General features: G+C 44.8%; 32 protein-coding genes, 1 tRNA gene and 2 pseudogenes. 12 read left to right on the top strand and 23 right to left on the bottom strand.

Features of this window, described 5'->3' with window-relative positions; translation table 11 throughout:
• Positions 1-90: pseudogene (locus tag MUB50_RS12565) on the bottom strand (transposase); the annotation flags it as partial.
• A 334-nt stretch (positions 91-424) separates the two neighbouring features.
• Here MUB50_RS12565 and MUB50_RS12560 point away from each other — a divergent pair.
• A complete protein-coding gene (locus MUB50_RS12560; RefSeq protein ID WP_118625804.1) occupies positions 425-1,459 on the top strand; it encodes a helix-turn-helix domain-containing protein in 1,035 nt (344 codons plus the stop codon).
• 355 nt (positions 1,460-1,814) lie between these two features.
• Complete coding sequence (locus tag MUB50_RS12555; protein WP_173753908.1) at positions 1,815-2,753, top strand: Abi family protein; 939 nt, start codon at positions 1,815-1,817, stop codon at positions 2,751-2,753.
• 316 nt (positions 2,754-3,069) lie between these two features.
• Here MUB50_RS12555 and MUB50_RS12550 read toward each other — a convergent pair.
• A pseudogene (locus tag MUB50_RS12550) lies at positions 3,070-3,462 on the bottom strand (ABC transporter substrate-binding protein); the annotation flags it as partial.
• A 212-nt stretch (positions 3,463-3,674) separates the two neighbouring features.
• Between MUB50_RS12550 and MUB50_RS12545 the strand changes: the two are divergent.
• From MUB50_RS12545 to MUB50_RS12535, 3 genes are all read left to right on the top strand, one after another.
• Positions 3,675-4,883, top strand: a complete 1,209-nt coding sequence (locus MUB50_RS12545; RefSeq protein WP_244791186.1) for a MalY/PatB family protein — start codon at positions 3,675-3,677, stop codon at positions 4,881-4,883.
• A gap of 104 nt (positions 4,884-4,987) precedes the next feature.
• Entirely contained in the window at positions 4,988-6,346 is a 1,359-nt protein-coding gene (locus MUB50_RS12540) for a M20 family metallopeptidase (protein ID WP_244791188.1), read from the top strand.
• Between the two features lie 20 nt (positions 6,347-6,366).
• Positions 6,367-6,780 (top strand): C-GCAxxG-C-C family protein, encoded by a 414-nt coding sequence (locus tag MUB50_RS12535; protein WP_244791190.1) that lies wholly within the window; start codon positions 6,367-6,369, stop codon positions 6,778-6,780.
• A gap of 322 nt (positions 6,781-7,102) precedes the next feature.
• On the opposite strand, the gene MUB50_RS12530 is transcribed toward MUB50_RS12535, so the two are convergent.
• On the bottom strand, positions 7,103-7,948 hold the full coding sequence (locus MUB50_RS12530) for a helix-turn-helix transcriptional regulator (RefSeq protein WP_118512942.1): 846 nt from the start codon (positions 7,946-7,948) through the stop codon (positions 7,103-7,105).
• Between the two features lie 180 nt (positions 7,949-8,128).
• Between MUB50_RS12530 and MUB50_RS12525 the strand changes: the two genes are divergently transcribed.
• A complete protein-coding gene (locus MUB50_RS12525) occupies positions 8,129-9,322 on the top strand; it encodes an MFS transporter (RefSeq protein WP_244791192.1) in 1,194 nt (397 codons plus the stop codon).
• A gap of 141 nt (positions 9,323-9,463) precedes the next feature.
• On the opposite strand, the gene MUB50_RS12520 is transcribed toward MUB50_RS12525, so the two are convergent.
• Positions 9,464-11,581 (bottom strand): glycoside hydrolase family 36 protein, encoded by a 2,118-nt coding sequence (locus MUB50_RS12520; RefSeq protein WP_244791194.1) that lies wholly within the window; start codon positions 11,579-11,581, stop codon positions 9,464-9,466.
• Between the two features lie 255 nt (positions 11,582-11,836).
• Here MUB50_RS12520 and MUB50_RS12515 point away from each other — a divergent pair, with 255 nt between their 5' ends.
• A complete protein-coding gene (locus MUB50_RS12515) occupies positions 11,837-12,784 on the top strand; it encodes an AraC family transcriptional regulator (RefSeq protein ID WP_244791196.1) in 948 nt (315 codons plus the stop codon).
• 137 nt (positions 12,785-12,921) lie between these two features.
• Here MUB50_RS12515 and MUB50_RS12510 read toward each other — a convergent pair whose 3' ends face one another.
• The 3 genes from MUB50_RS12510 to MUB50_RS12500 all read right to left on the bottom strand — a co-directional run bounded on the left by MUB50_RS12510 (position 12,922) and on the right by MUB50_RS12500 (position 16,084).
• Entirely contained in the window at positions 12,922-14,997 is a 2,076-nt protein-coding gene (locus tag MUB50_RS12510) for a heavy metal translocating P-type ATPase (protein WP_118625822.1), read from the bottom strand.
• A gap of 14 nt (positions 14,998-15,011) precedes the next feature.
• A complete protein-coding gene (locus MUB50_RS12505; protein WP_118625824.1) occupies positions 15,012-15,365 on the bottom strand; it encodes a DUF6110 family protein in 354 nt (117 codons plus the stop codon).
• A 260-nt stretch (positions 15,366-15,625) separates the two neighbouring features.
• Positions 15,626-16,084: a transcriptional repressor gene (locus tag MUB50_RS12500; RefSeq protein WP_227752296.1), complete on the bottom strand. Its 459-nt coding sequence runs from the start codon at positions 16,082-16,084 to the stop codon at positions 15,626-15,628.
• A 309-nt stretch (positions 16,085-16,393) separates the two neighbouring features.
• Here MUB50_RS12500 and MUB50_RS12495 point away from each other — a divergent pair, with 309 nt between their 5' ends.
• Together MUB50_RS12495 and MUB50_RS12490 are read left to right on the top strand one after the other, a co-directional pair.
• Complete coding sequence (locus tag MUB50_RS12495) at positions 16,394-17,509, top strand: ABC transporter ATP-binding protein (RefSeq protein WP_015527387.1); 1,116 nt, start codon at positions 16,394-16,396, stop codon at positions 17,507-17,509.
• A gap of 104 nt (positions 17,510-17,613) precedes the next feature.
• A complete protein-coding gene (locus tag MUB50_RS12490; RefSeq protein ID WP_118625826.1) occupies positions 17,614-18,702 on the top strand; it encodes a PucR family transcriptional regulator in 1,089 nt (362 codons plus the stop codon).
• A gap of 83 nt (positions 18,703-18,785) precedes the next feature.
• On the opposite strand, the gene MUB50_RS12485 is transcribed toward MUB50_RS12490, so the two are convergent.
• From MUB50_RS12485 to modA, 3 genes are all read right to left on the bottom strand, one after another.
• The gene (locus MUB50_RS12485; protein WP_244791198.1) at positions 18,786-19,835 is read right to left on the bottom strand and encodes a sulfate/molybdate ABC transporter ATP-binding protein; all 1,050 of its coding nucleotides are present in this window, start codon (positions 19,833-19,835) and stop codon (positions 18,786-18,788) included.
• Positions 19,835-20,530, bottom strand: coding sequence for a molybdate ABC transporter permease subunit (gene modB, locus MUB50_RS12480; protein ID WP_173753917.1), 696 nt, complete (start codon positions 20,528-20,530; stop codon positions 19,835-19,837). The genes MUB50_RS12485 and modB overlap by 1 nt, the downstream gene beginning before the upstream one ends.
• 63 nt (positions 20,531-20,593) lie before the next feature.
• Complete coding sequence (gene modA, locus MUB50_RS12475) at positions 20,594-21,448, bottom strand: molybdate ABC transporter substrate-binding protein (RefSeq protein ID WP_244791201.1); 855 nt, start codon at positions 21,446-21,448, stop codon at positions 20,594-20,596.
• A gap of 285 nt (positions 21,449-21,733) precedes the next feature.
• Here modA and MUB50_RS12470 point away from each other — a divergent pair, with 285 nt between their 5' ends.
• Positions 21,734-21,946: a TOBE domain-containing protein gene (locus MUB50_RS12470; protein ID WP_015527392.1), complete on the top strand. Its 213-nt coding sequence runs from the start codon at positions 21,734-21,736 to the stop codon at positions 21,944-21,946.
• Positions 21,939-22,865 carry a helix-turn-helix transcriptional regulator gene (locus MUB50_RS12465; RefSeq protein WP_244791203.1) on the top strand — a complete coding sequence of 309 codons (927 nt, stop codon included), beginning with the start codon at positions 21,939-21,941 and terminating at the stop codon, positions 22,863-22,865. Before MUB50_RS12470 ends, MUB50_RS12465 begins: the two co-directional genes overlap by 8 nt.
• A gap of 136 nt (positions 22,866-23,001) precedes the next feature.
• Here the strand turns inward: MUB50_RS12465 and MUB50_RS12460 are convergent, their stop codons facing one another.
• The 9 genes from MUB50_RS12460 to MUB50_RS12420 all read right to left on the bottom strand — a co-directional run bounded on the left by MUB50_RS12460 (position 23,002) and on the right by MUB50_RS12420 (position 37,658).
• Positions 23,002-24,531 carry a serine hydrolase gene (locus MUB50_RS12460; protein ID WP_244791205.1) on the bottom strand — a complete coding sequence of 510 codons (1,530 nt, stop codon included), beginning with the start codon at positions 24,529-24,531 and terminating at the stop codon, positions 23,002-23,004.
• Between the two features lie 97 nt (positions 24,532-24,628).
• Positions 24,629-25,705 carry an acyltransferase family protein gene (locus MUB50_RS12455; RefSeq protein WP_138276563.1) on the bottom strand — a complete coding sequence of 359 codons (1,077 nt, stop codon included), beginning with the start codon at positions 25,703-25,705 and terminating at the stop codon, positions 24,629-24,631.
• 15 nt (positions 25,706-25,720) lie between these two features.
• Positions 25,721-28,489 (bottom strand): CDP-glycerol glycerophosphotransferase family protein, encoded by a 2,769-nt coding sequence (locus MUB50_RS12450; protein ID WP_244791207.1) that lies wholly within the window; start codon positions 28,487-28,489, stop codon positions 25,721-25,723.
• 23 nt (positions 28,490-28,512) lie between these two features.
• The gene (locus MUB50_RS12445) at positions 28,513-30,177 is read right to left on the bottom strand and encodes a CDP-glycerol glycerophosphotransferase family protein (protein ID WP_118625840.1); all 1,665 of its coding nucleotides are present in this window, start codon (positions 30,175-30,177) and stop codon (positions 28,513-28,515) included.
• A 14-nt stretch (positions 30,178-30,191) separates the two neighbouring features.
• Complete coding sequence (locus MUB50_RS12440) at positions 30,192-31,388, bottom strand: CDP-glycerol glycerophosphotransferase family protein (RefSeq protein WP_118512957.1); 1,197 nt, start codon at positions 31,386-31,388, stop codon at positions 30,192-30,194.
• A gap of 27 nt (positions 31,389-31,415) precedes the next feature.
• Entirely contained in the window at positions 31,416-32,309 is an 894-nt protein-coding gene (locus tag MUB50_RS12435; RefSeq protein ID WP_118625842.1) for a hypothetical protein, read from the bottom strand.
• Positions 32,310-32,333: 24 nt separating this feature from the next.
• A complete protein-coding gene (locus MUB50_RS12430) occupies positions 32,334-33,236 on the bottom strand; it encodes an undecaprenyl-diphosphate phosphatase (protein WP_118512958.1) in 903 nt (300 codons plus the stop codon).
• 130 nt (positions 33,237-33,366) lie between these two features.
• A complete protein-coding gene (carB, locus tag MUB50_RS12425) occupies positions 33,367-36,582 on the bottom strand; it encodes a carbamoyl-phosphate synthase large subunit (RefSeq protein WP_118625844.1) in 3,216 nt (1,071 codons plus the stop codon).
• Positions 36,582-37,658: a carbamoyl phosphate synthase small subunit gene (locus tag MUB50_RS12420; RefSeq protein ID WP_015527400.1), complete on the bottom strand. Its 1,077-nt coding sequence runs from the start codon at positions 37,656-37,658 to the stop codon at positions 36,582-36,584. Before MUB50_RS12420 ends, carB begins: the two co-directional genes overlap by 1 nt.
• 238 nt (positions 37,659-37,896) lie before the next feature.
• Here MUB50_RS12420 and MUB50_RS12415 point away from each other — a divergent pair.
• A tRNA-Leu gene (locus MUB50_RS12415) sits at positions 37,897-37,980 on the top strand.
• Positions 37,981-38,097: 117 nt separating this feature from the next.
• On the opposite strand, the gene MUB50_RS12410 is transcribed toward MUB50_RS12415, so the two are convergent.
• From MUB50_RS12410 to MUB50_RS12395, 4 genes are all read right to left on the bottom strand, one after another.
• Complete coding sequence (locus tag MUB50_RS12410; protein WP_118512960.1) at positions 38,098-38,565, bottom strand: signal peptidase II; 468 nt, start codon at positions 38,563-38,565, stop codon at positions 38,098-38,100.
• Positions 38,566-38,646: 81 nt separating this feature from the next.
• Entirely contained in the window at positions 38,647-39,300 is a 654-nt protein-coding gene (locus MUB50_RS12405) for a zinc ribbon domain-containing protein (protein WP_118512961.1), read from the bottom strand.
• Between the two features lie 42 nt (positions 39,301-39,342).
• On the bottom strand, positions 39,343-40,728 hold the full coding sequence (gene clpX, locus MUB50_RS12400) for an ATP-dependent Clp protease ATP-binding subunit ClpX (RefSeq protein WP_182434010.1): 1,386 nt from the start codon (positions 40,726-40,728) through the stop codon (positions 39,343-39,345).
• Positions 40,729-40,864: 136 nt separating this feature from the next.
• Positions 40,865-42,448, bottom strand: a complete 1,584-nt coding sequence (locus MUB50_RS12395) for a S1C family serine protease (protein WP_118625846.1) — start codon at positions 42,446-42,448, stop codon at positions 40,865-40,867.
• Positions 42,449-42,488 lie beyond the last annotated feature (40 nt).

The raw sequence follows: 42,488 nt of genomic DNA, 5'->3' as shown, positions 1-42,488 counted from the left end.
ACCCTGGCTTTCTATATACTGCCGTATCGTTTCAATCGTTGCTCCGCCTGCACTGAGCAGACAGAAGATCTGACTCCAGAATGCATCTTTCATGGTCTAACTCCATTATATTTATCATCTTTTTTCTTATATCGACGGATATGTATTTATGAACTAATTGTTCTTTTTCAGTATACTACATCAGGGAATGGAGAACAAGCGTTCCTTTTATACTATAGAGATTTTTTTGAGCAGATATGCTCAGACGTGCAATTCATCTCACCACCTGAAGAGGTGGGAGAATTCTTGCTACATTTGTTAAAAAGTTTCCCGGCAGTTAAAAAATCTGAAAGATAATTAACAACAATTCAATTGTGCTATATCTTGAATGCTGTTATGATTTAGTTACAAAAGCTTTTGGAAAATCTGTTAGGAGAGAATTTAAATGAATATTGGCAGTGTGATAAAAAAATACAGAAAAGAAGCCGGATACACCCAGGAAGAGATGGCAAACAGGCTTGGTGTTACAACTCCAGCAGTAAATAAATGGGAAAATGGCAACTCTAAGCCAGACATTGAATTGTTGTCACCTATTGCAAGATTGTTGCATATTTCTCTGGATACCCTGTTGTCTTTTCAAGAAAAATTGACAGATTTTGAAATCGGAGAATTTATTCAGAAGATGGACAAAATGTTTTCAGAGGAAGGTTACGAAAAAACATATCAATGGGCTGTAAATACCATAAAAAAATACCCAAACTGCAACTTGCTTATCTGGCAGATCGCAGTAATGCTCGATTCCCGAAGAATTATTGGTGAATGTGATAATCCAGATAAGTACGATGAACAAATCAATGCCTGGTATGAAATAGCCTTGAATGATGAAGAGGAAAAAATCCAGCACCATGCAGCAGATTCCCTGTTTGGCTTTTATTTAAGGAAAAAGGATTATGCTATGGCAGAAAAATATCTACGTTATTTTTCCGACTATGATCCTGTGAAAAAAGTAAAAATGGGACAATTATATATGCAGCAGGGAAAAACAGAAGATGCATATGAAAAACTTGAAGATGTAGTCTTTTCAACGTATACTACATTAAATCTGACTTTTGGTACCATGATCACCCAAGCTCTTGAAGAAAAGAATCATGAATATGCAAAATATCTTGCAAAAAAAATGAATGTTTTAGCCAATGCATTTGACATGGGAAAATATCATGAATGCGCGGCAATGTTAAATGTTGTTGTTGCCGAAAAAGATGTGGAAGGCACTTTTCAGGTGGCAAAGCAACTCTTGGAGAACGTAGATACCATGGGTGATTTTCGAGAATCAAAATTATATCAGCACATGAAATTCCGGAATACTGAAAATCCGTATGCCAAAGAAATGAAGAAGGCATTACTGGAAGGATTCAGAACTGAAGAAGAATTTTCTTACATGAATGGATATGAACCGTGGGATCAATTTATTCATGAATAAAAGCCCTATCCGCCGTGAACAGAGCATTTATAGATGAGAGATTATTTGGCAGGCGTCACGGCTCCTGCATCTCTTTTAACCCATAGAGTGCGTGGTTGCAACGAAATTTACCACCTCAAATAATCTTACCAACATAATAATTGAAATTTGCATACTTGTAAACAAGTGGGTATAAAAAAATCCTGATTGAATATAATTTAACGCAAAGATAATTTCTGATTGACTTTCCAAGTTATATCGGCTATATTATCTTTAGTGATCAGATTGCAGAAACTCGTGAAGCCTGCGATCGGGGGAGGGTGCCGAGGCCCCTCTCCTTTTTCTTTATCTGGAAATATTTTGCTGAGAGGTACATATGAGCAAACCATTTATTACATATACTACACAGATTGAAAAACTGAAAAGTGAAAAAAATCTGATTATTGTAGATTCTGATTTCGCGGTAGAAGCTCTGCAAAATATCAGTTATTATGCATTGATTGGTGGATATAAACGTCCATTTATTGATATTCATACTCGTAAATATATTAATGAAGCACGTTTTGAAGATATCGTATCTCTTTATGAATTTGATGAAGAACTGCGTGGACTCTTTTTTAAATATTTATGCCGTGTAGAAAGAAGAATGCGTTCGTCCATTTCTTATCATTTCTGCAAAAAGCATGGGGAGCGTCAGGAAGAATATCTCAATCCTAACAATTATAACAATCTTTCAAAAAATAAAAATGGAATCGCAAAATTAATTAAGATGCTTGATATGATGGCGAAACAAAATAGGGATCATGAATACCTTGTTTATCAGCGTAATAAATATCATAATATTCCATTATGGGTGATTATGAATACACTTACTTTTGGTCAGATATCCAAAATGTTTGAATTTTTACCTCAGAATATACAGGGAACAGTTTGCCAGGATTTTGGAAATGTTAAGAAAAATGAAATGATAAAGTATTTGAAGGTCTTAACGCTGTACCGGAATGTATGTGCACACAACGAACGGTTGTTTTCTTATCATACATATATCGACATTCCAGATACATTATTACATAAAAAATTAAAGATTTCTAAAAATGGTTCAAAATACATTTATGGAAAAAATGACTTATTCAGTGTTGTTATTGCTTTTCGCTATCTACTTCCAAGGACAGATTTTATGCTATTTAAAAAGCAACTATTACACATTTTCAGGAAGTACGAAAAACAGAATTCAAATCTTAAGCTGAATGTCCTCTTTGAATATATGGGATTCCCATCAAACTGGAAAGAGATAACAAAATTTCGCAAAATATAAATTCAAATAAAAGTTTTATCTTGTTTATTGCATATTTAGAGTTGTTGCAGTATATTAATAGCAATTGGGGTATGTGTTTGCGGACATATACTTGGAGGAGTCGGGACAATCTGGCTCCTTCTTTATTGACGGTAAGTAATCCATGCAGTATTATATAAATACAAAGTAGCTCTGAATCGGATATTCAGAGTTGTAAAACGGCGGAAATATCATTACTGGTATTTCCGCCACTTCTTTTATACATTCTTCGCACTATTCATCCCATCCACCCAATTACACAAAATCACAATCGTCTCATAATTTACATAGTTCTATGTACGCCACCCTTACGACCGCCAAGAACCTTCTCTCCTTTCAGAACCTCCCACTTGAAATCAGGCATCTCTTCTCTTGCCACAAGAAAATTCCCCGCACGCTGGGTTAACTGTGCAAAATTTACGACAGGATCCGTGGCGCCCTCCTGATAAGCATAAACAGATGCCTCTGCGCCCATAAATCCAATATCTGCCTCACCGGAAATCACAGCAGTCATCGTTTTATCTGCTCCGAATCCCGTCACCAGTGTCAGATTCAGACCTTCCTCCGCAAAATATCCCTTCTCGATCGCAACATACTGGGGTGCATAGAAAACAGAATGTGCTACCTCATTTAAAGTAACTTTGCTCAATTTCTCCTCTTCCTTATCTTTCTTTGATGCAAAAACTGTCATCGGCAGCGCCGTCACCGCCAGCATGACTGCCACCGCCAATGCGATCCGTTTTTTATTTTTCATGTAGATACTCCTTTTTTGACTTCTGATTTTAGCATATGCCAGAAGGACCTGAAGAGTTCGGAACATCATACTGAAATGGAAAGGAATTGCCCCTCCCCCAAAAATATGATAAGGTGAAGCAAATAGAATTTTTCAGGAGGAGCATTCATATGAAATACGACTTCACTTCCATCATTGACCGGCATGGCAGAGATTCCATCGCAGTAGACGGCCTGAAGGGCGATGGTTTCTCTCCTGCCCCGCCGAAAGAAGGCTTCGATGCCATCCCGATGTGGGTAGCAGACATGAACTTCCCTACTGTACCTACCATACAGCAGGCAATCATCGAACGGGCCAGTCACCCGACCTTCGGTTACTTCGAAGCCCCGCCGGAATATTATAAGGCCATCATCCGCTGGCAGGAAACACGCCACGGTGTCACCGGTCTAAAGCCCAGACACATTGGCTACGAAAATGGCGTTCTGGGCGGAGTTATCAGTGCACTGAACTGCATCTGCTCCCGCGGTGATAACGTCCTGGTTCACAGCCCGACATACATAGGCTTCACCAAAAGTCTGAAAAACAACGGCTACGAGGCCGTACATTCTCCGCTGGTAAGAGATGAAAACGGCATATGGAGAATGGATTATGCAGACATGGAGAAACAACTCCGGGAAAAGAAGATCCACGCTGCCATTCTCTGCAATCCGCATAATCCCTGTGGACGCGTGTGGGAGCGTTGGGAGCTGGAAAAAGCCATGGAGCTTTACCGAAAACATGATGTCTATGTCATCTCAGACGAGATCTGGTCTGACCTCATCCTGAACGGCCATAAGCATATCCCTAGCCAGTCCGTCAGTGAAGATGCCCGCCAGCGCACAGCGGCCTTCTACGCTCCATCCAAAACCTTTAATCTTGCAGGACTTGTTGGCAGCTATCACATTGTATACAACAGCTGGTGGCGGGATCGTATTTTGAAAGAGTCCAGTCTGAGCCATTATAATATGATGAATGTTCTGTCCATGCACGCTCTGCTTGGCGCTTATCAGCCTGAGGGCTATGAATGGACCGATGAACTATGCGAAGTACTAAGCGGAAATGTAAACTTTGCCTGTGATTACATTGACCGGCACTTTAATGGTGTCAACGTTTCCAGGCCTGAAGGCACCTACATGCTCTTTGCCGACTGCACCGACTGGTGTGCCGCCCATGGCAAAACAATCGAGGATGTGGAAAAAGCCTGCTGGGATGTCGGTGTTGCCGTCCAGGACGGCAGGATGTTTTTCGGTTCCTGTCACCTGAGAATGAATCTGGCCTCCCCCCGTTCCCGCATAGAGGAAGCCTTCCGCCGAATGGATCGGTACGTCTTCAACAGGTAAAAATCTGTTCTGCCATTCATTACAATCTATGCTATAATAAAGCTCATAACACCAGCGTTCCATCCTGTCACTTTCCGGAACGCTGTAAACAGGAGGAAATCAATATGGATATTAAAGAAGAAATCCACGCATTATCAGAAGAAATGCTCACAAATCTTGGCAGACTGGTTGCCATTGACTCCCAGCTCGGTACCCCTTCCGAGGGAAAGCCATTTGGTGAGGGCCCTGCAAAAGCCCTGGAAGAGGGACTGAAGATCGCCGAAGAACTTGGCTTTAAAACCGTAAACCTGGATAACTACTGCGGTTATGCCGAAATGGGTGAGGGCGATGAGATTGTCGGCATCGCCGGTCATCTGGATATCGTTCCTGTAGGCGGAGACTGGACCTACGATCCGTTCCGCCTTACCCGTGAAGGCGATCATGTATACGGCCGCGGGACCACTGATGACAAGGGCCCTATCCTGGAAGCGCTCTATGCCATGAAGCTTCTCCGCGATCACGGCGTGAAGCTGAACAAAAGAGTCCGCCTGATCATGGGCTGCAACGAGGAAACAGGTTCCAAATGTATGGCTCACTACAATCAGGTAGCAGAAGAGCTTTCCTGCGGTTTCACACCGGATGCCAGCTTCCCATGTATCCACGGTGAAAAAGGCCAGCTTGCCATGATCGCCTGCTCAAAAAACACCCGGATCATCTCCATGAACGGCGGTTTTGTATCCAATGCAATGTGTGACACCTGTACAACCATTGTTCCCGATGAGGACGGTCTGAAGGAAAAGCTGGAATCCGCACTTTCCCGGACGAAGCTCCAGGAATATAAGGTAAGCGAAGAAAATGGCAGACTCACCATCTACGCCAAAGGTGTTCCGGCCCATGCCAGCACTCCTCATCTCGGTGTCAATGCTGCAGGAGTAACCTTTGAATGCCTGGCAAAAGCAGGCTTTGAAGATGACTTTGTTGAATTCTATAACTCCCATATCGGCACTGCATGTGACGGCTCCGGCATTGGTCTGAAATTTGCAGATGAATACGGCGATCTGACGTTATGCAACGGAATCGTAAAAACAGAAAACGGTGTCATTTCCTGTACCATCGATATCCGTGTTCCGGTAACTCTTAATGAGACCGATATCCGCAAAATGTGCCAGGACAGACTGGAAGATAAAAACGGTCGTATTGAGATCACACAGATTGTTGCCCCGTTATTCTTCCCAAGAGAATCTCCGCTGGTAAATGCTCTTTACAAAGCTTACACAGATGTGACCGGCGATACCGAGCACAAACCAATGGTCATCGGAGGCGGCACTTACGCAAAATCCCTCAAAAACATCATAGCCTTCGGACCTGAAAAAGAGGGAATTGACTACCGCATCCACGGAGCCGATGAATTTATCCTGGTCTCCGGTATGGAAGAAGCGGTACTGATCTATATGGAAGCGATCAAAAACCTACTTGCGATTTGAAATCAGGAGGATAAGAAATCATGAGTACAAAAGCCGAATACGCTGCAAAATTACACGAGAATGGCTGCAACTGTGCACAGGCAGTTGCCTGCTCTTTCTGCCGGGAATTTGGCATCGATGAAAACGAGATGTTCCGTATTGCTGAGGGCTTCGGCCTTGGAATGGGTGTTATGGAAATGTGCGGTGCTCTTTCCGGTATGGCTATGATCATCGGACTTTCCAACAGCCGCGGAAATACCGAAGAAGGTTCCGGCTCCAAAGGTGACACTTACAAAAAGCTTCGCACCTATGCCGGGAAATTCAAAGAAAAAAACGGCTCCTGCATCTGCCGTGAATTAAAAGGTGTAGAGACAGGCAAGGTCCTCTGCAGCTGCCCGCAGTGCATCACGGATGCGGTTGCTCTTACAGAAGAATATCTTGCGGAAAACAGATAATCTCATAAAATAAAACAGCAGAATTGTATATTCCCTGTAATCCCGGGACATACAGCTCTGCTGTTTTCTGTTCCTATTCGCTTTTCACTGTCAGATCCTTCACCCATCTGTATTTCTTATAATTCAGGTACACAGCCGGGATCTTTACAAATTCATCCAGGCTGATAAGCTTTCTGGTAAAAATGCCAGGGCTCTTTTATTTTCCATTTATTTTTGCCCACGCCTCCTCATCAAACTTACGGTCCTTAAAGTAATATGGCTTGTCCGCATCTGTGATCTCTCAGATAAAACTTTTGTTCTGCCTCTTCTAACTCATACCCGATCACACCGTCTTCCTGAATTTCGCCGGTGACACTCCAAACTGCTCTCGGAACAGATGATAAAAGTGGCTCACATTGGAAAATCCGCAGCACTCACAGATATCCAGGATCTCCCGGTCTGTCTGTGCCAGAAGATAAACTGCATATTTCAGACGTTCCTGATTAATATACTGAGTAGGCGTTTTCCCACAGATCTGTTTCAGCAGCCTGCAGAGATGGCTGGGAGAGCAGGGAGCCAACTCGCACATTTTTTCGTAGCCTTCCTGGAGATTTTCAATCTTTGACATATTTAAGAGAAGCTCTGACAGCCAGGAAGGCATCTGATTCCAGGGATCCCTTTCATCATAAGTGAAGAAATAATCCTCCAGAAGAAGCGCAATGACACACTGCGCATGATATCTTGCGTGCCGAGGATGGCTACTGTTTACCAACTTTCCCGCAGTATCCAGTGCATCCAGAACCTTGCGGAAATTTTCCCCCTCCAGATGTACATAGGCAGGCATCTCACTGTTTATCAGCTTATCCATCTTCTCCTCCTGCTCCAGAAACAGGGAAACATTCCGGAGCACCTGGGTAGAAAAGCCCAGATTCCGGACGCAGAAATTCTCCGAATGATAAAAGTTATAGCTGTGCATATCATTGGGGCGTATAAAAAACAGATCCCCCTTTCTTACTGTCTGCACGGAATCATTGATCATATGATAGGCCGTACCCTCTGAAATGATAAAAAGTTCATAATGATTATGAGTATGTATTGGCACATGCTTGTAAATATCCGAAATCGTATAGGAAAGTCCGGACTCTCTGTTCAGCGGATACTGTTCTTTTCCAAATACCGGTATTTCCATCTTCTCTTCTCCTCCTCGCTTTCCGATATCAATATACTACAAAAATCTGACAGCTGTAAACAAGAAACATCGTGTAAATTGTGATATTCTTTTACCGCATTGAAGGAGATTTTCTTGTTGAAAAAGATTTCTTTGATGCAGATAATTAATTTTTAATTTTTTCAGGGAGGACTTATCATCATGTCATCATCCAAGGCTCGATTTTTTAATCCGGCTGTTGTAGGCCTGATCATGCTCAGCTTTTTTCTGGGTACCAGTGAATATACTGTGATCGGTATCCTGCCGGAAATTGCGGACGGATTCGGAATTTCACTGACTCAGGCCGGAAGCATTGTATCTCTGTTTGCCTTTGCCTATGGCCTTGGCACTCCGTTTCTGGCTGCCTATGTGGGAAAATACAACCGTTTTCGTATTACCATGTTGGGAATCTCACTGTTTGCACTCTGCAACCTGATCTGTGCCATTGCTGTCAATTACATGGTATTTCTGGTGTTCCGTATTCTTACGGCTGTGGTTTCCGGTACTGTGGTTTCCATCTCCATGACTTATGCGGAAGATGTTGCTTCCATCCCGGAGCATATCCCAGGTGTGATCGCAGGTGTTTTTTCAGGTTTCAGCGTTGCTTCTGTTGTGGGTGTGCCTATCGCTTCCACCATCACGCAAACTTTTGGCTGGCGTGCGGCTTTTATCACGATCTTCATGGCAACCCTGGCTCTGCTGGCGCTTCTGTTTGTGAAGCTGCCGCGACAGAACCGGCTGAAGGCCGGAAGTATTCTGGAACAGTTTAAGCTTTTTCTGGACAAAAGGATATCCATTGGCTGTGCCATCGTTTTCCTGGCAGGTGCCTCCACTTACTGTTTCTATACTTATCTGACACCGATTTTCCAGCAGGAGCTTCATATTCCGGATTCCATGCTGAGCCTTGCGCTTCTGATCTTTGGTATTGCAGCGATCACCAGCAATGTAAGCTCCGGTCAGGTGGCAAACAAAACCGGCATCCGCATGCTGCCCCTGATCTACATCATCCAAACTGTATGTCTGCTGCTTCTGCCTATTGCCACCCATAATCTGATAAGCGGAGGACTGGTACTGTTTATCCTCGGTGTTATGATGTATCTTCTGAACTCACCACTGCAGATGCATTTTCTGAATATCGCCACCAGAGAGCATCCTGCCTGTGTAAACCTGGCATCTTCTTTGATCTCGGTTTTCTTTAACTTTGGTATTGCAGCCGGTTCTGCCATGGGTGGAATGATCGTAAAATATGCCGGACTTCGTTTTGTAGGGATCGGCGGTGCAGTTCCCGGCATCGGAGCGTTCATCTGTGCGATGATCCTGCTTCAGATCATGAAGCCTGGCGCGGATATCCGGTAAATAAAAATACAGCCAGGAAATTATCCGGATCTTATATCCGATATTTCTGGCTGTATTTTTATTCTCTCAATTTTCTTCTGTTACTGATGTGGTTTTACTTTCATATTCTTTCAGTCCCATAATCAGGACTTTCCTGTTTTTCTATTTCATCTCGATTCTAAATAATCTCGCTGCTTTTTCCTGCGGCATCTTCACTACAAGATTTCCATTTTCGATTTTATATTCGCACATCTCTTCCTTCGGATAGATCACGGATACTCTGCTAATCTGATCTGCATTTTCCAGAGGGATCACTGCTTCTGTTGTTCCCGGTGTCCATACGGAAATATAAGTATTCTTCTCTGCTTTCACTCCGTAAGCAAGAACTTCGGATTTCAGAGTTCCAAAACCAAGTGGGAAGAACGGCACGCCGTCACGGACTTCCTCCCGGATCTCCTTATACAGGGAGATTCCCTCCTTCATCCGGTTCATGGAATTTTCTCCCAGTTTCCATACCATACCGCTGATATATGGGCGGAGAAGTATGCCATTTACTACATTGTAGATCACATGCTCTTCTTCATCCTCATACGGATATACCCACATACCTCCCTGCTCCGGAGTTACCGCACTGGCTACGTTGGCAGCGATATTGGCATTGTAGAGATAATCTGTCTGATCACTGGTAGACTGCAGGCTTAATATCTTCAGCATACCATAATCCATACGCTGTCCGCCGGAACCGCAGTTCTCCACAACAAGCTCCGGATGATCCCGGAAGATTTCCTCATACCACTGGTGGAGGCATTCATAATGCTCACGGATGGCATCTGCACAGCTGTCACTGTTCAGGTCACTTCCATATCCCATGGTTACGTTATAGTCCACTTTAAAGTACTCTACACCGTAATCATTGATCAGCCTGTCTACTACATCACGGCAGTATTTTCGTACCTCCGGATTGCGGAAATCCAGCATATAGCGTTTATTATCAATGTGGCGTTTTCCATGGCGGCAGACAAACCAGTCATCAGGAAGCTTGTTTGCCAGCTCGCAGGCAACTCCCATAACCTCGATTTCCAGCCAGAGTCCCATTTTCAGGCCTTTACTGTGTGCATGATCGCAGACTTCTTTCAGACCATTCGGGAATCTTCCGGATGCTTCTTTCCATTCCCCGACACGGTCCCACCAGAATCCATCGTCATACCAGCCTGCATCCAGGCAGTAATATTCACATCCAAGCTCTGCTGCCTTGTCAATAATAGAAAGCTCCCGCTCCGTTGTAGGGTCTCCCATCAGGCAGTTCATGTAATCATTAAATACCACGTTCAGCTTCTCATCGTCCGTATTAGGTCTGCGTACTTTTCTCCGATATCTGGTCAGTGCCGCTGCTGCCGGATTCAGGCCGCCTTTTACAACAGCTGCCCCTGCCGGAACGGTTGTAAAGCTTTCTCCCGGTTTCAGATTCTTATACCAGCCATGCTCCTGCTCTGTGGCGCCGCTTAAGGCAAGATACAGATTTCCGCCCTGTGCAGAGCCATATTCTGCCAGCCACTGTCCGGAGCTTTCAATCTGGAAAATATACGTCTCCCCCGTTTCTCTGTCCTCGGCAATTCCCATGGGAAGATACTCACAGGTAGACCAGGTGCCCTTTCCACTGTAACAATAACGGTTCAGGCCATATCCCTGATGATTGAAGCCATCTACGACCATTCCGTTTAAATTCAGCGTTTCTGCATCGTATTTCTGCCACTGTGCCTCACAGCACCAGCTGTTAAACGGCACATAGATATCTGTTTTTTTATAATAAGGCTTCTCGCCGCCTCTGGAGATTCCCTGATACATAAAGGAAGAAACATAAGTCAGCCCCTGATCCTCGCTTCCCTCATTGATGATCTCGGTCCAGGTCTGTACTGCCGGCACTCCGTCAAACAGGCGCATATGATATACCGCCTTCAGCTTTTCCGTGGAAACCATTACGATCTCCAGCTCTTTTCCGCCATCCTGTTCCTTCAGCTCATGGTTCTCATAAACAAAATCCACAGAGGACTGATTAATGTTGTTTTTGTAAGCATGCATGTTCAGGCTTCCAGTGCCGCTTCTGTGAATCTCAACAGCCGGGTAACAGATATCCTCCTTCGGCTCCATGATTGCTTTTTTTACTTCCTGTGAAGAAAAATCTGCCAGCTCTACCACGCCGTTTTCCCGGATACGGAACCGGATATCCAGGCCATTCTCATGTAATTCGATCATTTTCATGTTTTCATTTTTATAGCTCATAGAAAATACCCTCCGTTTTTCTGATTCTGATCACAGTATAACATCTGTTTTTTTATGAGGTGACAGGTATCATCCCCTGAATGTAAAAATGCAATATATTGTCGTATTTATTTTTGCGTGATATACTGTTTGCAGACAGCAAAGGGTATATTCAGGCGGGCAGAGTTTTTAACCGGATATCTGCATCTGTCTGACTCGAAATTTACAGCTGAAATATTTACATTCCGTTTCGCATCGTACTCAGGAGGTTTTTTCATGCCAGATATTTTCCAGGACTCTTCCCAATATTTCCATATTTCTGCTTTTTATGCTCTCTCCCTGCCCTATTATCATATGGAGCACCACACACATTCCAGCTATGAGATCATGTATATCACCTCCGGTTCCTGCCGGGTTTTCTGCCTGGACGGCACGCAGGACACAGAATTCCCACTGAAATCCGGGCAATTTATCTTTATCCGGCCGGATGTACCTCACAGGCTGGAGATTCCAGATGGTTTCCCTTGCTCGATCCTGAATCTGGAATTTTCCCTTACTTCCGAAAAAAGCCCGGTTGCTCTGGAGCTTCTCCTGAAAAAGGATCCCGGATTTTCCCGGTTCTGGAATTTTACGGATGTCTCCCAGGGCTTCTGCTCCGGCACGGATTCCCGCAGCTTCGGATACAGCCTGAAGGATCTGCTCACATTTTTACAACAAAATTCCGGTCAGATACAAAAGGAAGAATTTCTCTTCTTTCTTCTTTTCAGCCGTATGCTTACAGAGCTTGCATTCTGCGCCCGCTCCAGCCGTAGCACCCATGGAATCGTCTATCTGAAAAAAGCGCTCCGCTACATTGATGAGCATTATCTGGAAGACATTGATATTCCTGCCATCTCCGCATATGCAGGGATCAACAAATCCTACCTGCAGGCGCTCTTTACAGAAAAAAACGGCTGCACCATCAATACCTATATCAACCGCAAGCGTATGGAACAGGCCGCCTTTCTTCTATGCAACAGTACTCTGCGCATTACGGATATTGCCTTTTCTTCCGGATGCAACAGCCGGCAGCATTTTGCACATACCTTCGAAAAATTTTATCATATGAGCCCTTCCAGGTACCGAAGCCTTCATACCCGTCCTCTCCGTTCGGATACCCAAAAGAAACGCTATCATATGACTGACGGACTGAAGCTGGAAAGTGAACCCTTTCCTCAGGAATAAAACTTACTTCATACCCCTGCACCTTCAGGCTGATACCTGCGATCCAAGTCTGAGCAGCCCAAAAAAAGCGGCCAGGCACGAAGCTCTTATCTCTTCGATAACCTGGCCGGCTTTTTATATTTATTTTGAAAAAATTTCTATGGGAGCAGATTCTGCATACTCTTCAGGCTGATCGCCAGTGTGGAGGTATTATGCAAAAGTGCGGATGAAGTCGGCTGCAGGATACCTGCAACGCCACAGGCGATAAGGCCTGCGTTAAAGGTAATAATAAAACGGTAATTGCGTCTGATACGCTTCATCAGTGCATTGCTGATCTCTTTCAGAACAACAAGCTCCTGAAGATCATCTGCACTTACAGTAATATCTGCGATCTCCCGGGCAATTTCAGCACCATCACTGATGGCGATACCGACATTGGCTGCGGAAAGTGCCGGAGAATCATTGATTCCGTCACCTACCATGATAACCTTTCTTCCGGCTGCCTTTTCTTTTTCGATGAAGTTGGCCTTATCCTCCGGAAGTACCTCGGAATAATATTCGTCCACTCCCACACGTCTGGCAATGGCTGCTGCTGTACGCTCGCTGTCCCCTGTCATCATAACGATCTTGGAAATTCCTGCCCCACGCAGTGCTTCTACAGAAGCTTTCGCTTCCTCACGAAGGGGATCTTCAATACAGATCACTGCCGCAAGGCGTCCGTCAATGGCAAGATACAGATGAGAATACTCTTCCGGAATATTGTCGAATTTCTCCCTGCCTTCCTCCGGGATCAGACATTTCTCATCTTCAAATACAAAGTGATAGCTTCCGATCACGGCCTTATGGTTTTCGATCGTAGTGGAAATTCCATGCGCTACTACATATTCAACCTTGGAATGCATCTCCTCGTGTGCCAGATGTTTCTTCTTGGCTGCACTGACAACGGCTTTCGCCATGGAATGCGGGAAATGCTCTTCCATACATGCGGCGATACGAAGCATTTCATCTGGATTATTGTTATCAAACGGAACCACGTCCACAACGGTCGGTTTCGCTTTTGTCAGAGTTCCGGTCTTGTCAAATACGATGGTATCTGCCTCTGCCATTGCCTCCAGATATTTACCGCCCTTAACTGTAACTTTGTGTGTACCGGCCTCACGGATTGCGGACAATACGGAGATCGGCATTGCAAGCTTCAGCGCACAGGAGAAGTCTACCATCAGGATCGCAAGAGCTTTGGTAGCGTTTCTGGTAATCAGATATGTAAGTGCTGTTCCTCCAAGAGTATAGGGAACCAACTTATCTGCCAGATGCTCTGCCTTTCCCTCCAAAGAAGATTTCAGCTTCTCAGACTCCTCGATCATGGTGACGATCTTGTCATAACGGCTGGAACCTCCTACTGTCTTTACGCGGATGGTGATCTCACCTTCCTCCACAACAGTGCCTGCATAGGCAACGCTGCCCTCTTTCTTGCATACCGGTACAGACTCGCCGGTAAGAGAAGCCTGGTTGACCATAGCCTCTCCATCCGTAACACTTCCGTCAAAAGGAATTACGGTACCCATACGTACAACAACCTCATCTCCCGGCTGGACCTCTCCGGACTCTACCAGGATCTCCTGATCCTGTCTCTTCAGCCATACCTTGCCAACATTCAGGGACATGGTTCTTGCAAGATCACCTACGGATTTCTTATGTGTCCACTCTTCCAGGATCTCTCCGATCCCAAGCAGGAACATGATGGAGCCTGCAGTACCGAAGTCCTGACGTAATACAGACACTCCAATTGCAGTGGCATCCAGAACCGGCACCTCGATCTTACGGTGAAGAAGTGTATCAATTCCCTTCCAGATGTATTTCAGGGAAGTAGCTGTTGTATAAATGGCATTCAGCGGATATGGCAAAAAAAGCCTTCTTCCATAATGACAGATCACTTTGGAAATCAGCTTCTCCTGATATTCTGCATTCAGTGCTCTCCCTGAGCTCTGCAGCACCTGTGAAGGAACCTCTACATCCTGATAATGAAATTCGCTGATGCCACGGATAACCGCTGCTCTGCTGCCCCGATAATTTATAACTGCATCACAGGTTCTCTCGTATACCTTAGCAGAAGCCACTCCATCAAGGTTCTCGAGATAATACAGCAGCGTATCTGCTTGCCCGTAACTCATTCTCTTCTGAGCAAGATGGATACGAAGCCGGCCTCTTGTCTCATGTTTGATATAAAATTTCACGGAAAATCGCCTCTTTACTCTGCTGTCTCTTCTGCTGTCTCTTCTGTTGCTTCTTCTGTCTCTTCTGCTGTTTCTTTGAATGCATCCTCAGCTACAGTTTCCTCTGCTTCTGTCTCAACATCCTCTACAGCTTCTTCAGCTGCTGCTCTTTCCTCATTGATCTCCTTAGCTTCAGCGAAAATATCTTCAGCGTTCTCCTGCAGATTCGTAGCTGTTTTCATAATGCAGTCCTTAGCTCTTAAAACGGCTGCTGTGCATCCTGTGTAAAGCTTCTTCGCATCCTTGCTTGTAAGGATCTTGATTCCTGCTGTTCCGAAAAGAACGCCTGCTGCAAAAAGTCCTGATTTTTTGAATTTAAAGTCTGCCATAATAAGTATCCTCCTGATATATGATTTTTATTTTTTCTGATTTCCGGTGAGGATTTTTTCATGTCCGCCCCGATATTTTCATCATTATAAAATGTCTGTAAGAAAAAGTCCAGTGTTTTTTTTGTGTTTTTGATACAATTTGTTGAATTTTCAGTTATTTTTGCCTAACAGTTATTTTTTACTAATAGTTTAATTTGTCTAATTATTAGTCTGCACAAACCTCTTCTTTCCTATTATATTGTGCCATAGCTTTTCCATACTCACCCGACCTCATGAACAGGCAGCAGTGCCAGGGTACGGATATTCTGCTCACTGATCTCTCCGCAGGCCCGAAGTCCTGCAAGGATCACTTCATTAAGCTTCTGCCCGGACAGATGGCATATCGTATCATCATCCAGTTCTACTGCACAGGCTCCTTTTGTGCTGCATGCCACGCGATACATATTCTTTCGGCTGATAGCACCGATGGACTCCAGTGTATTGATCATACGATATACTGTGGCCACACCGATTCCTGGATCCAGTGCGAAAGCCCTGTAATAGATTTCCTTACAGCAGGAGCACTCTCCCTCCAGGATAATATCCAGAAGGATCTTTCTCTGTCTGGTGATGCGGAATCCCTTCTCCTTCAGTTTCTCTATAATAAGATCCCTCTGCATCTCTGTATGACGGTAGCATCCTGTTTTTTTCTCTTCTGTTTCAGCTTCTGCAATATGCATTCTGATCCCTCCTTTATTGAGAAAACTTTTCTTTTATCTAATAAGTTAGTATACTCCAACTTCAGTTAGCTGTAAATAACTTATTTGAACTTTTTTTACATATTGAAGATTCTGCGTTACGGTACACTGGAAACCGTCGTTTTGACAAAATGACGAAAAATCCCCTTTCATTTTTTCGTCAGAATGACAAGAAACTGCCGGAAACTTTGTACGATTCAGCTCTAGCCCTTTTCCCTCATTTTCGATATACTGTTAACCAGCAAAGGAAATTACGTAAAAACAATATATTAATTTTGGAGGGAAACAACAATGGCAAGTTTATCATTATCTCACATTAATAAAACTTATCCGAACGGCTTCCAGGCAGTTAAAGATTTCAACCTGGAGATTGAAGACAAAGAATTCATCATCTTCGTAGGACCATCCGGATGTGGAAAATCTACAACACTTCGTATGATCGCAGGTCTTGAGGAGATCAGCGGTGGTACACTTAAGATCGGTGACAAAGTCATGAACGATGTTGAGCCTAAGGACCGTGATATCGCAATGGTATTCCAGAACTACGCTCTGTATCCTCATATGACAGTTTATGATAACATGGCATTCGGACTTAAGCTTCGTAAAGTTCCGAAGGACCAGATCGACAAGGCTGTTCGTGAAGCAGCAAGAATTCTTGACCTTGACAAGCTTCTTGATCGTAAACCGAAGGCTCTTTCCGGTGGTCAGAGACAGCGAGTTGCTATGGGACGTGCTATCGTTCGTAATCCTAAGGTATTCCTTATGGATGAGCCTCTTTCCAACCTGGATGCTAAACTTCGTGTACAGATGCGTATCGAGATCTCCAAGATTCATCAGAGACTTGGTGCTACAATCATCTATGTAACACATGACCAGACAGAGGCTATGACACTTGGTACCAGAATCGTTGTTATGAAAGACGGTGTTGTTCAGCAGGTTGATACACCACAGAACCTGTATCAGAAACCAGGTAACCTCTTCGTTGCTGGATTCATGGGATCTCCGCAGATGAACTTCCTTGATGCTGTTATCTCCGAGAAAGGCGGTAATGTAGTTGCTACGATCGGTGGTGAGCATGAGGTTATCGTTCCGGCAGCTAAAGCTAAAGTCCTGAAAGATAAAGGCTATGTTGGAAAGAAAGTTGTTCTTGGTATCCGTCCTGAGGATATCCATGATTCTCAGATGTTCCTTGAGACATCTCCAAGCAAACCAATGAACTCCGTAGTTAAAGTTTACGAGCTTCTTGGTGCTGAAGTATTCCTGTACTTCGATGTTGACGGAACTCAGGTTACAGCACGAGTTGATCCTCGTACAACAGCTAAGACCGGTGATCCGATCAGATTTGCATTCGATATGGAGAAAGCTCACTTCTTCGACAAAGAGACAGAGCTTACTATCACAAACTAATTCTCATCGAATCATAAAAACAGAATGTAACCCCGGGGATATGATTTCCCGGGGTTTTCTTTTTATTTCACTAGTTTTATTTTACATCAGAAAGGACGCTTTTTATGAAAATACAGCAAACAATTCAAAAATCTCTGGATGACTGGAACCGGATCAGCGGTCTTGATTTCTGTATTCTGGATGAAAATGACCAGATATACATTTCCACAGGGAACCGCCGACTTCCTTCTTCTGAAAAGCTTGCTCAGTTCCGGGAGGATCCTGCCTTATGCATCTCCAATCACAGCTGCAGTCTGTACAAGCTGAACAACGCACCTCAGAGCAATATGCTTCTGATCGTATGGGGCTCCGGAGAGCAGGCTTCTACCATCGGAGAGCTTGCTGTCTGCCAGGTAGAAAGTCTCCTAACCGCCTATACGGAAAAAACAGACAAGAACTCCTTTATGCAGAATCTTCTCCTGAACCGCTATTCCCAGGTAGAGGCTTTTAACAAGGCTGCCCGTCTTCATATCACACCTACTGCCCGCCGTGCGGTATTTCTTGTAGAAACCAAGCAGCACAAGGACGAAAATGCCCTTGCTACCATCCGTAACATCTTTTCTGCCCGTACACGGGATTTTATCACTGCACTGGATGATTCCGGCATCATCGTAGTACGTGAGCTTCAGAACACCGAAAGCTACGAAGAGCTGGATGGTATCGCCTGCATGCTGGTGGATATGCTCAATACAGAAGCCATGACTTCTGCCTGGGTTTCCTACAGCAATGTTGCAGATGATATCATGGAGCTTTCCGACGCCTACAAGGAAGCCCGCACTGCTCTGGAGGTCGGCAAGATCTTTTATGCTGACAAAAACGTTTTCGGTTACAACCGGCTGGGCATTGGCCGTCTGATCTATCAGCTTCCCACTCAGGTCTGCAACATGTTTGTAGGCGAGATCTTCGGAGAAGAATCCCTGGAATCTATTGACGACGAAACCCTCAATATCATCCGGACCTTCTTTGAAAATAACCTGAACCTTTCTGAAACTTCCAGACAGCTCTATGTGCACCGGAATACTCTGGTATACCGTTTTGAAAAGCTGCAGAAACGTTTTGGCCTGGATATCCGTACCTTTGAGGATGCACTGGCCTTCAAGCTTGCCATGATGGTGTCCGATTACATCACCTACTCCGGAAATCATGGAAAATAAATTCTGCCCGTAAAAATCCATCCAAAATGCCGGAACACAAAAAAGCCCCGGAAACAGCAGATAATGTCTGTTTCCGGGCTTTTTTATTTCAGCAACATCAGATGCTCCGGTGGAAGATACAGATATTCCGGAAGATCTTTATCCGGATCCTCCGTAAAGCTGTTTTTGGGACGCATCCACCATAATCCGGCAGCATTCTCTTCCACTTTGTTCCGGATCATATACTGATGTTCAAATGTAGTTTCTATGTATTGTTCTACCCGCACTGCCATACAGTTCTCACCCGGCTTTGATTCCGGGCGGATCCAGTGGCCGCGTATCCCTACGTAAGTAATGTCCTCATCTACGTTTTCTTCGGTACGGAGCTTCATTTTCCAGTCCGCCGCATAGATCTCGTGAGGTCCCAGTCTCTCCGCTCTGGAAAAATTCTTACATCCGGTAAGCTTTGCTGCTTCCAGAAGTCCCGGTCTCTCAAACAGCTGCTTTGTCTCCCCTGTCACAATGATCCTGCCTTCATGTACAATGGAAAGCTCCCTGCAGAATTTATAGGCCTCATCTCTGCTGTGTGTCACAAGGATCATATCTCCCGGATAGTCCTTGAGGAAATCCTGCATCTCCCGCTGGAGCACGTCCTTCAGGTAACCGTCCAGTGCGGAAAACGGCTCATCCAGAAGAATAGCTTCCGGCTCTCCGATCATCATTCTGGCCAGTGCCACTCTCTGCTGCTGTCCGCCGGAAAGCTGTGAGGGCAGGCGCTTCTCCAGCCCCTCCAGATGATATCGCCGAATCAGATCTGCCACCTTTTCCCTGGCGGAGGATTTTTCCCCACGATAACCGCAGCGGATATTCTGTTCCACTGTCATGGTTGGGAACAAAGCATAATTCTGAAACAGATATCCGATCCGTCGCTTCTGCGGTTTCAAATTGATCCCCTTTTCAGAATCAAACACTGTTTTTCCATTGATGACGATTCTTCCCTTATCCGGTGTTTCGATCCCTGCAATACAACGTAAGGTCATGCTTTTTCCGCTGCCGGAAGCACCAAGAAGCCCAATGGATGCCGAACTGCCTTCAAAATTCACCTTCAGGGAAAAATCACGGAAGTTTTTTTCGATATTTACTTTGACTGCCATCAGATCCACCTTCTTGTCTTCATTCCTCTTCCGGATACGATATTGATCAATGCCACGATCACAAAGGATATCAGCACGATCACAATGACCCAGAATCCTGCAGTTCCGTAATTTCCGGCTGCTGTCTCTGATGCAATGGCAACAGAAACTGTTCTGGTTTTTCCAAGGATATTTCCGGCAAGCATGGAGGTTGCGCCATATTCTCCGATCGCGCGTGCAAATGCCAGCACTGTTCCGGATGCAATCCCCGGTCCTGCCGCCGGCATAACTACCCGCCAGAATATCCGGCTGTCGCTCATCCCCAGAGTCTGACCTGCATGGATAAGATTTATATCCACCTGTTCAAAAGCAGCCCGTGCATTGCGGTACATCAGCGGAAATGCGATCACTGCCGCTGCAATCACACAGCCCTTCCAGGTCTGCACGATCTTAATATCAAAATTATCCAGAAGAAAGCTTCCGAAGGGCCTTTTCAGGCTGAAGATCAGAAGCAGAAAAAATCCAGCCACTGTAGGAGGAAGTACCAACGGAAGAGTAAGGATCCCGTCCAGTACTGCTCTGGCTCCCGGCTTCAGTTTCATAATCTTTCGGGCAAAGAATATTCCCAGAAAAAAAGCGATCACTGTCGCTGCCAGACCTGTTTTTAAGGAAATCCACAGAGGACTCCAATTTATTTCGCTCAAAAATTCTGCCATATTTCATTCCTGTGTCAGCATTTACTGTGTTTCAGTATTTACTGCCGATTTTCTACATCATACTCATTTGGATGTGCTGTCTGCGGAAGCTGTGCTGTCCTCAGCCTCATATGCTGTAAATCCATAGTCCTCAAATACCTTGATCGCTGCGTCAGACTCTACATAATCAAGAAAAACCTCTGCTGCCTTTGTATCGTCTTCAGATGCTTCCTTGTCCTCGATAAGTCCCACAGGATAAAGAACCGGCGTCTTAAGGCTGTCTGCCGGCGCCTCTGCGATGATATCTACTTTATCAGTAACAGATGCAGCATCTGTCGCATATACAACACCAACCTCATTACTTCCTTCACTGACTGCTGCAAGTACATCCGTTACATTCTTGCACTCGTTGATCTCCATTTTGTTTACATCGTCCATGATTCCAAGATTGCTAAAGATCTCACGGGAGTACTGTCCCACCGGAACATCCTCTCCTGCAAGCGCCAGATTCTCAGCGTCTGTGATATTCTCGAATCCTGTTACCTTTGTCTCTCCGTCCTTTGGTTTGATCAGAACGACTTTGTTCTCAAGAAGATCCTTGACGGTGTCTTCCTTTGTTAGTTTTTCCTCTGTGAGGGCATCCATCTGTTTATCTGCTGCTGAAAAGAAAAGATCGCAGCGTGCACCTTCCTCGATCTGTGTCTGCAGTGTACCTGAGCTGTCTGCACTGTAATAGATTGTTATATTCGGATAAAGCTCATTGAAATCCTTCTGGATCTCCTCCATGGAATTGCTGAGGCTGGCAGCGATAAAAGCATAAACCTCTCCCTTCAGGTTCTCATCACCTTTCACTTCTTTGTCTGCTGCAAAAACAGTTCCGGTCATAAGGCCTGTTGTTAAAATTCCCGCGGTAAGAGCTGCTAAGATTTTTTTCTTCATCTTTTGCTTCTCTCCTTTTCCGTTTCATTCAGTTTTGTTTAGTTTTGAATTGTTTCGTATAATTTTACCGAAAGGAAAGTTTCTTGTCAAGCTATAAGGCATTGCTGTTTTTCTCTACAAGTGCTATCATAAATGCATAGCTGACAGGCTTCGTTTCTTATCATGAATGGCTTGCAGCACTCCTGATACGGACAAATCCCACATCATGTTCATTGCTCTGTACAACGGAAGCATAGAACTTGCCTGATCCGGTTCATTCAATATTCAAGAAAAGGAGAATTACCTATGAAACTCAGTGCACGTAATCAGTTAAAAGGAAAAATCATCAACATCAACCAGGGAGCTGTAAATTCCATCGTTTCTATCGATATCGGTGGTGGAAATATCATCACTGCTACCATCTCCTGTGCGGCGGTGGAAGAACTTGGACTGAAAGTAGGATCTGATGCTTACGCAGTCATCAAAGCAACCAATGTTATGGTAGGTATCGATGAATAAGGTTTACACAGCCCAGGAAGTGGCAGATAAGCTGAAGATCAAAAAGTCAACGGTATATGACCTGATCAAGCGGGGAGAGCTGCCATCCTCCAAAGTCGGTAAACAACTGCGGGTCAGCGAGGAACAGTTGTCTCAGTATCTTAATAGTCCGGAATGTTCTTCCTCTTCTGTTCAGTCTCACAATTATCAGCCGGAAAGTTCTCTTCTGAAAAGAGATTATCTTCTGCATTCCAGTGGACTGATCATCAGCGGGCAGGCTTCTCCGGCTCTGGATCTTCTCCTGAATCAGCTTCCCACACACCCGGACAGTCTGCCGATTCTGCAATCTCACATGAATACCTACAACGGACTGTATTCTCTTTATTTTGAAAAAGTCCACATTGCCTGTGCATCCGCCTCACCGGAAGATATCCATAGCCTTGTACCCGGTATCCCACTGACTGTGATCTCTCTGTGTCAGTATCCCGTCGGCTTCTATGTAAAAAAAGAAAATCCCAAGAATATCCGGGGATTTTCTGATCTTACACGGGCAGATATTATTTTTGCGAACCGCGAAAAAGGAAGCAGCCGTCGTATCCTTCTTGACCGTACACTTCTATCTTCCGAAATTTCACCGGATTCCATATCCGGATATCGAAATGAGCTTGTTACCGATCACTCCACGGCTGCTGCGGTGGCTGGCGGACAGGCAGACATAGCTCTTGGCGAGGCCTGTGTAGCGAGAAGCTTTCCGGAGCTGGATTTTCTTCCTGTTTGCCAGGAATCACTCTTCCTGGTTATGCAGACTAAAAATCTGAGCACCCCCGGCTTTCAGGCCGTAGCGGAAACCATTGCATCCGAACCTTTCCGTCGGTTCTTGTCTCTCCAGACCGGCTACGATACCACAGATACCGGAAACATCCGGCATATTAAAGGATAAAGAAAAATCTTATCTGTGAAATTCTTCCGCAACCATTTCTTTGATGATAATACAAAATCAGCCAGCACGTTCATGAATGCTCCTTATTTTTACCGAATCAAGGAAGGCCCCCGAGCTCATGACTGCTGGCTGATCTTTATTTATTCAGATATTGATATACTCTTGAAGAAATCGAACGGATTCCGTGCAGTAAATGATCTTCGGAAGCTCCTTCAGAAAATATACATAATACATAATTTGTTTTCTTTCCATAGATGATCGCCATATCATGCTGAACTGAGCTTGTTTCACCCGTTTTGTTCGCACACACTACACCTGCCGGAAGGCCTGATGGAATTTTGTATCGTTTCGTCTGATGCAGTAAAAGATTTAACATTTCTCTGGAATACTGTTGAGAAACGCACCGACCTCTATAGATTTTTTCTAAAAGCATCCCACAATCTTTTGCAGATGCCGTGTTACGCCACCCATCACTGCTCCAGGCTGAAGAAGATGGATGCAAGGAACTGTGGCAGCCGGTATTTTTGTAACCGTTCTTTCGAAGATATTGGTTCACTACAGCCGTTCCTCCTACAAAGCTTCCACCCCCTTGACGCCTTACCAGTTCATTATAACATTCATTATCACTGACAGTGATCATATCCCACAGCAAGCTGTACACACCGGAGCTGTATTGCATTTTTCCCTGACGAATCTGATCATAGACGGATGCCATCACAAACGCCTTGATCGTACTTGCCGGATACATTTCCTGATCATTTATATTTACAACATTTCCTGTTTTCAGATCTTTTATATAAACAGACCAGTTTCCACCGTAGGCAGAAGCAAAACTCTCTAATTCCGATTTAAACTCACTTAAGGCATACTCTGATCTTGTACTTTTTCTTCCCCTCCAGTCCACATACTGACCATCCGGTGTTTTCATATTTTTCGCAATGGTTCCGTTAGATTTCAGGTAATAGCCATCTTTCCACCGGTTCACCAGCATTTTTCCATTTTGATCTACATAATATTGCTGGCCATCACAGGTTACCCACCCTGCCTTCTGTGCCATTCTTCCGTTATCATTGCCAAAATAATAGATTCCGTTAAACTTTTTTCCCTGAACTGTTTTGTTCATTTTATGAAAAGACGGACGCATGCAGATTCTTCCGGTTCCATAGAAATAATAATAACCACTTTTAAAATTACGCCCACCGAATCTTCTCTGTCTTATATAACGTACTGTTCCACGATCAGCCAGTTTTCCGTACGCTTCCACATAATAAATGCCTGCGATAATTTTTTTGCCCCGCACGTTCTGTTCAGCTACGTTTACAAAGCCACGCTCTCCCTTTGAAATTCTTCCATTGGAGTCTGTGATGTGGTATTTATCAAAGCGGACACCAGAAACTGTCTTTTTATCGAAATAATACACGGATTGTTTTCTCAAAAGTTTTCCGTTTTTGTCAAACATATAAAATCCTGTTTTTAAAAACTCTGTCTTTGGAATTGACAAATAACGCAATCCGCTAAGTTTTCGCTTCTTTGAATCTTTCAGATACCAGTTTCCGCCGGATTTCTGAAGATAATTTCCACTGTTATCCCAAAATCGTACTGTTCTTTCAGCAGCCTCGACCTTTATCTCTGTACTTCTGATACCAATAATGCCTCCAAAAATCATTACTAATATCATCCAATATATACAAACTATTTTCTTTGCTTTCATACTTTAACAAGACCTGCCACAGACGATGACAGGTCTTTCTCCTTTATCTTTATTATCCTATTTTCACACAGATGTTCTGGATCAGGCGGTTGTATCCGCTTACCTTTTTCAGCCATTCCAGCGCTATGGACACGGCCAGTGAAGCCAGCAGAAGCGTCAGTGTATTGGTCAGAAAATATCCACTCACATACACAAAAGAATATTGTCTTATAAATGTATGTATCAGAAATATATTCATGGAATGTTTTCCGAGAAACAGTAAAATCTGTCGCACTCCCGGAATAACATTAATAAATTCGCAGCAAAATGCCATAAATACAATTGGATACACACCCCAGTGGATCTCACTGTATACCTTCAGCGGCAAAGTTCTGTAGGCTTTATACAAAATAAACACCGCAAGAAGTTCCAGAAGAAATTTGAAAACATGCTTCACTCCAACATTCCATATCCTAAACCATCGGTTAAACAAATCATACTTGGCTACACACATTCCCATGAGAAATACCGGTAAAAATGCATAAATACCTGTAATTCCCATAACCTCCATGGAAATTGTCCGCGGAAATGCCGCAACAGCCACAAGAATAAATACCAGATATTCTTCCTTTATCATAAACAGCGGCACGCAGATGATAAAAATGATCGCCGCGCTCATATACCACCAGGTTCCGTTCAGAGTCGAAGTTCCGAAAAGTTTCGCCAGACCAAAAAAATCCAGCACCATTGCGCTAACACCTTTGGCAATATTTCCGTTTCCGAAATATCTGGTCACGGCATAGCCGTTATAAAGCTGTAAGATCACAACAGAAAGCCCCCATATGATCCAGAACCCTCCCATTGTTTTTATCAGTCTTTTGGCTGTCCACTTACCAGGTGTGGAATTATTTTTTCTGTAACTGAGATACAGTCCGTATCCGGAAATAAATGCATAGATCGGTACACAGATCTTAAATGTTCTGCACAGATACATGATCCGATCTGCCGAAAACGGAGTGAAAACAACATTCAGTCCCTCAAATCTGTCTTGACTCAGATACATATGATGGAACAGCATCATAACAATGGCAATGCCCTTTATCGCCTGAGAATTATATTTATCAAACTTTATTGCCTGCTTTCCTTCCAAAATCCAACCTCCATATTACCGATTCTCGATGATCCTCTCATACACACGTTTGGAACAGTTACGGTCATTAAATGCAAAGGTCTCATCCATTCGTTTCCGATATTCCTCTTTCATCTGACAGCTGTCTGCCATATATTCAATGATCCGTTCCACAGTTCCGTCCAGTGTATGTTCCACCTCTCCAAAGCCATCTCTCTCATAGTCAAAGTATCCCTCTGTGTAGGAATGCGCACCACTGAAAAAGCTGTCTCTGTCAAACTGGGAGTATACGATGGGTTTTCTCAGGTATGCAAAATCAAAGGCAACCGAAGAATAGTCCGTGATCATCAGATCTGTCTGGGCAAAAATGTCCTTGTAGGAATAAGACGAATCCATAAATTTTACCCGTGGATCATGGCGGAACATATGCAGGCCGTCAATGGTATTTGGGTGAGGCATGAAGCAGATGGTATATCCGTATTTCTCTGCCGCTCCCAGAAGTTTTTCGTTGTTGAGAAGATCATCATAAAAATGGAAGTATTCGCTTTCCTGAAATTCTTTTCCAAGCTGCCATACTCCTCTGGCATCGGTTCCTGAGGAAAGGCTCTTGCGCCAGGTAGGCATCACCGTCACATACTTGCGTTCATCATGGACCAGACGGTCATAACGTGGCATTCCCGTAAGCCAGATATTTTTTTCCGGATAAAAATAGTCATAGGTAAAGGCAGAATCATACTCCGGCTTTGTGCTGACGATAAATCCGAAAAGATTACGGTTGTATTTGTTCAGCCACTTGGACTGGTTGTCTTTGGTAACACCATGCTGCAGAAATACCAGCTTTTTGTCATAGATGATATCGCGGTACAGATACTCCAGCTTTCCAAAAGGATTGATCACCGGTTTGTTAGCCTGGGAGGACAGTGAAAATTCATTCAGCAGGAACAGAAGCTTATGCTTCCAGGAAAAAGGCTCCACAACCTTTCCAAGCTTCCTCATTTCCACATAATCCTGTGTATCCTTGTTGACTACAAAATAAGGCTCCACCGTAGGGTCCGGATTGGCGCAGAGATAGCGGAACATCACTTCGCCGTTGTCATCTCCGCGTGTTGTACGATCGGAGATCAGCCAGATCTGCTTTTTCTGCTTTGCCTTCTGCATCTCGTAGAGCTTACGCACGAGAACTGCCTTTTTTCCGGCCTTTCCCTGAGAAAATATTGCTTTGGTGCGTTTTTTCTTCAGCTGTTTCTCTCTGCTCTGGCTGTATGGCTCTACAGTTACTTCATACTGATGGCCCAGAACTTTTGCATCTTCCTGATCCTCTCCACGGATCATCCGGACTTTTTCGTTAAGATACAGAAGCTTATCCTCTATATGAAGGAAAAGCGGCAGCTTCTTTGTAAATGGCACATATTTTCCGTAGGAAATATTGTACATTTTATTTACATGTCCATCTGTGCCTGTACCCCAGCTGATAAACTCCCTGATCTCAGAAAGCGGAATGTCCACGATATACAGCTTCTCAACGGCACTTTCTTCCCTGCACCAGCCGGTTCTTCCCAGTGTATATTTCCATCTGGCTTCATAGGTGCTGCCACCAGTCATCATATATGCACGGTTTGTCCTGCTCACAGGCTCCACAATGGAAAATTCACAGTGCAGCTGGTCTTTTTCCGGCTGGAATATCTTGACATTAAGATTATCATATATGGGATTCAGGATCGTGTCCGCCTGATCCGGGAATTTTTTTCGGATATCCGGATAATATTTCCGGAGAAGATATACTTTGTTTGCCCTGCTGAGATGCTGATTGGACATCACGATCTCCGGAAACTCCATCTGTTTCAGGAAGCTTTCGATGTCTTCCTCATATCTGCATTTTTTCTCTTCATCAAGCTCCTCGTTATCAAATATGATATCAGCCATTTTTGCGCTGTAATACAGCAGCACATAATCTGCATTTTTTTCATGAACAGGATTTTCTTTTCTTCTGCAGTCTGCGATCTTTCGGAAAAATTCCTGATAAAATACTTCCAGTTGCTTCGGATCCTGCAGCATATTCTTCCAGTCCTCCACCATGAGATGGTCCGCAAGGATCTGCACATAGATATCTTCCCCTGAAGTCACTCCCAGACTCCGGCAGCTTACAACGGACTGATATACCATAGTCATCACATCCAGATACCATATCTCCGGACGGATCTCGGATACCCATTTCACCTGATCTGCTGCAAATGTATAAGCGGCATACAACTGATGCAGAAGATATACATTGTTATCCAGCGTTGTTTTTTCGGTGAAACGGTCACAGTAGTTATTATGCTCCCGCACATGGATATTTCCTTTTCCACGGATCTTTGTTATGACAACATCTCTGTTGTCTTCCTCAAAGCAGCGTCTGACCTCTGCACTGGATTTTGGGGAAAAACAGATTCCGGCTTTTGCAAAAACGACATAGTTTCCGGCTATCTTATCCTTCAGCTCTGCCACAAGATCCCCGCATTCCAGTCCGTCAATATATAAAAGATCCCTGTCATCCAGCATCTCCCGGAAACGGGAATCTTCCGGATTGAACGCTCCGTAGATCTTATCCAGCTCTTCGTCCTTGAGCTCTTTCTCCTTTTCTCCGGCTTCTTCCAACTCCCTCATGTCCCGTTCATCAGGGATATCCATATCTCCTGCTGTGCGTACTGCAAGGATCTGTACCGTTCCTTTAGGTGTGACCTCACGTACATTTTTAAAGGTTCTGTAAAGCTTTGCGGTATCTTTTGCAAAAACAACTACTGAAAATTCATACTCCCTGTTCATATTGCTCCTTTTGTATCCTTACATTAAAATTTTTTCTCTTTCAGCCTTCTTTTCAGTTTGTCCGGTATTTGAGCATTGGCTATATATTCATAGATTCGTTTGCTATTGTCATTGTCCCTGTAGGGAAGAAGCTCATCTCTCCTTCCTGAAAATTCCGGTTTTTCACGGAATCCGTTCCTCACATATTCTCCGATAAGATCCACCAGCTGGTTCTGATCCCATGCCAGATCTCCGAAAACATCTTTTTTATAGTCCATATAGCTTCCCTGGACTTTCTCATAGGTTTCCAGATCAAAAGGATAAAATATCACCGGTTTTTCCTGATAGTAGACATCCCAGGAAACAGAAGAATAATCGGTGATCAGCATATGGCAGCTCATCAGAAGCTGATTCAGCGGCATGGTCCCAAATGGGATCAGACGGATATGCCTGTCTTCCACCTGAAAGCTCCGGATATGTTCCCGGAATTTCGGATGGATATAAAAATTCAGCGTGATATCCTCCTTTTCCAGAAGAGTCTTAAGCCTCTCATCCTGCAGAAATGCTTTATAACGCTGATAGTATTCACTTTTTTTGAACTGATCCTCGCTGATATCCTCCAGCCAGTTTCTCCATGTAGGCATCAGCAGGATCTCTTTATGAGTCGGATCTGACTTGTCCTCCAGCACATCCCACCTGGCTAGTCCGGTAATGATGATCTCTTCATTATCGTATCCGAAATAATCATGGATGATCTTCTGTTCATAACCTGAAGACACCACAAACAGTGCCATCTGATTGCCTCCGCCTTTATGGAAGGTCCTGTGGCATTGCTTGAAGCCCATCACTCCATGCTGGAGAAATACGATGTTCTTCCGTGCCTGATACAGAACCTTGTAGATGCTGTTGGGCGAATCCCAGATATAAAAATGCCGGATCGCATCAGTAGATATCAGATACCGGGCAGCGCTGAGATAGATCATGTACTTAAATGACATGAACTGGATCACATTGGCATCATACTCTTTTACGGCCTGATAATCCGGACATTTTTTATCTATTACATAAAAAATCCGACTTCTGTCCTTCTCCGGTACATGCTCCATACAGTACCGAAAAAAATAGAGGCCGTTGTCCTGTGCCATTGTACAATATTTCTCGCAGATCAGCCATAATTTCTTGTGATCCCAGTAAGGTTTCAGGATAAAATAGCAGAATAATGCAAGAAATTCTTTTGCTATAAATGCATAGCTGTCATATTTCGGATCATATTTCCGGTATTGAATGGTAAACTGCCTTGCTCCGTTAACAAATGGATAAACCATATGCCCATCCCCGGTTCTGGTCCATCTTGGAAAAAGAATCAGCTTAAGTTTAAGTTTTGAACTTAAGCCTCCCAGGATCGCATCCTCATAATTTCCTTTTCCTTCTTTATCCACAGATGCCACCACATCCCAGAATGCGGTTTCCATCGGATACTGATCTACATTGATCTGTGCATGATACACGATCGTATTTCCTTTTTTTGCTGTCTGCATTTCAAAAGGAAAGCTTGTATCCAGCACTGTATTTCGCTGTTTCAGCTTCAGGGAACGGATCCTTCCTCTGGATCCTTCCAGCTCAAAACTGATCTTTATGGTTCCTTTTGTCAGCGAAAATTTCCTGGTTTTTACCTTGATCTCCGCCGGAGCCTCCATTAACTGCTGCAATTTTTCACCACCTGTTACATTTCTTTGATCGCTTTGTAATTTCTTTCACAGTTCTTTGTATCCCACAGATCAAAATATTTTCCGTGTCTTTCCAGATAGATTTCTTCATTGGCAAATCCCTGTCCATGCAGACGGATCAGCCAGTCCGTTACTTCCTGTTCCGTTACACATACCGGGCCGAAGCCATCTTTCCGAAAATCAAAATACCCGATCTGATGATGACTTTGCCGGAATTTTTCATTGTCAAACTGGTAGTAGACCAGTGGTTTTTTCATGTAGGCAAAATCCATGGCCACACTGGAAAAATCAGTCACCAGCACTGCGGACTCTTTAAGGAGTGTCTGCACATCGTACTCAGGCCAGGACGCCACTGTGATATTCGGATGATCCACATGAAAATATTTCAGGAACCGATGCATTTCCCTGTGCGGATAAAAAATGATCTGAAGATCGTTCTCCTCAATATAGCGGATCAGTCTCTCATCCTTGAGAAGTGCATCCCAGTAACGGTAATAATCGGTTTCCATGAATTTCTGTGCTTCCAGCTCGTGATCAGCAGCTGATATCTCATTGCGGATATACATACGCCATGTCGGCATGATCAGGATCTGGTTCTTTTTTATCTTCATATCATGAAGCTGGTCAAAACGGCATAGCCCCAGCTCCTGCACATAGCCTTCCGGATATCCGTACCGGTCATTGACATATTTCCACTCATCATAGGTACTGGTAACAAAAAGGCTCATTTTTGTATGCGGATAGTACAGAAAACTAAGATCTGCCGTGATGATCCCATGCTGCAGGAACGCCCGCTTGTTCCGCAGGATTCCGTAAACCTCCAGCACATAGCAGATGGCTGCGTTTGGTTTTCCCATTTTCTGGGAGCTGATATTTTTTGACGCAGCCAGATAGTATATCCAGTGGCGGAAGCTTCCATACTGGATCACCTGTCCCAGATCTTTTACCCGGGCATAATCCGGAGATTTTCTGTTGATGGCGTACACTGCATCTTCACTGGTATTTTCTCTCAGATATTTGTACAACCAGAATCCGTTATCCCGGCATTCATTCTCCGTATCACAGAGAAGCCAGAGATCCCTGCGAAAAAGTCTGTAGACCATCGCAATGGGAAATGCCAGGATAAACTTAATAATGTGAAGCAGATCCCCAGGTTTTACTCGTTTCAGTTTTTCAAGAAATGTCTGTTCCATGTTTCCCTCTGTTTACAGGATCCCGGTTTATTCCTCTGACCAGTCTCCGTTATCATCCCAGACAATCTCTCCGTCTCCGCTGTCATCTGTACTGTTGTCAAGAGAATCGTCACCGCTACCGCTGCTGCTGCTGTCATCTACATAGTCGCCGCTATCATCACTGCTGTCATAGTTTCCATCATCACTGCTGTTGTCGTAGCTTCCGTCATCGCTGTTGTCATAGCTTCCGTCATCACTGTTGTCATAACTTCCATCATCACTGTTGTCATAGCTTCCATCGCTGTTGTCGGAAGAAGTATCTGTGATACCGGAAGAACTATCTGTCAGATCTGAAGCATCTGTGCTGTCTGCGGAATCACTGCTATCCGCCTCACTGTTGTCAGTTTCCACATTGCCAATAGTGCTCTTCTCACTCTTGTCACTGAGACTTGTATAGGTCAGGTATGCTTCTCCGTTATCGATCATCAGTTTTGCCTTTTCCATATCGCTCAGCTGTACACTGTAGATCTCATAGGCATTTCCGTCTCCGTCTACGATCTTCATATCATAGATGGCATCCCTTGCAGAATCCGGGGTGTAATACATCTGCACCTGTTCCGCATCTTTGATGGTAGCTTCTGCAGGAACAAGATTTTTGCCCCATTCTTCTCCTCCTGCCGCGCGGAGATAGATCTCACGGATCTCTCCCTTCGTGCTGTTGGTAAGATAAACGAATTTTGCGGTACTTGTCTTTACACCGATCAGCTTCGGTGCAGGTGTAGATGTGGGAAGCGGTGTGGATGTAGCCGGTGCAGCCGTAGGTGCGGCTGTAGGAACCGGTGTTGGTGTCACCTCTGCTGTTTCCTTTGATGATTTTCCACATCCGGCCATACCAAGCGCCGTCACTGCTGTCAGTACGATCAAAAGCTTCTTATATTTCATAATGATTACCTCCAGATTGCAGTTTTATGCTAAAAATGTTTTTCCAACGAAGTATCCGAGCACCAGAATACCAAGGATGATCCTGTACCAGCCGAATACTTTAAAATCGTGTTTCTTGATATATCCCATCAGGAATTTGATGGCAAGAATAGATACCACAAAGGATACCACAACACCTACGATCAGGATGATCAGCTCTGTGGAGCTGAAGGCAAAACCGAATTTCACCAGTTTCAGAAGACTTGCTCCGAACATAACCGGAATTGCCAGGAAAAAGGTAAATTCTGCTGCAACCGTACGGGATGTTCCTGCAAGGATACCTCCGATAATGGTAGAACCGGAACGGGATGTTCCCGGGATCACGGAAAGCACCTGAAAGCAGCCGATGATCAGCGCTGTCTTAAAGGAAAGCTCATCCAGTCTGGTGCAGGTTGGTCTGCGGCGTTTGTTGTAGTTCTCGATAACGATAAAAAGCACACCATAAACGATCAGCATGATGGCAACGACCACATAGTTATAAAATTTCTCTTCAATAATGTCATTAAAAGGAAGAGCGATGATGATCGTCGGCAGACATGCTACCAGGATCTTGAACCAGAGGATCCACTTATCCTTATCACAGTATTTTTCTACAAAGGTAAGGACAGTTCTGGGTACTGCCGACTGTTTACGCAGCGCCATCTGTGTTTTTTTCGGGATTTTTCTTATGTAAAAGGGCCACAGCTTGTTCCAGTACAGTACAACAACTGCCAGGATCGCGCCAAGCTGGATCACCACCAGGAAAAATTCCATAAATGCCTCGGATACATTCAGTTTGATGAACTCGTCCACAAGGATCATATGTCCGGTACTGCTGATCGGAAGCCACTCGGTGATTCCCTCCACAATACCGAGAAGGATAACCTTCAGTAATTCTATAAAAATCATGTTAACTCCTTTCCAAAAGCAAGATAAGGACAGGGCCGGTATGTGAACGACGGCCCCGTCCTTATCAGTATATTACATATTTGACAATTCGTAAACTTTTAATTTTTTATTTCGCAAAATTTACAATTTTTTATCGATTGTCGATGGTAGCGATATCTACCAGAGTCAGGTGGTTCAGGTCTGTATTCTCAAGACTTGTGACCAGAGCCTCTGCAGTATCAAGGCTTGTAAGCACATTGACACCTGTCTCGATGGCATTACGACGGATCACGAAACCATCTTTCTGATGCTCAACACCCTGTGGCGGTGTGTCGATAACAACATCGATCTTGTGGCCAAGGATCAGGTCCATCAGGTTCGGAGAAGGCTGCTCCAACTTGTTGGTACGTGTTACCTTGATTCCGTTCTCAGTCAGTATGCTTGCAGTACCTCGTGTTGCAAAGATACGATAGCCCTGAGCCTCGAAACGTTTTGCGATCGGAATGATATCCTTTTTATCCTCATCTTTTACAGTGATGATCATCTGTTTGTGTTTCGGAAGGCGGATTCCTGCTCCGATGAATGCTTTGTAAAGAGCCTCGTTGAAGGTCTTTGCAATACCAAGGCACTCACCTGTGGATTTCATCTCAGGTCCAAGGCTGATATCTGCGCCTCTGATCTTCTCGAAGGAGAATACAGGCATCTTGATTGCGAAATACTCTGCCTCTTTCTGAAGTCCCGGTGTGTAGCCAAGCTCTTTAATCTTGTGTCCAAGGATGACTCTTGTTGCAAGAGGAACGATCGGGATTCCTGTTACCTTGCTGATATACGGTACTGTACGGCTGGAACGTGGGTTAACCTCGATAACATATACATCCTCGCCTACAACGATAAACTGGATATTGATCATACCGATCACATGAAGTGCCTGTGCAAGACGACGTGTGTACTCGGCAATGGTATCTTTTGCTTTCTGGCTGATGGTCTGTGCCGGATATACGGAAATACTGTCTCCGGAGTGGATACCTGCACGCTCGATGTGCTCCATGATTCCAGGGATCAGGATGTCCTCACCGTCGCATACCGCATCGACCTCGATCTCTTTACCCATGAGATATTTATCAACAAGGATCGGATGCTCCTGTGCGATCTGGTTGATGATTCCGATGTACTCTTCCACATCCTCATCGCTGACAGCGATACGCATTCCCTGTCCTCCAAGTACATAGGACGGGCGGACAAGTACCGGATAACCCAGCTCATTGGCAGCTTTTTTCGCCTCTTCTGCTGTGAATACGGTATGTCCCTTCGGTCTCGGGATCTCACATTTCTCAAGGATAGCATCAAAGAGCTCTCTGTCCTCTGCAGCATCTACGTTCTCAGCAGATGTTCCGAGGATCTTAACGCCCATCTTGATCAGTGCCTCTGTAAGCTTGATGGCTGTCTGTCCACCGAACTGAACAACGGCTCCGTCCGGTTTCTCGATATTTACAACATTCTCAACATCTTCCGGTGTCAGCGGCTCAAAATACAGCTTATCTGCAATATCGAAGTCTGTACTTACTGTCTCCGGGTTATTGTTGATGATGATCGTCTCATATCCTTCTTTCGCAAATGCCCATGTACAATGTACGGAGCAGAAGTCGAACTCGATACCCTGACCGATACGGATCGGGCCGGAACCAAGTACCAGGATCTTTTTCTTATCTTTTGTTTCTACAGCTTCATTCTCTGTCTGCTCATCGCCGTATACAGAATAATAGTATGGTGTCTCTGCCGCAAACTCTGCTGCACAGGTATCAACCATCTTGTATGCTGCACGGATACCGTACTCTTTACGCAAGTCTTTGATCTCAGCTTCTGTCTTTCCTGTCAGGTCTGCGATGATGTAGTCCGGGAACTCCAGACGTTTTGCTTCAAGAAGAAGGTCTTTGTCCAGCTTCTGAGTCTTCAGAGCCTGCTCCATCTCAACAAGGATAGCCAGCTTATCAATGAACCAGATGTCGATCTTTGTGATATCATGAAGCTTCTCCTGGGAAACATTTCGTCTCAGAGCTTCTGCGATCTTCCAGATACGGCGGTCATCCACAATGTTCAGCTCGTCCATCAGTTCTTCATCAGAAAGATGTGAGAAATCATAGGACATCAGACTGTCTACATGCTGCTCCAGGGAACGGATAGCCTTCATCAAAGCACCCTCAAAGTTATGGCAGATACTCATAACCTCACCGGTAGCCTTCATCTGTGTAGTCAGTGTACGTTTTGCTGTGATGAATTTATCAAATGGCAGACGCGGAATCTTAACGACACAGTAATCCAGCATCGGCTCGAAGCTTGCGTATGTTTTGCCTGTGATGGCATTCGGAATCTCATCCAGTGTGTAGCCCAGTGCGATCTTGGCTGCAACCTTGGCGATCGGATAACCGGTAGCCTTACTTGCAAGTGCGGAGGAACGGCTTACACGAGGGTTAACCTCGATAACGCAGTATTCAAAGCTCTCCGGATGAAGAGCGTACTGTACGTTACATCCACCTGTGATGCCAAGCTCTGTAATAATGTTAAGAGCAGATGTGCGGAGCATCTGGTACTCTTTATCTCCTAAGGTCTGGGAAGGAGCAACTACGATGGAGTCACCGGTATGGACACCAACCGGGTCAATGTTCTCCATGTTGCAGACTGTGATGCAGTTTCCTGCGCTGTCTCGCATTACCTCGTACTCGATCTCTTTCCATCCGGCGATACATCTCTCTACAAGAACCTCGCCTACACGAGAAAGACGAAGACCATTCTCAAGGATCTCACGAAGCTCCGGCTCATTATGCGCGATACCGCCGCCGCTTCCGCCAAGTGTATATGCAGGACGGAGAACAACCGGATAACCGATAGTCTGAGTAAACGCAACACCGTCTTCTACAGTTGTTACGACCTTGGATGCTGCAACCGGCTCGCCGATCTTTTCCATTGTATCCTTAAATTCCTGACGGTCCTCAGCTTTACGGATCGTTGCTGCTGTAGTACCGATGAGACGTACATTGTGCTCTTTCAGGAATCCTTTCTCCTCAAGCTCCATGGCAAGGTTCAAACCAGCCTGGCCGCCCAGTGTAGGAAGTACACTGTCCGGTTTCTCTTTGAGGATCAGCTGCTCTACGACTTCAACAGTCAGCGGCTCGATATAAACTCTGTCTGCAATGTCTTTATCTGTCATGATGGTAGCAGGATTGGAGTTTAAAAGTACAACCTCCATGCCCTCTTCCTTCAGGGAGCGGCATGCCTGGGTTCCTGCATAGTCAAACTCTGCTGCCTGGCCGATTATGATCGGACCTGAGCCGATTACAAGTACTTTTTTTATGTCCTTATTCCTTGGCATTATTTCTCTCCTCCCATCATCTTCATGAATCTGTCAAAAAGGTAACTGGAATCCTGTGGTCCCGGGCATGCTTCCGGATGGAACTGTACAGTAAAGATATTCTTTCCATTGTATGCCATACCCTCGTTTGTTCCGTCGTTGACATTTACAAATGCAGGATGTGCAATATTTTTCTCCTCAAGGCCCTCTGCGTCTACAACGTAACCATGGTTCTGGGAGGAAATATAAACTCTTCCTGTCTCAAGGTCTTTAACCGGATGATTTCCGCCTCTGTGACCGTATTTCATCTTATGGGTATCTCCGCCCGTTGCAAGAGCCATAAGCTGATGTCCCAGGCAGATTGCAAAGATCGGTACATCGGAGTCATAGAGTTTTTTGATTTCTTTAATAATAGAAGTACATTCCTTCGGATCTCCAGGGCCGTTGCTGAGCATGATGCCGTCCGGATTGTCTCCAAGGATCTCTTCTGCGGATGTCAGAGCCGGATAAATAGTAACCTGGCATCCTCTCTCATTCAGTGAGCGTGCAATGTTTTTCTTGGCGCCCAGATCAAGAAGGGCAACCTTCGGTCCGTTCCCCTTAAGCACTTCCTTTTCGCGGCAGGAAACCTTCTCTACCACTTTTCCTGTTGTATATGCTTTTAATCTGGGGATGATTGTATCCAGGTCATAGTTCTCATCAACTGTGATCATTCCGTTCATGGTTCCCTTCTCACGAAGGATCTTAGTCAGTGCTCTGGTATCAATTCCTGCGATTCCCGGAATGTCGTTTTTGCTCAGAAAATGCTGAATGGTGTCTACGCTTCTGAAGTTGCTGGGAACTCGTGATAATTCGCGTACGATAAATCCGTCAATCCACGGCTTCCTTGATTCCTGGTCATCATAACAGATTCCGTAGTTTCCGATCAGCGGATATGTCATACACACCGCCTGTCCTGCGTAAGAAGGATCTGTCATTACTTCCAGATAACCGGTCATGGAAGTGTTAAAGACAATTTCACTGATGACTTCCCTTGCAGAACCAATGCTGGTTCCTGTAAATACATGGCCATCTTCCAATATCAGAAATGCTTTCATACAATCTCCCTTTCTTTGTTCTCTTATTTTATCCTAAATCTTCAAGATTGTATCACAGGAATCGTCATTTTTCAACACCATATGCAAAAAAAATGTATAAAACTAACTCAAAATATTTTTTTTGAATTTTTTTAATTTTTTTGAATTTTTCTATTGACATTATCCAATTCCTGAGTTATTATAAGTGAGCAGTCGACAAGCGGAGCAAAACATAGCGAAGTAAGCCGGTTGAAAAAATGCAGGAATGGCGGAATTGGCAGACGCGCAGGCTTCAGGTGCCTGTGGTCGCAAGATCGTGTGGGTTCAAGTCCCATTTCCTGCATTCTTTTTTATTTTATCCAAAATCAAAAAAACAGGAGCGCCCAACACCGGCACTTCTGTTTTTTTATTTATTTTTCGTAACTGTCCAGTACCCTCACAGTTACCTTCTAAATAGTTACTATTTTTCTTTTTCAGAAAAGATCTCTCTCCCGCCCCAGAGAAGCACACCTGCAAATATGAAAAGATCCGAAACATTAAATACGACCTTCTTAAGCTTCGGGTTTTCCACATTCAGGCTCACATAATCCGTAACGTATCCCTTTCTGCGCCGTTCCGTATAATTATTCAGACCGCCGCCCAGGATCATTGAAAGCCCAAGCTTGGATATGCGTGTGCCTTTTTCTCCGGAAGTACGTATGTACTCCCAGATCGCACCGCCCAGCACCATAGATGCAAGATTTCTCAGAAGTTCTTTATCTATGTTTTTTAATATCCCAAGCATCATCCCGTGATTATGGCAGTTTCTTACGATCAGCCTGCCTCCCAGATACTTTTTCTTCAGATTTTTCTCTTCCAATGTGTTGATTTTCTTCTTTATATAATAGTCTGTACCAAAGATTCCCGCCGTCAGTAAATTCCACAACATTATTCCCTCTCCTTATTTCTGTGATCTGCATAATACTCAGGCAGGCTCCCGCTGGGGAAAGCCTGCCTGATATACTCATGGTTATTCTGTTTTTTCTTCTGTTGTTTCTGTATTTTCCGGATCAGCCGCAGGCTCCTCTGTTCCTGCAGATTCCACTTCCAATTCCGGATCCGATCCTGATGTTTCTATTTCTGACGCTTCTGCGGTTTCTGCTGTTTCCACTACTTCTGCAGCTTCTTCTGCAGCTTCTTCTGCTTCCGGCTCTTCTGCTGTCTCCGATACTTCTGTCACCTCTGCCTCAGCAGCCTCTTTCAGTTCCTCATCTGCCTGCTCGATCACATCGGCTGCTTTCTCTTCCAGCTCCGCTGTAGGACACGCCGCTCCGCAATACGGACAGAAGCTGGCCTCCCGCATCACCGCCTTATGGCAGGCCGGGCAAAACTTCTCCCCTTTGCTGGCAGCGATCGCATCTCTGTAGTGATCTGCCTCCAGCATATGCTGGCTGATCTCCTCGCAGATAGCTCCCGTCTCACCGTCAACGGCTTCTCCCTGCTCATAACGTGTATAGATCATCTTTCCGATATCCATCATCAGCTTTTCGGTCATACGCTCCTGTGCAGAGAGCTTGTTACGGATCTTCTGGATCTCATAGAGATTCTCTGCCCTGGAACTTAAGCCCTTTGCCTTTCTTGTCAGTGTGTTTCCCAGATCATCCCAAAAACTGCTTTTTTCCATGTCTGTCACGCTCCTTTATATATTAAAGAATCTTCTTGTTTCTTATCCTTCCAGTGCCGGGATCTCCTGGCCACGCATAAGGATCTTCGGACCTCCGTTGCCCCGAATGTATCCCTCTGTGATCACAACCTCACCGATATTGTCGTCCTTGGGGATCTCATACATGATATCCAGCATATACTCCTCCAGGATAGCCCGGAGAGCTCTGGCTCCTGTATGGCGTTCCAATGCCTTACGCGCAATGGCATGTAAGGCACCGTCCTCAAACTCCAGTTTTACTTCATCCAGTGCCAGAAGCTTCTTGTACTGTTTCAGAATGGCGTTCTTCGGCTCCTTGAGGATCTTCACAAGCATATCTTCCGTCAGCCCGTTCAGGGTAAAGATGATCGGAAGACGACCGATAAATTCCGGAATCATTCCAAATGCTCGGAGGTCATCTACAGTTACTTTCTCCAGCACATGCGGATCATCATCATATTTGTCCTTCAGATCTGCATAAAATCCAATAGATGCCTGTTTATTCAGTCTTTCTTTGATGATATTCTCAAGATCCGGGAACGCACCGCCACAGATAAACAGAATGTTCCTTGTATTTACAGTCACCATAGGTACCATGGCATTCTTGCTGCTAGCACCTACCGGAACTTCCACTTCACTTCCCTCCAGAAGTTTCAGAAGTCCCTGCTGGACAGCCTCTCCGCTGACATCTCTCTGGTTGGTATTCTTCTTCTTTGCGATCTTATCGATCTCATCGATGAAAATGATCCCGTGCTCTGCCTTCTCCACATCATTATCCGCAGCTGCAAGCAGCTTGGATACTACGCTCTCGATATCATCACCGATATAACCGGCCTCTGTAAGAGATGTGGCATCTGCAATGGCAAGCGGTACCTGAAGAAGTCTGGCAAGCATCTTTACCAGATAAGTCTTACCGCAGCCTGTAGGTCCGATCATCAGCATATTGGATTTCTCGATCTCAATATCATCCATGGTATCTGTGGCAACCCTCTTATAATGGTTGTATACGCCTACAGACATTACCTTCTTGGCATATTCCTGTCCGATCACATATTCATCCAGGGTTGCCTTGATCTTATGTGGTGCAGGAATATCTTTGAGATCGATCACCGGCTTCGGAGTCTCTGATTTTTTCTTGATCTTCTTCGCCTGGTTTCCGGGATTCTGGAAACTGCTGAGATCGATCATGCTCACATTCGGCATGTTAAAAAGATCGGAATAATTTCCATTATTCATCTGGGTATTCATAGTATCAAAGCTTTTCTGCATGCAATCTGCACAGATATGTATATGATTGGGAAGGTCGATCATCTTCCCTGCCTGACTCTCCGGTCTGCGGCATAAAAAACAGAATTTCTCGTATTTCTGCTCCTGGTCATTGTCTTTATTATTATCAAACTGATCTGCCATAACATTTCCTTTCTGGTTTTTATTATGCATATTATAGCACATAATCCCGCTGTATCAAATTAAGTTTTTATAAACCGGGGAGCTGCATGTTCTTATGCAGCTCCCCGGTTTATAAATGATTATCCTGTATTTTCTTTTATTTGTCAGAAGATGGTTTGCTTCCGAGGATCACTTCAATCGTCTGTTCCTTGTACTCTCCGCTGTTCGCCCTGGAGATCACCACTTCGATGTTTTCTCCTGCCTCATAATACTGCAGCTTATCAACAAGGTCATCCTTGCCGCTTACCTTCTGTCCATCCAGCTTCACAATGATATCGCCTTTTTTGATCCCGGCATTATCTGCTGCGCCGCCTTCCGTTACCTCAGTAATAAAAGCACCTGCCGGCATATTATACATCTGGATGGCTTCTGTTGTAAGATCGGCAGCCTTGACTCCCATATATCCTACCTTCGAAGAATCTTCCACCTTATCCCTGGTTTCGCGGTTCATCAGTTCTTCCAGGATCGGCTCTGCCTTGGAGATTGGAATAGCATATCCCATGCCTTCCACCTGACTGTCTGCATACTTGGCCGCATTGATACCGATCACTTCACCGTTCATGTTCAGAAGTGCACCGCCACTGTTTCCAGGATTGATAGCTGCATCAGTCTGGATCAGTCCGCTGGCTTCTCCATCCTCTGTACTGATGCTTCTGTTAAGGGCACTTACCCATCCGGAGGTAACTGACTGGCCATAGCCAAGTGCATTGCCAATGGCAACCACCTGCTCACCGACTACAAGATCGTCCGAGCTTCCCAGCTGCGCGATCTTGATCTCCTCCATGGTCTCATCCGGAATATCGGATTTTTCCACTGCCACTACTGCCAGGTCATTCTCTTCATCGGTGCCTTTGATCTTGGCAGAAACCGCGTTATCCACGTCCACATCTCCATCGGAACCGAATCCGGTGCTGTCACTGCTTGCCATGGCCTGGGTTTCTTCTTCCGCTCCTACCACATCACTGCCTGCAAAGCACACAGTAAGTGTAGTCGCTCCGGAGACTACATGGTTGTTAGTCGCAATGAGAAGCTCGCTGTCATTTTCTCCTACAATAATACCGGAGCCACTTCCTGCACTCTGATACTGCCTCGTTCCATATCCGAAAAAGTTTGGGATCTCCTGTACACTGACGGATGTAATGGCAACGATAGAAGACATGGTCGCCTGAGCTACACCAGCCACTGTACCACTCTCTGCCACAATATCCTTCACAGTGGAATCTGCAGAGCTGCTGCCAGTACTGTCCTCTGTTCCAGTAACCGTTTCTGTCTTCCCGATCGTTGTACCGCTGTCGTTTCCTCTGTATTTATCTGCTGCAATATTCACACCCTGAAAAACTGCTCCGGCCACCAGCCCAAAGATCACAGCCAGTGCCACCGCAGTGGCTGCTTTTTTTCCAAAGCTGTTGTTTCCTGAAAAATCCTTCTTTTTCCGCGGCTTTTTGGGCGGTATATTTCCACCGGCATAATTACCAGCCTGAGGCTGATGCACCTCATAATGTCCGTATTTCGTTTTCTCCTGCGAAACACCTTCACTCTGTCCGGCATCCGCATCACTGTTCTGTCCGCTCTCCTGCATCCTGCGTCCCTCAGAATAAGGATGCGTCAGCGGTTTCTGTTCTGCCGAAACATTCTCATCATCATCCGGCAAGCCTGTCCCCCATTTATTCTCTTCACTCATACCTCTGGTGCTCCCTTCTATGTTATCTGATGCATTTATC

The organism is Blautia sp. NSJ-140 (assembly GCF_022868965.1).
GTDB lineage: Bacteria > Bacillota > Clostridia > Lachnospirales > Lachnospiraceae > Blautia_A.
This window is presented reverse-complemented; position numbering and strand designations above follow the sequence as displayed.

What these genes read in the sequence shown, in the direction of transcription:
- MUB50_RS12560 (WP_118625804.1), top strand. Translation starts at nt 425, where the DNA reads ATGAATATTGGCAGTGTGATAAAAAAATACAGAAAAGAAGCCGGATAC.
- MUB50_RS12555 (WP_173753908.1), top strand. Translation starts at nt 1,815, where the DNA reads ATGAGCAAACCATTTATTACATATACTACACAGATTGAAAAACTGAAA.
- MUB50_RS12545 (WP_244791186.1), top strand. Translation starts at nt 3,675, where the DNA reads ATGAAATACGACTTCACTTCCATCATTGACCGGCATGGCAGAGATTCC.
- MUB50_RS12540 (WP_244791188.1), top strand. Translation starts at nt 4,988, where the DNA reads ATGGATATTAAAGAAGAAATCCACGCATTATCAGAAGAAATGCTCACA.
- MUB50_RS12535 (WP_244791190.1), top strand. Translation starts at nt 6,367, where the DNA reads ATGAGTACAAAAGCCGAATACGCTGCAAAATTACACGAGAATGGCTGC.
- MUB50_RS12530 (WP_118512942.1), bottom strand. Translation starts at nt 7,948, where the DNA reads ATGGAAATACCGGTATTTGGAAAAGAACAGTATCCGCTGAACAGAGAG.
- MUB50_RS12525 (WP_244791192.1), top strand. Translation starts at nt 8,129, where the DNA reads ATGTCATCATCCAAGGCTCGATTTTTTAATCCGGCTGTTGTAGGCCTG.
- MUB50_RS12520 (WP_244791194.1), bottom strand. Translation starts at nt 11,581, where the DNA reads ATGAGCTATAAAAATGAAAACATGAAAATGATCGAATTACATGAGAAT.
- MUB50_RS12515 (WP_244791196.1), top strand. Translation starts at nt 11,837, where the DNA reads ATGCCAGATATTTTCCAGGACTCTTCCCAATATTTCCATATTTCTGCT.
- MUB50_RS12505 (WP_118625824.1), bottom strand. Translation starts at nt 15,365, where the DNA reads ATGGCAGACTTTAAATTCAAAAAATCAGGACTTTTTGCAGCAGGCGTT.
- MUB50_RS12500 (WP_227752296.1), bottom strand. Translation starts at nt 16,084, where the DNA reads ATGCATATTGCAGAAGCTGAAACAGAAGAGAAAAAAACAGGATGCTAC.
- MUB50_RS12495 (WP_015527387.1), top strand. Translation starts at nt 16,394, where the DNA reads ATGGCAAGTTTATCATTATCTCACATTAATAAAACTTATCCGAACGGC.
- MUB50_RS12490 (WP_118625826.1), top strand. Translation starts at nt 17,614, where the DNA reads ATGAAAATACAGCAAACAATTCAAAAATCTCTGGATGACTGGAACCGG.
- MUB50_RS12485 (WP_244791198.1), bottom strand. Translation starts at nt 19,835, where the DNA reads ATGGCAGTCAAAGTAAATATCGAAAAAAACTTCCGTGATTTTTCCCTG.
- modB (WP_173753917.1), bottom strand. Translation starts at nt 20,530, where the DNA reads ATGGCAGAATTTTTGAGCGAAATAAATTGGAGTCCTCTGTGGATTTCC.
- modA (WP_244791201.1), bottom strand. Translation starts at nt 21,448, where the DNA reads ATGAAGAAAAAAATCTTAGCAGCTCTTACCGCGGGAATTTTAACAACA.
- MUB50_RS12470 (WP_015527392.1), top strand. Translation starts at nt 21,734, where the DNA reads ATGAAACTCAGTGCACGTAATCAGTTAAAAGGAAAAATCATCAACATC.
- MUB50_RS12465 (WP_244791203.1), top strand. Translation starts at nt 21,939, where the DNA reads ATGAATAAGGTTTACACAGCCCAGGAAGTGGCAGATAAGCTGAAGATC.
- MUB50_RS12460 (WP_244791205.1), bottom strand. Translation starts at nt 24,531, where the DNA reads ATGATTTTTGGAGGCATTATTGGTATCAGAAGTACAGAGATAAAGGTC.
- MUB50_RS12450 (WP_244791207.1), bottom strand. Translation starts at nt 28,489, where the DNA reads ATGAACAGGGAGTATGAATTTTCAGTAGTTGTTTTTGCAAAAGATACC.
- MUB50_RS12440 (WP_118512957.1), bottom strand. Translation starts at nt 31,388, where the DNA reads ATGGAACAGACATTTCTTGAAAAACTGAAACGAGTAAAACCTGGGGAT.
- MUB50_RS12435 (WP_118625842.1), bottom strand. Translation starts at nt 32,309, where the DNA reads ATGAAATATAAGAAGCTTTTGATCGTACTGACAGCAGTGACGGCGCTT.
- MUB50_RS12430 (WP_118512958.1), bottom strand. Translation starts at nt 33,236, where the DNA reads ATGATTTTTATAGAATTACTGAAGGTTATCCTTCTCGGTATTGTGGAG.
- carB (WP_118625844.1), bottom strand. Translation starts at nt 36,582, where the DNA reads ATGCCAAGGAATAAGGACATAAAAAAAGTACTTGTAATCGGCTCAGGT.
- MUB50_RS12420 (WP_015527400.1), bottom strand. Translation starts at nt 37,658, where the DNA reads ATGAAAGCATTTCTGATATTGGAAGATGGCCATGTATTTACAGGAACC.
- MUB50_RS12410 (WP_118512960.1), bottom strand. Translation starts at nt 38,565, where the DNA reads ATGTTGTGGAATTTACTGACGGCGGGAATCTTTGGTACAGACTATTAT.
- MUB50_RS12405 (WP_118512961.1), bottom strand. Translation starts at nt 39,300, where the DNA reads ATGGAAAAAAGCAGTTTTTGGGATGATCTGGGAAACACACTGACAAGA.
- clpX (WP_182434010.1), bottom strand. Translation starts at nt 40,728, where the DNA reads ATGGCAGATCAGTTTGATAATAATAAAGACAATGACCAGGAGCAGAAA.
- MUB50_RS12395 (WP_118625846.1), bottom strand. Translation starts at nt 42,448, where the DNA reads ATGAGTGAAGAGAATAAATGGGGGACAGGCTTGCCGGATGATGATGAG.